The sequence below is a fragment of the Streptantibioticus silvisoli genome (assembly GCF_027947535.2).
In the GTDB taxonomy this organism is placed as follows: domain Bacteria; phylum Actinomycetota; class Actinomycetes; order Streptomycetales; family Streptomycetaceae; genus Streptantibioticus_C; species Streptantibioticus_C silvisoli.
This window is the reverse complement of sequence record NZ_JAAGKO020000010.1, coordinates 57672-115342: the sequence shown is the minus strand read 5'-3', so window position 1 is coordinate 115342 and position 57671 is coordinate 57672. Positions and strand designations below refer to the sequence as shown.

Below are 57671 nucleotides of genomic sequence, written 5' to 3'. Positions count from 1 at the left end.
GAGGGATACCTCGCCACCGGTGCCGCCTCCAGCGTGGCGTCGGGCCGTATCGCCTACACCCTGGGCCTTGAGGGGCCGGCGGTCACCGTGGACACCGCGTGCTCGTCGTCGCTGGTCGCCCTGCACATGGCCGTCCGGGCGCTGCGGGCCGGCGAATGCGGGCTGGCGCTGGCCGGCGGCGTGATGGTGATGTCGGGCCCCGGGCCGTTCGTCGCCTTCAGCCGGCAGCGCGCCCTCGCCGCGGACGGCCGCTGCAAGCCGTTCTCCGCCGGCGCCGACGGGTTCGCCCTCTCCGAGGGCGCGGCCGTCCTGGTGCTGGAGCGGCTGTCCGACGCGCGGCGCAACGGGCACCCGGTGGTCGCCGTGGTCCGCGGCAGCGCGATCAACCAGGACGGCGCGAGCAACGGTCTGACGGCGCCGAACGGTCCGTCGCAGCAGCGCGTGATCATGGCGGCGCTGGAGGACGCGGGCCTGTCGGCCGCCGACGTCGACGCGGTGGAGGCGCACGGCACCGGCACCGCGCTGGGCGACCCGATCGAGGCGCAGGCGCTGCTGGCCACCTACGGCCAGGACCGCCCCGACGGCCGGCCGCTGTGGCTCGGCTCGGTGAAGTCCAACATCGGCCACGCCCAGACCGTCTCCGGCATGGCCGGTGTGATCAAGATGGTCGAGTCGATGCGGCACGGTCTGCTGCCCAGGACGATCAACGTCGACGAGCCGTCGCCGCACGTCGACTGGTCCGCCGGTGCGGTGGAGCTGCTGTCGCAGTCGCGTGCGTGGGAGGAGAACGGCCGGCCGCGGCGCGCGGGTGTGTCGTCGTTCGGCATCAGCGGCACCAACGCCCACGTCCTGCTCGAACAGCCCGAGCCCGAGCCCGCCGCCGGGCCCGTCGCGGAGCCGGTGGTCCGGCCGTCGGACGCCGTGGCGCCGTGGCCGGTCTCGGCCCGCTCCACGGAGGCGCTGGAGGAGCAGGCGGAGCGCTTGGCGTCCGCCGTGCGCGACGCCGGGCTCGATCCGGTGGATGTGGGCTGGTCGTTGGTGTCGTCGCGTGCGGTCTTCGAGCATCGTGCGGTGCTGGTCGATGGTGCTGTGGTGGCGTCGGGTTCGGTGGGTGGTGCGCTGGGTGGTTCGGTGTTCGTCTTCCCGGGCCAGGGTTCGCAGTGGGTGGGTATGGCGGTGGGGTTGCTGGATTCCTCGCCGGTGTTCGCGGCCCGGTTCGCGGAGTGCGGGGTGGCGCTGGAGGAGTTCGTCGACTGGTCGTTGTCGGATGTGGTGCGCGGGGTGGAGGGTGCTCCGGGGTTCGACCGGGTTGATGTGGTGCAGCCGGCGTTGTGGGCGGTGATGGTGTCGCTGGCGGCGTTGTGGGAGTCGTTCGGTGTGGTGCCGTCGGCGGTGGTGGGGCATTCGCAGGGTGAGATCGCGGCGGCGTGTGTGGCGGGTGGTCTGAGTCTGCGTGACGGTGCCCGGGTGGTGGCGTTGCGCAGTCGGGCGATCACGGTGATGGCCGGGCACGGCGGGATGGTGTCGGTGGCCCTGCCGCACGCGGATGCCGAGGAGTTGGCGGGTCGTTGGGAGGGTGTGTCGGTCGCGGCGGTGAACGGTCCGACGTCGGTCGTGGTCAGTGGTGACGCGGACGCGTTGGACGAACTGGTCGCGCACTGCGAGGCGTCCGGTGTACGGGCGCGGCGGATCGAGGTGGACTACGCGTCGCACTCGGCGCACGTGGAGTCGCTGAAGGACGAACTCCTGGAGGTCCTGGCGCCGGTGGCGCCGTCGAAGCCCCGGGTGCCGTTCTTCTCGACGGTGACGGGGGAGTGGGTCGAGGACGCGGTCTTCGACGCGGAGTACTGGTTCACGAACCTGCGGCGTACGGTCCGGTTGGAGTCGTCGGTGCGGGAGTTGGCGGCGCAGGGGCACCGGGTGTTCGTGGAGATGAGCCCGCACCCGGTGCTGACCATGCCGGTGGAGGAGACCTTGGCGGATGCCGGGGTGGACGCGGTGGTGTCCGGCACCCTGCGGCGCGGTGAGGGTGGACTCGCCCGCTTCTACGCCTCGTTGGGTGAGGTGTGGGCCGCGGGTGTGGCGGTGGAGTGGGACAAGGCGTTCACCGGGCTGGCACCGTCCCGGGTGGAGTTGCCGACCTACGCCTTCCAGCGTCAGCGGTTCTGGCTGGAGCCGGCCCGCCCGGCCGAGGTCGCTGGTGCCGCTTCGGGTGCGGTGGACGAGGCGTTCTGGGAGACCGTCGAGCGCGAGGACCTGGCCGAGTTGGCCGGGGCGCTGGGTCTGGTGGACCCCGAATCGCTGAGTGAGGTGCTGCCGGCTCTGTCGTCGTACCGCAAGTCCGCGCAGCAGCGCGGCACGGTGGACGGGTGGCGTTACCGGATCGTGTGGCGCCCGCAGGCCGAGCCGGCGGCGTCCGCGCTGCGCGGCACCTGGCTGGTGGCGCTGCCCGAGGACGGTGAGCGCGACCCGCACATCGACTCCGTCCTGCGGGCGTTCGACGCGGCCGGCGCCGAGGCGGTGCGGTTCACCGTGCCGCGGAGCACCGACCGCAAGCTGCTCGCGGACCGGTTGCGCGGGGAGACCGCCGGGTCGGTGTCGTACGCCGGGGTGGTCTCGCTCCTGGCCTTCGACGACCAGGAGGGCGACCGCGGTCCGGGCGTCTCGGGCGGTCTGCTCGGCACGATGGCCCTGGCCCAGGCACTCGACGACGCCGAGGTCGGCGGGCGGTTGTGGTGCGTCACCCGGGGTGCGGTCTCCACCGAGCGCGGCGAGATCGCCGCCAGCCCGGCGCAGGCCGCGGTGTGGGGCCTGGCCCGGGTCATCGGCCTGGACTCCCCCGACCGGCACGGCGGGCTGGTGGACCTGCCCGCCGCCGTCGACGACGCCGCGGTGCGGCGGCTGACCGCGCTGCTGGCCGGCGCCGGTGAGGAGACGGACGGGCGCGAGAGCGAGTTCGCGATCCGGCGCACCGGAGTCCGGGTGCGGCGCATGGTCCGCGACCCGCTCGGTGCGGCGGCGCGCAACGAGCCCTGGCGGCCGCGCGGCACCGTCCTGGTGACCGGCGGCACCGGAGCGCTCGGCTCGCACGTGGCCCGCTCGCTGGCCCGCAACGGCGCCGAGCACCTGCTGCTGACCAGCCGGCGCGGCCCGGACGCCCCCGGGGCCGGCGAACTGCGCAACGAACTGACTGCCCTGGGCTGCCAGGTCACCGTCGCGCGGTGCGACGTCGCCGACCGCGATGCGCTCGCCGCCCTGCTGGCGGGCGTGCCGGAGCAGTTCCCGCTCACCGCGGTCGTGCACACCGCCGGCGCCGTCGAGGAGGCCCGGCCGCTGGCCGAACTCACCCTGGACGACGCGGTGGCCATCGCACGGGCCAAGGTCGCCGGGGCCCTGCACCTCGACGAACTGCTGGCGGACCGCGAGCTGGACGCGTTCGTGCTCTTCTCCTCCGGCGCCGGGGTCTGGGGCAACGGCGGCCAGGCACCGTACGCGGCGGCCAACGCGCACCTCGACGCGATCGCCGAACGCCGCAGGGCCGCGGGCCGGACGGCCACCTCGGTCGCCTGGGGCGCCTGGGCCGGCGGCGGCATGGTGGACGAGGCGGTGGCCGAACAGCTGCTGCGCCGCGGTGTCCCCGCGATGCGGCCGGAAACCGCCGCGCACGCCCTGCTGGAAGCGGTGGCCGCCGACGAGACCGCGCTCGTCGTCGCCGACATCCGCTGGGACCGCTTCCTGCCCGCGTACTGCGCGCACGGCCACCGCCCGCTGCTGGACGAGGTGCCCGACGTCCGCGACCTGCTGGCCGCGCGGCGCGCGACGCCGCCGGCCGCCGAGGCCGAGGAGAGCGACGGGCGCTCCGCGCTGCTGCGGCAGCTCGCCGAACTGCCGGACAACAAGCGCAGGCGCAAGCTCACCGAACTGGTCCGCACCCAGGCGGGCGCGGTGCTGGGGCATTCCTCGGGCGACATGGTCAAGCCAGGCCGTGCCTTCCGCGAGCTGGGCTTCGACTCGCTGACGGCCGTCGAACTGCGCAACCGGATCGCCGCGGCCTGCGGGGTCAAGCTCCCCGCGACGCTGGTCTTCGACCATCCGACCCCCAACGCGCTGGCCGCGCACCTGGCGTCGGTGCTGCTGCCGGCCCTCGAAGCGCAACCGGAGCCGGTGGGCGCGGTGACCGTGCCCGAGGGGCTGCGGCAGGTGGAGGCCGCGTTCCACCAGGCGCCCGACCCGGACACGCGCCGCGCGCTCACCGAAGGACTTCGCGACCTGCTGGACGCCTGGGCGTCGAGCGACGAACCGCAGGAGGCCGCCGTCGACGACGACGTGGCCGACGCGACCGATGAGGACATGTTCGACCTGATCGACAGGGAACTCGGGATTTCCTGAGCCGGCATCCCGTCACGACATCCCGTTTCTCGAAGGGTTGGTTCTGCCATGGACAACGAGGACAAGCTCCGCGATTACCTCAAGCGCGTCACGACCGACCTGCGGCAGACCCGCCGCAGGCTGGCCGAGGTCGAGGCGCGCCGACACGAGCCGATCGCCATCGTGGCGATGTCGTGCCGGATGCCGGGCGGGGTCCGGAACCCGGAGGAGCTGTGGCGGCTGGTCGCGGACGGCACCGACGCCATCTCCGCGATGCCCACCAACCGTGGCTGGGACCTCGAGGGCCTCTACGACCCCGACCCCGACCGGCGTGGCACCAGCTACGCGCGGGACGGCGGATTCCTCTACGACGCCCCCGAGTTCGACGCCGGGTTCTTCGAGATCTCGCCGCGTGAGGCGGTGGCGATGGACCCCCAGCAGCGCCTGCTGCTGGAGACGACGTGGGAGGTCTTCGAGCGGGCGGGCATCGACCCGCACACCCTGCGCGGCAGCCGGTCCGGCGTCTTCATCGGGTCCAGCAACCAGGGGTACGCCTCCGACGGCAGCACCGCCCCCGAGGGCGTCGAGGGCCACCTGCTGACCGGCGGCTCGGCGGCCGTGCTCTCCGGCCGGCTGGCCTACAGCTTCGGCCTGGAAGGGCCCGCGGTCAGCATCGACACGATGTGCTCCTCGTCGCTGGTCGCCCTCCACCTCGCGGTGCGGGCCCTGCGGAACGACGAGTGCACGATGGCGCTGGCCGGCGGTGCCACCGTCATGGCCAACACCCGCAACTTCGTGGAGTTCAGCCGGCAGCGCGGCCTGTCGGTGGACGGCCGCTGCAAGCCGTTCTCCGCCGACGCCGACGGCACCGGCTGGGGCGAGGGCGTCGGCGTCCTGCTGCTGGAGCGGCTGTCCGACGCCCAGCGCAACGGGCACCCGGTGGTCGCGGTCATCCGCGGCAGCGCGATCAACCAGGACGGCGCGAGCAACGGGTTGACGGCGCCGAACGGCCCGTCGCAGCAGCGCGTGATCATGGCGGCGCTGGAGGACGCGGGCCTGTCGACGTCCGAGGTGGACGCGGTGGAGGCGCACGGCACCGGTACGGCGCTGGGCGACCCGATCGAGGCGCAGGCGCTGCTGGCCACCTACGGCCAGGACCGCCCCGAGGGCCGGCCGTTGTGGCTGGGCTCGCTGAAGTCCAACATCGGCCACGCGCAGGCGGCGTCGGGCGTGGCCGCCATCATCAAGATGGTCGAGTCGCTCCGCCACGGCGTCCTGCCCAAGACCCTGCACGCCGAGGACCCCTCCCCGCACGTGGACTGGTCCGCCGGCGAGGTCAAGCTGCTGACCGAGGCCGTCGAGTGGCCCGAGACCGGGCAGCCCCGCCGGGTCGGCGTCTCCTCCTTCGGCGGCAGCGGCACCAACGCGCACGTCCTGCTGGAGCAGGCACCGGTCGCGGAGGCCGGCGAGGAGCAGGCGGCGCAGGAGCCGCCGACCGCCGCGCGTGCGGCGGCCGTGCTGCCGTGGACGCTGTCGGCCCGGTCCGAGGCGGCGCTCAAGGAGCAGGCCGCCCGCCTGGCCGACCACATCGAGACCTCCGGACTGTCGCCCGTCGACCTGGCCCACTCGCTGGCCACCGGGCGTGCCGGACTTGAGGAACGTGCCCTGCTGGTCGGGACGGACCCCGCCGCCCTGGTCGCCGACCTGCGGGCGGTGGCCGGCGGCGCCACGCCGAACGGCGCGCGCGGCACCGACGAGACCGCCGGCGAGGAGACCGACATCGTCTTCGTCTTCCCGGGCCAGGGTTCGCAGTGGGTGGGCATGGCGGTGGGGTTGCTGGACTCCTCCCCGGTGTTCGCCGCCCGGTTCGCGGAGTGCGAGGCGGCGCTGGACGAGTTCGTCGACTGGTCGTTGTCGGACGTGGTGCGCGGGGCCGAGGACGCTCCGGGGTTCGACCGGGTTGATGTGGTGCAGCCGGCGTTGTGGGCGGTGATGGTGTCGTTGGCGGCGTTGTGGGAGTCGTTCGGTGTGGTGCCGTCGGCGGTGGTGGGGCATTCGCAGGGCGAGATCGCGGCGGCGTGTGTGGCGGGTGGTCTGAGTCTGCGTGACGGTGCCCGGGTGGTGGCGTTGCGCAGTCGGGCGATCACGGTGATGGCCGGGCACGGCGGGATGGTGTCGGTGGCTCTGCCGCACGCGGATGCCGAGGAGCTGGCGGGCCGTTGGGACGGTGTGTCGGTCGCGGCCGTCAACGGTCCGACGTCGGTCGTGGTCAGCGGTGACGCGGACGCGCTGACCGAACTGGTCGCGCACTGCGAGGCGTCCGGTGTACGGGCGCGCCGCATCGAGGTGGACTACGCGTCGCACTCGGCGCACGTGGAGTCGCTGAAGGACGAGCTGTTCGACGTGCTGTCGGACGTGGTCCCGCTGGTTCCGCGGGTGCCGTTCTTCTCGACGGTGACCGGCGACTGGGTCGAGGACGCCGCCTTCGACGCGGAGTACTGGTTCACGAACCTGCGGCGCACGGTCCGGCTGGAGTCGTCCGTGCGGGAGTTGGCGGCGCAGGGCCACCGGGTGTTCGTGGAGATGAGCCCGCACCCGGTGCTGACGCTGCCGGTGGAGGAAACGCTGGCCGACGCCGGTGTCGAAGCCGTGGTGACCGGCACCCTGCGGCGCGGTGAGGGCGGACTCGCCCGCTTCTACGCCTCGCTGGGCGAGGTGTGGGTATCCGGTGTGGCGGTGGAGTGGGACAAGGCGTTCACCGGTCTGGCACCGTCCCGGGTGGAGCTGCCGACCTACGCCTTCCAGCGCCAGCGGTTCTGGCTGGAGCCGGCCCGCCCGGCCGAGGCCGCCGGTGCCGCGTCCGGCTCGGTGGACGAGGCGTTCTGGGACACCGTCGAACGCGAGGACCTGGCCGAACTGGCCGGGGCGCTCGGCCTGGCGGACCCCGAATCGCTCAGCGAGGTACTGCCCGCCCTGTCGTCGTACCGCAAGGGAACCCGGGAGCGCGGCACCGTCGACGGGTGGCGCTACCGCGTCGTGTGGCGCCATCAGTCCCCACCGCCGGGCGGGGCCCTGTCGGGCACCTGGCTGGTCGTCGTTCCCGAGGGACACCAGGACGACGACCACACCCTGGCCGTGCTCGGCGCCGTGCGGGGGGCCGGGGCGCGCACCGCGACCTTCGCCCTGGACGGCACGCGGTTCGACCGCGCCGAGGTCACCGCGCGGCTGCGCGAGGCGCTGGCCGGCGAGGGCGACGACGCCGTCCAGGGCGTCATCTCCCTGCTGGCCCTCGACGAACGCCTCGACGACCTGCACTCCGGAGCGACCGTCGCCCTCGTCCAGGCGCTCGCCCTGGTCCAGGGCCTGCTCGACGCCGAGGCCGGGGTGCCGCTGTGGCTGCTGACCACCGGCGCGGCCGACACCGGCACCGCCGGCGACGCGGTACGCAACCCGATCCAGGCCGCCATGTGGGGCTTCGGCCGCGTCCTGGCCCTGGAACACCCCAAGCTGTGGGGCGGCCTGGTCGACCTGCCCGAGGTGTGCGACGAGCACACCGCCAACGGTCTGACCTCGCTGCTCGCCGAGGGCGGCGACGAGGACCAGACCGCCCTGCGCGCCGGCGGCCTGTTCATCCGCCGCCTGGTGCGCGCCCCGCTGAACGGCAAGTCGAGCGAGCGCAGCTGGCGCACCAGCGGCGCCGCGCTCGTCACCGGCGGCACCGGCGGCCTGGGAGGCCACACCGCGCGCCTGCTCGCCCGCAACGGCGCCGAACACCTCGTGCTCACCAGCCGCCACGGCATGGAGGCGCCCGGCGCGGCCGAACTGCGCGACGAACTCACCGCGCTCGGCGTCCGGGTGACCATCGCCGCCTGCGACGTCGCCGACCGCGACCAGCTGGCCGCACTCGTCCGGCAGGTCGAGGCCGACGGCCCGGCGATCCGCACCGTCGTGCACACCGCCGGCGTCGGCATGCTCGCACCGCTGGCCGAGACCAGCACGGACTACTTCGCCGAAGGCGCCCGGGCCAAGCTGCTCGGCGCGTTCAACCTGGACCAGCTGTTCGACCACGACCGCCTCGACGCCTTCGTCATCTACTCCTCCGTCGCCGGCACCTGGGGCAGCGGGGACCACGGCGCCTACTCGTCGTCCAACGCCTACGCCGACGCCCTGGCCGAGAACCGCAGGGCCCGCGGGCTGACCGGTGTCTCCATCGCGTGGGGCATCTGGAGCCCCGAGGGCGGCGGCATGGCCGTCAACGTGCTGCGCGAGACGCTGCGCTGGCGGGGCATCCCGTTCATGGACCCGCAGCTGGCGGTGGCCGGCTTCCAGCAGGTCCTCGACCACGACGAGACGTTCCTCGCGGTGGCCGACATCGACTGGGAGCGCTTCGTACCGGTCTTCACCGCCGCCCACTCGCGCCCCCTGCTGCACGAGGTGCCGGAGGTCGCGGCCGCGCTGGAGGCCGACAAGGCGGTCGGGGAGGCCGTCGCCGGCACCTCCGACACGCTGCGCGCCCGGCTCACCGCCCTCGAACCGGCCGAACGCGACCGCGAGTTGTCGGAACTGGTACGCGGTGAGGTCGCCGGCGTGCTCGGGCACGAGGACAACGCCGACGTCGCTGTCGGCCGCGCCTTCCGCGAACTGGGCTTCGACTCGCTGACCGCCGTCGAACTGCGCAACCGCCTCAACGCCGCCACCGGTCTCAAGCTCCCGCCGACGGTGGTCTTCGACTACCCCAACGTCCGGGAACTCGCCGGCCACCTGCGCACCCGGCTGATCGGCGACGACGCCCCGGCCCCGGCCGCGGTGGTCGCCAGCACCGTCCCCGCCGACGACGACCCCATCGCGATCGTGTCGATGGGCTGCCGCTTCCCCGGCGGGGTGCGGTCGCCGGAGGACCTGTGGCGCCTGGTGCGCGACGAGGTCGACGCCGTCTCGCAGTTCCCGTCCGACCGCGGCTGGGACCTGGAGGCGCTCTACGACCCGGACCCCGACAAGCACGGCACCAGCTACACCCGCGAGGGCGGATTCCTCGACGCCGCCCCCGAGTTCGACGCCGCGTTCTTCGGCATCTCGCCGCGTGAGGCGGTGGCGATGGACCCCCAGCAGCGCCTGCTGCTGGAGACCTCCTGGGAGGCCGTCGAGCGCGCCGGGATCGACCCGCACAGCCTGCGCGGCAGCCGCACCGGCGTGTTCGTCGGCGCCGCGCACCAGGGCTACGGCAACGGCTTCGAGGTGCCCGGTGAGCTCGAGGGCCACCTGATCACCGGAACGGTCACCAGCATCGCGTCCGGCCGCATCTCCTACACCCTGGGCCTGGAGGGCCCCGCCGTCACCCTGGACACCGGGTGCTCCTCGTCGCTGGTGGCGATGCACCTGGCGTCCCGCGCGCTCCAGTCCGGTGAGTGCTCCCTGGCCATCGTCGGCGCCGCCGCCGTGATGGGCGAGCCCATCGGCCTGGTCGGCTTCAGCCGGCAGCGCGGTCTGGCCACCGACGGCCGGTGCAAGGCGTTCGCCGCCGCCGCCGACGGCATGGGCATGGCCGAAGGCGTCGGCGTGCTGGTGCTGGAGCGGCTGTCGCAGGCCCGGCGCAACGGCCACCAGGTGCTCGCGGTGGTCCGCGGCTCCGCCATCAACCAGGACGGCGCGAGCAACGGTCTGACCGCGCCCAACGGGCTGTCGCAGCAGCGGGTCATCCGCGAGGCGCTGGCCAACGCCGGCTGGTCGGCCTCCGAGGTCGACGTGGTGGAGGCGCACGGCACCGGCACCAAGCTGGGCGACCCGATCGAGGCGCAGGCGCTGCTGGCCACCTACGGCCAGGACCGGCCCGCCGACCGGCCGCTGTGGCTGGGCTCGGTGAAGTCCAACATCGGCCACTCGCAGGCGGCGTCCGGCATGGCCGGCGTCATCAAGATGATCGAGTCGATGCGGCACGGCGTCCTGCCCAGGACGCTGCACGTCGACGAGGCGTCACCGCACGTCGACTGGTCGACCGGCGCGGTGGAGCTGCTGTCGCAGTCGCGGGCGTGGGAGCAGACCGACCGGCCGCGGCGCGCGGGCGTGTCGTCGTTCGGAGTGAGCGGCACCAACGCGCACGTACTGCTGGAACAGCCCGAGCCGGAGCCCGTGGTGGCGCCGGTGGAGCGCCCGTCGGGCGTCGTGGCGCCGTGGCCGGTCTCGGCCCGCTCCGCCGACGCCCTGCGCGAGCAGGCCGAGCGGCTGACCGCCGCGGTCAGCGAGGACGGCCTCGACCCGGTCGACGTGGGCTGGTCGCTGCTGACCTCCCGCGCGGTCTTCGAGCACCGCGCCGTCCTGGTCGACGGCGCCGTCGTCGCCTCCGGCGCGGAACTGCCCGGCGGACGCGGCCCGGTGTTCGTCTTCCCGGGCCAGGGATCGCAGTGGGTGGGGATGGCGGCCGGACTGCTGGACTCCTCCCCGGTGTTCGCCGCCCGGTTCGCCGAGTGCGAGGCGGCGCTGGACGCGTACGTGGACTGGTCGCTGTCGGACGTGGTGCGCGGCGTCGAAGGCGCCCCGGGGTTCGACCGGGTGGACGTGGTCCAGCCGGCGCTGTGGGCGGTGATGGTCTCGCTGGCGGCGCTGTGGGAGTCGTTCGGCGTGGCGCCCTCGGCGGTGGTGGGCCACTCGCAGGGTGAGATCGCGGCCGCTGTGGTGGCGGGCGCGCTGAGCGTGGCGGACGGCGCCCGGGTGGCGGCGTTGCGCAGCCGGGCGATCGCGGCCATGGCCGGACACGGCGGCATGGTGTCCGTGGCGCTGTCGCACGCCGGCGCCCAGGAGCTGTCGGAACGCTGGGAGGGCGTGTCGGTCGCGGCCGTCAACGGCCCGACGTCGGTCGTCGTCAGCGGCGACGCGGACGCGCTGACCGAACTGGTCGCGCACTGCGAGGCCACCGGGGTGCGGGCACGCCGGGTGGAGGTGGACTACGCCTCGCACTCCGCCCACATGGAGTCGCTCAAGGACGAACTCCTGGAGGTCCTGGCGCCGGTGGCGCCGGCCAAGCCGCGGGTGCCGTTCTTCTCCACGGTGACCGGCGAGTGGATCTCGGATGCCGTGCAGGACGCGGAGTACTGGTTCTCCAACCTGCGGCACACGGTGCGCCTGGAGTCGTCGCTGCGGGAGCTGGCGGCGCAGGGCCACCGGGTCTTCGTGGAGGTCAGCGCCCACCCGGTGCTGACGATGCCGGTGGAGGAGACCCTGGCCGACGCCGGCGTCGACGCCGTGGTGACCGGCACCCTGCGGCGCGGTGAGGGCGGACTCGCCCGCTTCTACGCCTCGCTCGGCCGGATATGGGCCGCGGGCGCCGAGGTCGCGTGGGACAAGGCGTTCACCGGCCTGGCACCGCGTCAGGTCGCACTGCCCACCTACGCCTTCCAGCGCCAGCGCTACTGGCTGGAGCCGGCCCCCGCGGTGGAAGCCGCCGGCGGTGCCTCCGGCGCGGTGGACGAGGCGTTCTGGGAGACCGTCGAGCGTGAGGACCTGGTGGAACTGGCCGGGGCGCTCGGCCTGGACGACCACGGGTCGCTCAGCGAGGTCCTGCCCGCCCTGTCGTCCTACCGCAAGACCGCGCAGCAGCGCGGGACCGTCGACAGGTGGCGCTACCGCGTCGCGTGGCGGCACCAGCCGGAGGCGGCCCGCACCGAACTGCGCGGCACCTGGCTGGTCGTACTGCCCGGCGAGTACCAGGACGACCACCACGTGCAGGCCACCTTGCGGGCCGTCGAGGCGGCCGGAGCACGCGTGCGCCTGCTGGCGCTCGGCGCCGAGGACGCGGACCGCGAGTGGCTCGCCGACCGGTTGCGCGTCGAGACCCGGCTGTCCGCGGTCGACGGGCCGGCCGAACCGTTCGCCGGAGTGCTGTCCTTCACTGCCTTCGAGGAACGCCGCTGGTCGGTCGACCGGGCCATGCCCGCCGGCCTGGTCCTGCTGAGCACCTTGCTTCAGGCCCTCGGCGACGCCGGGATCGACGCGCCCTTGTGGTGCGCCACCCGCGGCGCGGTCTCCGTCGGCCGCTCCGACACGCTCGACCGCCCGGAGCAGGCCATGACCTGGGGGCTCGGCAGGATCGCGGCGCTGGAGTACCCGCAGCGCTGGGGCGGCCTGATCGACCTGCCCGACGTCGTGGACGAGCGCGCGGCACGCCGCCTGCCGGCGGTGCTGTCCGGTGACCTGTCGGAGGACCACATCGCGTTGCGCTCCTCCGGGCTGTTCGCCCGCAGGCTGGCACGCGCCGGTGCGCCGACCCGGCCCGCCGGCCCCGAATGGCGCCCCAGCGGCACCGTGCTGGTCACCGGTGGCACCGGCGGTGTCGCCCGGCACGTCGCCCGCTGGCTGGCGCGCGGCGGGGCCGAACACCTCGTCCTGGTCAGCCGGCGCGGCCCGCAGGCCCCGGGCGCTGATGAACTGGTCGCGGAACTGGCCGAGTTGGGCACCCCGGCGACCGTCGTCGCCTGCGACGTCTCCGACGCGGGCGCCGTCCGCGACCTGGTGGACAACCTGCCGTCCCCGCACCCGCTGACCGCGGTCGTGCACGCCGCCGGCGTCATCGACGACGGCGTCATCGACGCCCTCACCCCGGAGCGCGCCGACGGCGTGCTGCGGCCCAAGGTCGACGCGGCCCTGGCCCTGCACGAGGCGACCCGGCACCTGGACCTGTCCGCGTTCGTGCTCTTCTCCTCCATGGCCGGCACCCTCGGCGGCCCCGGCCAGGGCAGCTACGCGGCGGCCAACGCCTTTCTGGACGCCATGGCCCAGCAGCGCAGGACGGCCGGCCTGCCGGCCACGTCCATCGGCTGGGGCACCTGGGCCGGCGGCGGCATGGTCAGCGAGGAGGTGGCCGCCCGGCTGCGCCGCGACGGCGTACCGCCGATGGCCCCCGAACTCGCCCTGTCGGCGCTGCAGAAGGCGCTCGACGAGGACGAGACGTTCATGATCGTCGCCGACGTCGACTGGAAGGTCGCCGTCCCGCGGGCCGTCGCGGCCCTGCGGGAGTTCCCCGAGATCCGGTCGCAGGACGGTGCCGAAGGGCACAAGGAGGAGGACGGACCGCAGCTCGTGCGGCGGCTGCGCGGACTGGCGCCCGCCGAACGGCGCACCGCGCTCCTGCTGGCCGTGCGCACCCAGGCCGCGGCGGTACTGGGCCACGACGGCCCCGACGCGGTGGCCGAGGACCGGGCCTTCCGGGACCTGGGCTTCGACTCGCTGACCGCCGTCGAGCTGCGCAACCGGCTCGCCGAGGCCAGCGGCCTGCGGCTGCCGGTCACCATGGCCTTCGACCACCCGTCGGCGTCCGTACTGGCCGCCTTCCTGCACGACGAGCTGTTCGGCGCCACCGACGCGGCCCCCTCGGACGGCGACCTGCCCACCGCCTCCGTCGACGACGACCCCATCGTCATCGTCGGCATGGGCTGCCGCTTCCCCGGCGGCGTGCGCTCCCCCGAGGAACTGTGGCGACTGGTCGCCGACGGCACCGACGCCATCTCCGCCTTCCCCGACAACCGCGGCTGGGACGTGGAGAGCCTCTACGACCCGGACCCGGACAAGGCCGGCCACTCCTACGCCCGGCACGGCGGGTTCCTCTACGACGCCGACCACTTCGACGCCGCCTTCTTCGGCATCTCCCCGCGTGAGGCCGTCGCGATCGACCCCCAGCACCGGCTGCTGCTGGAAACCACCTGGGAGGCGTTCGAACGCGCCGGGATCGACCCCGCGTCGGTCCGCGGCTCGCGGGCCGGGGTCTTCGTCGGCTCCAACTACAACGACTACCGCTCCCGGGCCCGCCGGGCGCCGGAGGGCCTGGAGGGCTACCTGGCCACCGGCAGCGCCAGCAGCGTCGCCTCCGGCCGCATCGCCTACACCTTCGGCCTCGAAGGCCCGGCGGTGACCGTGGACACCGCGTGCTCCTCGTCGCTGGTCGCCCTGCACCTGGCCGCCCAGGCACTGCGCTCCGGCGAGTGCTCGCTGGCGCTGGCCGGCGGTGTCACGGTGATCTCCCTGCCCGACACCTTCATCGAGTTCAGCCGGCAGCGCGCCCTGTCGCCCGACGGACGCTGCAAGCCGTTCTCGGCCCAGGCCGACGGCGCCGGCTGGGCCGAAGGCGTCGGCCTGCTGCTGCTGGAGCGGATGTCCGACGCCCGCCGCAACGGGCACACCGTGCTCGCGGTGGTGGCCGGCTCCGCGGTCAACCAGGACGGCGCGAGCAACGGCCTGACGGCGCCGAACGGCCCGTCGCAGCAGCGCGTCATCCGCCAGGCGCTGGCCAGCGCCGGCCTGTCGCCGTCCGACGTGGACGCCGTCGAGGCCCACGGCACCGGCACCTCGCTGGGCGACCCGATCGAGGCCCAGGCCCTGATGGCCGTCTACGGTCAGCAGCGGCCCGTCGAGCGCCCCCTGTGGCTCGGCGCCCTGAAGTCCAACATCGGCCACACCCAGGCCGCCTCCGGCGTCGCCGGCGTCATCAAGATGGTCATGGCGATGCGCAACGGAGTACTGCCGCGCACCCTGCACTGCGAGACCCCCTCGCCGCACATCGACTGGTCCTCCGGCGCCGTGCGCCTGCTGGCCGAGCAGCGCGACTGGGTCGCCGGTGACGGACCGCGCCGGGCGGGCGTGTCCGCGTTCGGGATCAGCGGCACCAACGCCCACCTGATCCTGGAGGAGCCGCAGGCCGTCGAGGCCCCCGCCCCCAGGACCGACGCGCCGGCGGTCCTGCCGGCCGCCGTGCCCTGGCTGCTGTCGGCCCGCGGCACCGCCGCGCTGCGCGAGCAGGCCGCACTGCTGCTGCGCCACCTGGACGCCGCACCGGGCACCCGCGCCGAGGACGTCGCCCTGGCCCTGGCCACCGACCGGGCGGCCCTGGAGGACCGCGCCGCGATCGTGGGCAGCGGACGGGAGGACCTGGTCGAGGCGCTGACGGCGCTGGCCGAAGGACGCGAACACCCCCGCCTGACCCGGGACCGGGCCCGCACCGGAGCCACCGCGTTCCTCTTCCCCGGCCAGGGAGCCCAGCGGGCGCAGGCCGGCCGGCGCCTGTACGCGCTGTACGACGCCTTCGCCGACGCGCTCGACGCGGTCTGCGGCCACCTGGACGCGTACCTGGAACGGCCGCTGCGCGACGTGCTGTTCGCCGAGGACGGCATGCCCGAGGCGGAACTGCTGCACCGCACCCAGTACACCCAGGCGGGACTGTTCGCCCTGGAGGTCGCGCTCTTCCGGTTCACCGAACACCTGGGCATGACCCCCGACGTCCTGCTCGGCCACTCGGTCGGCGAACTGGCGGCCGCCCACGTGGCCGGCGTGCTGTCGCTGCCCGACGCCTGCCGCCTGGTGGCCGCCCGCGGCCGCCTGATGCAGGCGCTGCCCGAGGGCGGCGCGATGATCGCGGTGCAGGCGTCCGAGGAGGAACTCCTGCCGCTGCTGGCGCCCTACGAGGGCCGGGCCGCCATCGCCGCCCTCAACGGCCCCACCGCCACCGTGCTGTCGGGTGACGTGGACGCCGTGACGGCCGTCGCGGACAAGCTGGCGGCCGACGGGCGCAAGACCAAGAGGCTGCGGGTCTCGCACGCCTTCCACTCGCCCCACATGGACGCCATGCTCGACGAGTTCGCGGCGATCGCCGCCGAACTCGACTACCGGGCGCCCGCGCTGCCCATCGTGTCCAACCTCACCGGCCGGACCGCCACGGCCGAGGAGCTGAGCGACCCGGCGTACTGGGTGCGGCACGCACGCGAGGCCGTCCGCTTCCGCGACGGCGTCGCCCGGCTGGACGAACTCGGCGTCACCTCCTACGTGGAGCTGGGCCCCGACGGCGTGCTGACCGCGATGGCCGGCGACTGCCTGGAGACCCCGGGCGCCGTCCTCGTCCCGCTGCTGCGGGCCGGCACCGAGGAGACCGAGGCGCTCACCACGGCGCTGGCCCGGCTGCACACCCGCGGTGTCGCCCTGGACCGGGGCGCGCTGCTGGCCCCGCTGGACGCCCGCGCGACCGAGCTGCCGACCTACGCCTTCCAGCGCCAGCGCTACTGGCTGGAGGCCACCCAGGAGCCGCAGGACATGCTGTCCGCCGGCCTCGACGCGGCCGGCCACCCGCTGCTGACCGCCGCGGTGCAGCTGGCCGGCTCCGACGGGATCGTGCTGACCGGGATGCTGTCGATCGACCGCCACCCGTGGCTGGCCGACCACCGCCTGGACGACACGGTGCTCTTCCCCGGCACCGCCTTCCTGGAACTCGCCCTGGAGGCGTGCGAACGCGTCGGCGCCGCGCAGGTCGCCGAACTCACCCTGGAGGCACCCCTGGTGCTCCCGGCCGACTCCTCGGTGCGGCTCCAGCTGGCCGTCGGCGGCGCCGACGCGACCGGCACGCGCACCCTGACCGTCCACTCCCGGCCGGCCGCCGCGGCGGCCGACCTGCCGTGGACCCGGCACGCCAGCGGCAGCCTGAGCGACACCCCGGCCGCCGCCGGCACCGACCGGTCCGACGGCGCGGCGTGGCCGCCGCCGGAGGCCGAACCGGTCGAGATCGGCGACCTCTACGAGCGGATCGCCGACAACCACTTCTTCTACGGTCCGGCGTTCCGCGGCCTGCGGGCCGCCTGGCGGCACGGCGAGGAGATCCTCGCCGACATCGCGCTCGACGCCGAACACCACGCGCTCGCCGCCGACTTCACCCTCCACCCGGCCCTGCTGGACGCGGCACTGCACACCGTCGCCCTGGCCACCGCCGGCACCGGCCGGGCGGTCCTGCCGTTCAGCTTCACCGGTGTCTCGGTGACCGGCGCCGGACCGGCCGCGCTGCGGGTGCGGCTGACCCCGGCGGGCGGCGACAGCTTCACGCTGCGGGTCGCCGACAGCACCGGCACCCCGGTCGCCACGGTCGACTCCCTCGTCCTGCGACCGGTCGACACCGCGCGGATCGCCGCGGGCAACAGCGCCAACAGCCTGCACCGCCTGGTGTGGACGCCCGTCGGCCCCGGCGACCCGAACGGCGCCGCACCGGCCGTGCTGGCCGCCGGCGCCGGTGACGCCCTCACCCGCCTGGTGACGGCCGGCGCCGCCGCCCACGACGACCTGGCCGCCCTCGGCGCCGCGGTCGACGCGGGCGCACCGGTGCCCGCCACGGTGCTGGTCCAGGTGCCCGCCACCGCCGACGGCGACGACCTCGCCGCCGCCACCCGGCAGGCCACCCGGCACGCCCTGGAGACCGCCCAGGCATGGCTGCGCGACGAGCGGTTCACCGACGCGCGGCTGGTCTTCTGCACCCGGCACGCCGTGGCGACCGGCCCCGGCGACGCGGCCGGCACCGACCCGGCGCAGGCCGCGGTGTGGGGCCTGATCCGCACGGCGAAGACGGAGAACCCCGGCCGCTTCGCCCTGCTCGACCACGACGGGTCCACCGCGTCGCTCGACGCGCTGCCGGCCGTACTGGCCGGCGGCGAACCGGAGACGGCGCTGCGCGAGGGCGTCGCCACCGCACCCCGGCTCGCCCGGGCCGCCCGCACCGACGCTGAGACGTCCGGCGCGTTCGGCGCCGGCACGGTGCTGGTCACCGGCGGCGGCGGGGTCCTCGGGCAGCAGGTGGCCCGCCACCTGGTCACCGAGCACGGCGTACGGTCGCTGTTCCTGGCCGGCCGGCGCGGAGCCGACGGCGTGGGGATGCGCGAACTGTGCGACGAACTGCGCGGCCACGGTGCCGACGTCCGGCCGGTCGCCTGCGACATCTCCGACCGGGAGGCCGTCGCCGACCTGCTGGCCTCGGTCCCGGCCGAGCACCCGCTGACCGCCGTCGTGCACACCGCCGGTGTCCTCGACGACGGTGTCCTGGACGCGCTGACCCCCGACCGGGTCGACACGGTCCTGGGCGCCAAGGCCGACGGCGCGCTGCACCTGGACGAACTCACCCGGGGCCTGGGCCTGTCGGCGTTCGTGCTCTTCTCCTCGCTGGCCGGCACCTTCGGCGGCGTCGCGCAGGGCAACTACGCGGCGGCCAACGCCTTCCTCGACGCCCTCGCCGCCCGCCGGCGGGCCGCCGGGGACGGCGCGGTGTCGCTGGCCTGGGGCCTGTGGGCCGAACGCAGCGGCATGACCGGCAAGCTCGACGAGGCGGACCTGCGCCGGATGGCCAGGGGCGGCGTCGTGCCCATGGACACCGCCGAGGCACTGGCCCTGCTCGACGCGGCCGTCACGGCCGACGAGCACTTCCTCGTACCGGCGAAGCTGGACATCGCCGCGCTGCGCTCGCCCGACGGTTCGGTCCCGCACCTGCTGCGCGGCCTGGCCGGCGGCCGGACCCCCCGGGTGGCCGCGTCCGGCGCCGCCCTGCCGAACCCGGTGGCGGCCGAGCAGACCGAGCAGACCCTCACCGAGCGGCTGTCGGAGCTGGCGGAACAGCACCGGCTGCCGGCGGTACTGGAGGCGGTGACCGCCCAGGCCGCCCTGGTCCTGGGGCACACCTCGGCCGACGCGATCGACCCCGAACGCGGCTTCCTGGAGCTGGGCTTCGACTCGCTGACCGCCGTGGAACTGCGCAACCGCCTCGGCGTCGTCTCCGGGGTGCGGCTCCCGGCCACCCTGCTCTTCGACTACCCCACGGCCATCGCACTGTCCGACCACCTGCTGGTCAAGATGGCCCCCGCCGCACCGGCCGAGCGCGACCGGCGGCTGCTCATGGCCCAGTTCGACCAGTGGGACACCGAGTTCGCCGGCATCGTCGACGCCGACCTGCAACGCGACCTGCGCGGCAGGCTGACCCAGCTGCTCTCCCGCCTCGACGGGGTCACCCCCACCGCGGCCTTCGGGGACACCGACACGGAGGAGGTGCCCGACGACGAACTCCTCGACTTCATCGAGAACGAGCTCGGAGGCGCGTAGCACCGACGCCCCTCCCATGGCGGGCGGGAAGCCCGACTTCCCGCCCGCCCCCGGGCCGGACGGGTCCGCGGACCACCGCGGACCCCACGGCCGTCCCATGACAACGCCGCTCAACTGGATGGAAACGTGAAAGCTCTCGTGCTCGCGGGAGGATCCGGTACGCGTCTGCGACCGATCACCCACACGTCCAGCAAGCAACTGGTGCCGGTCGCCAACAAACCCATCGTCTTCTACGGTCTCGAAGCCCTCGCCGCGGCGGGGATCGAGCAGGTAGGCATCATCGTCGGCAGCAACGGTGCCGAGATCGAGGCCGCGGTCGGGGACGGTTCCGCCTTCGGGCTGGACGTCACCTACATCCCGCAGAGCGAACCTCTCGGGCTGGCCCACGCCGTGCTCATCGCTCGGGACTACCTCGCCGACGACGACTTCGTCATGTACCTCGGCGACAACTTCATCCTCGACGGCATCGGTGACGTCGTCGACCAGTTCCGCAAGGAGCCGGCCGACGCGCAGATCCTGCTGACCCGGGTCCCCAACCCCACCGCCTTCGGTGTCGCCATCATCGACGACGAGGGCCGCATCGAGGCGATCGAGGAGAAGCCCGCCCACCCGGTCAGCGACCTCGCCGTCGCGGGCGTCTACCTGTTCGGGCCGGCCGTCCACGAAGCCGTGCGGGCCATCGCCCCCTCCCGGCGCGGCGAGCTGGAGATCACCGACGCCATCCAGTGGATGGTCGACACCCGGCTCGACGTGCGCTCCACCGTGATCACCGGCTACTGGAAGGACACCGGGAACGTCACGGACATGCTGGAGGTCAACCGGACCCTCCTGGAACGCATGGAACGCTGCATCGAGGGCTCCGTCGACGCCTCCAGCGAGATCATCGGACGCGTCCGCGTCGAAGCCGGCGCCGAGGTCCACCGCTCGCGCGTCGTCGGACCGGTCGTCATCGGAGCCGGCAGCGTCGTCACCGACTCCTACATCGGCCCGTCCACGTCGGTGGCCGAGAACTGCAGCATCACCAACAGCGAGATCGAGTTCTCCATCATCCTCAGCGACTCCTCCTTCGACGGCATCCGCCGGGTCGAGGCGTCCCTCATCGGGCGCAACGTCCAAGTGACGCTCGCCCCCCGGCTGCCCGCCACCCACCGCCTCATCATCGGCGACCACGGCAGGGTGCAGATCTCCTCATGACCGCGACCCGACTCCTCGTGGTGACAGCCGTCACCGCCGAACGCGACCGCGCCGCCGCCGGGTTCGACGGCGGCGGCGCGCCGGGCACCCACACCGTGCCCGGCCACACCCTCCTGCGCACCGGCGGCCATGCCGGGCACCCGCTGCGGACCGACCTGCTGGCGGGCGGCGTCGGACCGGCGGCGGCCGCCTCGGCCGCCTCCGCCGCCCTGACCGCCGCCGCCCTGCGCGGCGAGCCCTACGACCTGGTCGTCACCGCGGGCATCGGCGGCGGTTTCCAGCCCCTCGCCCCGATCGGCGCCGTCGTCGTGGCGGACCGCCTGATCGCCGCCGACCTGGGCGCCGACTCCCCGGACGGCTTCCTGTCGGTCGACGCCCTCGGCTTCGGCCGCACCGTCCACCACGCACCGCCGGACCTGAGCCGCGAGGCCGCCCACGCGCTCGGCGCCGTCCACGGTCCCGTCCTGACGGTCTCCACCGCCACCGGCAGCGCGGAGACCGCCCGGCTGCTGGCGGAACGCCACCCCGGTGCGGCCGCCGAGGCCATGGAGGGCTTCGGGGTCGCCGAGGCCGCCGCGTCCCACGGCGTGCCGGTACTGGAGATCCGTACCGTCTCCAACGCCGTCGGGCCCCGCGACCGCGCGGCCTGGCGCATCGGCGAGGCCATGGCCGCCCTCACCACCGCGTTCGCCGCCCTGGCCGCCCTGCTGGAGAAGGACCCCACCCTCATCCCGCCCCGGCCCGACACGAACTGACCCCCGCACCCACCCCGGGACGCGTCGGTGCGGACCGGGGCGGATCGCACCGACGAAGAGCCCGGCACCGGGCGGATCGGGGCAGGAGCCCGACGCCGGTCGGATCAGGGCGCGGGCTCCGGCACCGCACCGGCGCCGGAGTGCCCCGGCAGCCCGCCTCCCGGGACCCCGCACCGACACGGCGGGGCGCCGGGCGGCCCGCCGCGAGGCCGGCCCGGCCCGGCCCGGCACGCGCCGGGCCCCCGCCGGCGGCCCCTCCGGGCGGGGGCACGCCCCCGCGGCGGCCCGGCCGCCCACGGCGTCCCGGCCGGCCGGCCGCCGGGTGACGGCCCGCCCCCGCGGCGGCCCGCACGCCGTCGCGGACCGTGACCGACGGAACGCCACCGGCGATTTCCAAGGGTTTCCCCAGAGAACCCCCTTCCCCTCTCTCCCTGGCCCCGGTCTTCGGGACATGCTGTCCGAGCTGCGGGATTTCCGGGTGGGAGTTCGGACTCGCAGCTGCTCGACGCGGCGCCCCACGGGCGAGTACCGGCGGCCCGCTGATCCCGTTCCGTCACCGACAGCGTGGGGAAGTTCCATGGCGAGTGAAGCGAAGCTTCGGGACTACCTCAGGTTGGTTACTGCCGACCTGCATGATGCCCGGCGCAAGCTCGACGAGATTGAGTCGAAGCAGCAGGAGCCGGTCGCCATCGTGGGGATGAGTTGCCGCCTGCCCGGGGCCGTCCGTTCGCCCGAGGACTTCTGGGAGATGCTCTCCAACGGAGTCGACGCGGTCACCGACTGGCCCGACGACCGCGGTTGGGAGGGCGCCGGCGGCTACGGCTCCGGCGACACGCTGGCCGACCGCACCCGCCAGGGTGGCTTCGTCCACGACGCCGACCGCTTCGACCCCGCCTTCTTCGGCATCTCGCCGCGCGAGGCGCTGGCGATGGACCCGCAGCAGCGCCTGCTGCTCGAAGCCTCCTGGGAGGCCTTCGAACGCGCCGGCATCGACCCCGCCACCGTCCGCGGCAGCCGCAGCGGCGTCTTCGTCGGTTGCAGCGAACAGGGCTACAGCTCCGGCCTGCGCCAGGTCCCCGACGACGTCCGCGGGCACCTGCTGACCGGTACCTCCATGTCGGTCGCCTCCGGCCGGGTCGCCTACGCGCTCGGTCTCGAAGGCCCCGCCATCACCGTCGACACCGCCTGCTCCTCCTCGCTCGTCGCCCTGCACTGGGCGGCGCAGTCCCTGCGGGCCGGCGAGTGCTCGCTCGCCCTGGTCGGCGGCGTGACCGTCATGTCCAGCCCCGGCGCGTTCATCGAGTTCGGCCAGCAGGGCGGCCTGGCGGCCGACGGCCGCTGCAAGGCGTTCTCCGAGGACGCCGACGGCACCGGCTGGGCCGAGGGCGTCGGCATGCTGCTCGTCGAGCGGCTGTCGGACGCGCGGCGCAACGGGCACAAGGTGCTCGCCGTGGTCCGGGGCAGCGCGATCAACCAGGACGGCGCCAGCAACGGCCTGACCGCCCCCAACGGCCCCTCGCAGCAGCGCGTGATCCTCGCCGCGCTGGCCAACGCCGGCGTGACCGCCACCGACGTGGACGTGGTCGAGGCGCACGGCACCGGCACCGCGCTGGGCGACCCGATCGAGGCGCAGGCGCTGCTGGCCACCTACGGCCAGGGCCGCGCCGAGGACCGGCCGCTGTGGCTGGGCTCGGTCAAGTCCAACATCGGCCACACCCAGGCCGCCGCCGGCGTCGTCGGCGTCATCAAGATGGTCCTCGCCCTCCAGCACGGCGAACTCCCCAAGACCCTCCACGTCGACCAGCCCTCGTCGCACGTCGACTGGACGGCCGGCGACGTGCGCCTGCTGACGGACACCATCAGCTGGCCGCAGGCCGAACGCCCGCGCCGCGCCGCCGTGTCGGCCTTCGGTGTGAGCGGCACCAACGCCCACGCGATCATCGAGCAGGCCCCCGAGGCCGCCGGGACCGGGCCCGCCGCCGAGGAAGGTGCCCCCGGCGAGCAGGCCCCGCTCGCCACGTCCGCGCTCCCGGTGCTGCCGTGGCTGGTCTCCGGCCGCGACGACGACACGCTGCGCGCCCAGGCGGCGCGGCTGCTCGCCCACCTCACCGCGCACCCCGACGGCCTGCCGCAGGACGTCGCCCGGTCGCTGGCCACCACCCGTTCCGCGCTGCGCAGCCGTGCCGCGGTCCTCGGCGGCAGCCGCGAGGACCTCGTGGCGGGCCTGGAAGCGCTCGCCGGCGGTGAGCGGGCCGACGGCGTGGTGACCGGCACCGTGCGTGGTGAGGGCAAGCTGGCGTTCGTCTTCGCCGGTCAGGGTGCCCAACGCCTGGGTATGGGCCGGGAGTTGTACGAGGCGTTCCCGGTGTACGCCGAGGCGTTCGACGCGGTGTGCGCGGTGGTGGACGGTGAGTTGGGCCGTTCGCTGAAGGACCTGGTGTTCGGCGACGACACGAAGGCGCTGAACCGGACGGAGTTCACCCAGCCGGCGCTGTTCGCCGTCGAGGTGGCGCTGTACCGCCTGGTGGAGTCGTGGGGCGTTCGTCCGGACTTCCTGGTCGGCCACTCGATCGGCGAGGTCGCCGCGGCCCACGTGGCCGGTGTGTGGTCGCTGGCGGACGCGGGCCGGGTCGTGGTGGCCCGTGGCCGCCTGATGCAGGCGCTGCCCGCCGGTGGCGTGATGGTCGCTCTCCAGGCTTCGGAAGCCGAGGTGCTGCCGCTGCTGGCGGGCCTGGAGGACCGTGCCGGGATCGCCGCGCTGAACGGCCCGGCCTCGACGGTGGTCGCCGGTGAGAAGGCGGCCGTCGCCCAGGTCCAGAAGCACTTCACGGGTCTGAAGCGCAAGACGACGAAGTTGCGGGTCAGTCACGCGTTCCACTCGCCGCTGATGGAGCCGATGCTGGCGGAGTTCGCCGCCGTGCTCGCGGGCGTGGAGTTCGCGGCGCCGTCGATGGCGGTCGTGTCCAACGTGACCGGACAGGCCGCCACCGCCGCCGAGTTGGAGTCCCCGCAGTACTGGGTGGACCACGTGCGGCGCCCGGTGCGGTTCGCCGCCGGGCTGGAGTGGCTGGCGGGCCAGGGCGCGACACGCTTCCTGGAGATCGGCCCCGACGGGTCGCTGACCGCGATGGCGCAGGACGTGCTGAACGGCGAGCAGACCCTCACCGTTCCGGCGCTGCGCAAGGACCGGCCCGAGACCGAGGCCGCGCTGACCGCCGTCGCGCGTCTGCACGTCGACGGCACGGACATCGACTGGGCGCGGTTCTTCGAGCGTTCCGACGCGGCCGTCGTCGACCTGCCCACGTACGCCTTCCGCCGTGACCGCTACTGGCTCGAACGCTCCTACGCGGCCGACGACGCCGCGGCGACCGACCCGGCCGGACCGTACTACCGCGTGGCCTGGAAGCCGGTGACGGGCCTGCCGGGTGAGGTGCGCCTCGGCGGCGACTGGCTGGTGGTCGCGCCCGAGGGCGCGGCGGGCGGCGACGGCTGGAACGGCGCCGTGCTCGAGGCGCTGACGGTTCGCGGCGCGGACGTCCACCTGGTGGCGTGCGCCCCCGGCGCGGACCGCGAGGCGCTCGCGTCGCTGCTGGCCGCACACGGTGACGCGCCCGTCGCCGGTGTCGTCTCGGCGCTGGCGCTGACCGACGACGCGACGGACGGCACCCCCGCGGGCGTGCTGGCCACCGCCTTCCTGATCCAGGCGCTCGGCGACGCCGGCGTCAGCGCGCCGCTGTGGGCCCTGACCCGGGGTGCGGTCGCCGCCGGGCGTGCCGACGGTCCGCCGCTGCCCGGCCAGGCCGCCGTGTGGGGCCTGGGCCGGGTCGCCGCCCTGGAACACCCGGACCGCTGGGGCGGCGTGGCCGACCTGCCGGCCGAACTCGACACCAGGACGTCGTCCTGGCTGGCCGCCGTCCTGGCCGGCGCCGGCGAGGACCAGGTCGCCGTGCGCGCCTCCGGTGTCCTCGGCCGCCGCGTGGAGCGGGTGGCCACCCCGGCCGACGGCGCCGCGGACGCGGAGTGGACCCCGGCCGGCACCGTACTGATCACCGGCGGCACCGGTGCGCTGGGCGCCCAGGTGGCGCGCTGGAGCGTCGAGCACGGCGCCGAGCACGTCGTCCTGGCCAGCCGGCGCGGCCCGCGGGCCCCGGGCGCCGCGGAACTGGAGGCGGAACTGTCCGCCCTCGGCGCCCGCGTCTCCGTCGCCGCCTGCGACACCGCCGACCGCGACGCGGTCGCGCACCTGCTCGACACCTACGCGCCGGACGCCGTCGTCCACGCCGCCGGCGTGCTCGGCGACGGTGTCATCGACACCCTCGGGGCCGGGCAGTTCGCCGAGGTCATGGGGGCCAAGGTCACCGCCGCGCGGCACCTGGACGAGCTGACCCGCGGCCGCGACCTGTCCGCCTTCGTGCTCTTCTCCTCGTTCGCCGGCCTGATCGGGTCCGCCGGACAGGCCAACTACGCCTCCGCCAACGCCATGCTGGACGCCCTGGCCGAGGGCCGGGCGGCCGAGGGCCTGCCCGCCACCTCCATCGCGTGGGGTCCGTGGGGCGGCGGCGGCATGGCCGCTGACGCGGTCGCCGGACAGCGCGCCCGCCGCGGCGGCGTGATCCCGCTCGACCCGGAGGCGGCGCTCACCGCCCTCGGCGCCTCCGTGGCGTCGGCCGAACCCGTGCTGATGGTCGCCGACGTGGACTGGGACCGGTTCGGCCCCGCGTTCGCCGCCCTGCGTCCGGCACCGCTGCTGGAGAAGCTCTACGACGCGCCCCAGGCCGTCGTCGAGCGCCGCCGTCCCTCCTCCGCCCTGCGTGATCGGCTCCTGGCCCTGCCGGCGGGGGAGCAGGCGCGTGAGCTGGTGGAGTTGGTGCGTTCCTCGGCCGCCGCGGTGCTGGGCTTCGCGGGGATGGGGGATGTGGCCGCGGATCGGGCTTTCCGTGATCTGGGGGTGGATTCCCTGATCGCGGTGGAGTTGCGGAACGTGCTGGCCGCCGAGTGCGGCATATCGTTGCCGTCGACGGTGGTCTTCGACTATCCGACGCCGTTGGCGTTGGGTGGGTTCCTGCGTGATGGTGTGGTGGGTGTCGCGGCGGAGGGTGCGGCCGCGCATGTGGTGGGCGGTGCGGTGGTCTCCGGTGATCCCATCGCGATCGTGGGGATGAGCTGCCGCTTCCCCGGTGGTGTGCGCGGGCCGGAGGAGCTGTGGGGTCTGCTGGCGGCCGGCGAAGAGGGACTCACCGCCTTCCCGGGTGACCGCGGTTGGGACCAGCTGGACGGGTTCTTCGCCGCTGCGGACGCGCGGTGGAATGACGCTGTCGGTGGGTTCTTGTCGGGGGTGGGGGAGTTCGACGCGGGGTTCTTCGGGATTTCGCCGCGTGAGGCGTTGGGGATGGATCCGCAGCAGCGGTTGTTGCTGGAGGCGGCGTGGGAGGCGGTGGAGGGTGCCGGGGTTGATCCGGTGTCGTTGCGGGGCAGTCGTACGGGGGTTTTCGTAGGGACGAACGGTCAGGATTATCCGGCGTTGCTGGGTGCGTCGGACGAGGATTTCGTGGGGTACGTGGGGACGGGTAACGCGGCGAGTGTCGCGTCGGGCCGTATCTCTTATGTGTTGGGGTTCGAGGGTCCTGCGGTGACGGTGGACACGGCGTGTTCGTCGTCGTTGGTGGCGTTGCACCTGGCGGCGCAGGCGTTGCGGTCGGGTGAGTGTGACTTGGCGTTGGCCGGTGGTGTCACCGTCATGTCGACGCCGGGTGCGTTCGTGGAGTTCGCGCGGCAGGGTGGTCTGGCCGGTGATGGCCGGTGCAAGGCGTTCGCGGAGGGTGCGGACGGTACGGGTTGGGGTGAGGGTGTAGGCGTTCTGCTGGTGGAGCGGTTGTCGGACGCGCGGGCCAAGGGGCACCGGGTGCTGGCGGTGGTGGCCGGTTCCGCGGTCAACCAGGACGGCGCGAGCAATGGTCTGACGGCGCCGAACGGTCCCTCGCAGCAGCGGGTGATCCGGGCCGCTCTCGCCAGTGCGGGGCTGTCGGCGTCGGACGTGGACGCGGTGGAGGCACACGGTACGGGGACGTCGCTGGGTGACCCGATCGAGGCGCAGGCGCTGCTGGCCACCTACGGTCAGGAGCGTGCGGAGGACCGGCCGTTGTGGTTGGGGTCGGTGAAGTCGAACTTCGGTCATACGCAGGCTGCCGCGGGTGTGGCGGGTGTGATCAAGATGGTGCTGGCGATGCGGCACGGTGTGTTGCCGAAGACGTTGCATGTGGATGCGCCGTCGTCGCATGTGGATTGGTCGGCGGGCAATGTGCGGTTGCTGACGGATGCGGTGGAGTGGCCGCAGACGGGTCGGGTGCGTCGTGCGGGTGTCTCGTCGTTCGGGTTGAGCGGGACCAACGCGCACATCGTGCTGGAGCAGGCGCCGGAGTCGGTCGCCGAGGTCGCCGAGGCGGTCGAGGTGCCGGTGTCGTCCGGGTCTTCGGTGTCGCCGGTGGTGCCGTGGACGGTGTCGGCGCGTAGCCCGGAGGCGTTGAAGGCGCAGGCGTTGAGCCTGGCGGCGTTCGTGGGTGCGGGTGCCGGTGCGGATCTCGATGTGCGGGATGTGGGGCTGTCGTTGGCGGCCTCGCGTTCGGTCTTCGAGCACCGGGCGGTGGTCTCCGGTCGTGACCGCGAGGAGTTGCTGGCCGGGCTGGGTGCGGTGGCTGACGGTGTGTCAGCTCCGGGTGTGGTGTCCGGTTCGGTGCGCGGTGAAGGCAAGCTGGCGTTCGTCTTCGCCGGTCAGGGTGCGCAACGGCTGGGTATGGGCCGTGAGTTGTACGAGGCGTTCCCGGTGTACGCCGAGGCGTTCGACGCCGCGTGTGCCGTCCTGGACGGTGAGTTGGGCCGTTCGCTGAAGGACTTGGTGTTCGGTGGCGACGCGGAGTTGTTGAACCGGACGGAGTTCACGCAGCCGGCGTTGTTCGCCGTTGAGGTGGCGTTGTTCCGGCTGGTGGAGTCGTGGGGTGTTCGCCCGGACTTCCTGGTCGGTCACTCGATCGGTGAGATCGCCGCTGCCCACGTCGCCGGTGTGTGGTCGTTGGAGGACGCTGCCCGGGTCGTCGCGGCCCGTGGCCGGCTGATGCAGGCGTTGCCCGCCGGTGGGGTCATGGTTGCCCTTCAGGCGTCCGAGGCGGAGGTGTTGCCGCTGCTGGAGGGTCTGGAGGACCGTGCCGGTATCGCCGCGCTGAATGGCCCGACGGCCACCGTGGTCGCCGGTGCGGAAGCGGCCGTTGCCGGTATCCAGGAGCACTTCTCGGGTCTGGGGCGGAAGACGACGCGGCTGCGGGTGAGCCACGCGTTCCACTCGCCGTTGATGGAGCCGATGCTGGCGGAGTTCAACGCCGTTCTCGCGGGGGTGGAGTTCGGGACCCCGTCGATGGCGGTGGTGTCGAACGTGACCGGACAGGCCGCCACCGCCGCGGAGTTGGGGTCGCCGGAGTACTGGGTGGAGCATGTGCGGCGTCCGGTGCGGTTCGCCGACGGGCTGCGCCACTTGGTGGAGTCGCGGGTCGGACGGTTCCTGGAGATCGGTCCCGACGGCTCGTTGACCGCGATGGCGCGCGACACGCTGGCCGGCGCCGAGGCGTTGAGCGTTCCGGCGTTGCGTAAGGACCGGCCCGAGGTCGAGGTGGTGCTGACCGCGCTGGGTCGGTTGCACGTGGACGGTGTCGAGGTCGAGTGGGCCGGGTTCTTCGCCGGTTCCTCGATCGTGGAGCTGCCGACGTACGCCTTCCAGCGCGAGCGCTTCTGGCCGACGCTGACGGCGTCGTCCGGTGCGGGCGACGGCGTGGACGCGGCGTTCTGGGACGCGGTGGAGCGCGGTGACCTCGATGGTCTCGCCGGGACGCTGGGCGTCGGCGAGGGGCCGTTGGGCGAGGTCGTGCCGGCGTTGTCGTCGTGGTGGCGTGGGCGGCGTGAACGCTCCGTCGTGGACAGTTGGCGTTACCGGGTGGTGTGGCGTCCGGTGGATGGCCCGGTCCGGGGCGTGCGCTCGGAGGGCCGCTGGCTGGTGCTGGCCCAGTCGGCTTCGGTGCTGGGCGAATGGGGTCTGGAGGGTCTGGCCGGTTCGGTGGACCGGCTGGACACCGTGGTGGTGGAGGCGGGTGCCGGCCGCGCGGAGCTGACCGCGCTGCTGCGGGACGCCGCCGCCGACGGGCCGGTCGACGGCATCGTCTCCCTGCTGGCGCTCACCGACGAGCCCGAACAGCTCGCTGACGGTGTGCCGGCCGCCGTGCCGTTGACCGCCGCCCTGGTGCAGGCGCACGGCGACGCCGGGATCGGCGCGCGGCTGTGGGTCGTGACGTCCAACGCGGTCGCGGTCGCCGGCTCGGACCGGGTGCCCGACCCGGCGCGGGCCGCCGTGTGGGGCCTGGGACGGGTCGCCGCCCTCGAACACCCCGACCGCTGGGGCGGGTTGGTCGACCTGCCCGGGCCGCTGGACGCCCGGGCCCGCGGCCGGCTGGCCTCCGTGCTGGCGGACGGCTCCGAGGACCAGGTGGCCCTGCGGGCGTCGGGTGTCTTCGCCCGCCGTCTGGTGCGTGCCGCCGGAACCGACCTGACCTCGGGCGGCTCCTGGACGCCGCAGGGCACCGTGCTGATCACCGGTGGCACCGGCGCCCTGGGCGCCCGGGTGGCGCGCTGGGCGATCGAACGCGGCGCCGACCACGTGGTGCTGACCAGCCGGCGCGGTGCGCAGGCCCCGGGCGCCGCCGAGCTGGAGGCGGAACTGACCGCCCTCGGCGCGCGGGTGTCCGTGGTGGCCTGTGACGTCGCCGACCGCGACGCGGTGCGGGACCTGCTCACCGAACACCCCGTCGACGCCGTCTTCCACGCCGCCGGCGCGCTCGACGACGACGTGATCGCCCTCCTGACCCCGGAGCGGTTCGCCCCGGTGATGGGGGCGAAGGTCCTGGGCGCCGTGCACCTGGACGAACTGACCCGCGACCTGGACCTGTCGGCGTTCGTGGTCTTCTCCTCGATCGTCGGCGTCTGGGGCGGCGGTGGCCAGGCCGCCTACGCGGCGGCCAACGCCTACCTGGACGCGCTGATCGACACCCGCCGTGCGCGGGGCCAGGCGGGCACCGCGGTCGCGTGGGGCCCGTGGAACCACACCGGTATGGCGGCGGACGAGGCCGGCCTCGAGCTGCTGCGCCGCCGCGGCCTGACGGCCCTCGAGCCGGACAACGCCCTGCTGGCGCTGGCCGGCGCGCTCGACCTGCGCGATGCCTGCGTCGCGGTGGCCGACGTCGACTGGACCCGGTTCGCCCCGGCCTTCGTCACCGGCCGCCCCTCGCCGCTGCTGGCCGAGCTGCCCGAGGCCAACGAGCCGTCCGCCGCCGCGGCGGGCGCCTCCGGCGCCGGCTCGGAGCTGCGGCAGACCCTGCTGGGACTGTCCGCCCAGGACCGGGAGAAGGCGCTGCTGGACCTGGTGCGGCGCCTGGCCGCGACGGTGCTCGGGCACTCCGACGTCACCGCCGTCCAGCCGACCCGGGCCTTCCGGGAGATCGGCTTCGACTCGCTCACCGCCGTCGAACTGCGTGACGTGCTGACCTCCACCACCGGGGTCACCCTGCCGGCCACCCTGGTCTTCGACCAGCCCACGCCCGCCGCGGTCGTCGAGCACCTGGTCGCTGAACTGTTCGGCGCCGAGGGCACCGAGCCGCTGACGACCCACCTGCCGGCCGCGACGAACGACGACCCGATCGTCATCGTCGGTATGGGCTGCCGGCTGCCCGGCGGCATCGGCGGACCCGAGGACCTGTGGGAGGTCGTCTCCGGCGGCCGCGACACGATCTCGGGCTTCCCGGGCGACCGCGGCTGGGACCTCGACGCGCTGTTCGAGGCCAGCGACACCCGTTCGGGTGGCTTCCTCCAGGACGCGTCCCGCTTCGACCCCGGCTTCTTCGGCATCAGCCCCCGCGAGGCCCTGGCCATGGACCCGCAGCAGCGACTGGTGCTGGAGACCTCCTGGGAGGCGCTGGAACGCTCGGGCATCGACCCGGCCTCGCTCAAGGGCAGCAGGACCGGCGTCTTCGTCGGCGCGGGCGGCTCCGGCTACGGGTCGGGACTGCGGGAGGTCCCCGAGGGCCTCGGCGGCCACCTGCTGACCGGTGCCTCCGGCAGCGTCACCTCCGGCCGGGTCTCCTACGCGCTCGGCCTCGAAGGGCCCGCCGTCACCGTCGACACCGCCTGCTCCTCCTCCCTGGTCGCCCTGCACCTGGCGGTCCAGGCGCTGCGGACCGGCGAGTGCGACCTCGCGCTGGCCGGCGGTGTCACCGTGATCGCCAACCCCGGCGCCTTCGTTGAGTTCAGCCTCCAGGGCGGCCTGGCCGCCGACGGGCGCTGCAAGGCGTTCTCCGACGGCGCCGACGGCACCGGCTGGGCCGAGGGCGTCGGCGTGCTGGTCGTGGAACGGCTGTCGGCCGCCGAAGCCAACGGGCACACCGTGCTCGCGGTGGTGGCCGGCTCCGCGGTCAACCAGGACGGCGCGAGCAACGGCCTGACGGCGCCGAACGGCCCGTCGCAGCAGCGCGTCATCCGCCAGGCGCTGGCCGGCGCCGGCCTGTCGCCGGCCGACGTGGACGCGGTCGAGGCGCACGGCACCGGCACGGTGCTGGGCGACCCGATCGAGGCGCAGGCCCTGCTGGCCGCCTACGGCCAGAACCGTGCCGAGGACCGGCCGCTGTGGCTGGGCTCGGTCAAGTCCAACATCGGTCACACCCAGGCCGCGGCCGGTGTCGCCGGTGTCATCAAGATGGTCATGGCGATCCGGCACGGCGTGCTGCCCATGACCCTGCACGCCGACGCGCCGTCGTCCCGGGTGGACTGGTCGGCCGGCAACGTGCGCCTGCTGACCGAGCGCATCGAGTGGCCCGACAGCGGCCGCGAGCGGCGGGCCGGCGTCTCCGCGTTCGGCGTGTCCGGCACCAACGCGCACGTCGTGATCGAGCAGGCCCCCGAACGGCGGCCGGAGCCGACCCCGGCCCCGGCCCCGGCGGCGGACACCGCGCCGGTCGTGCCCTGGGTGCTGTCGGCACGCACCGCGGCGGGCCTGCGCGACCAGGCCGGACGGCTGACGGCGCACCTGGCGGCCCACCCCGGGCTGACCCCGCGGGACGTCGGGCACGCGCTGGTGACCACCCGTTCGCTCTTCGAGCACCGCGCGGTGGTACTCGGCACCGGGCGCGAGGAGCTGCTCGACGCCCTCGGCCGTCTCGCCGAGGGCCACCCCGCCGCCGACGCCGTTGTCGGGGACACCTCCGCCGAGGGCGGCACGGCCTTCCTGTTCGCCGGGCAGGGCACCCAGCGCCCCGGCATGGGACGCGGCCTGTACCGGACCTTCCCGGTCTTCGCCGACGCCTTCGACGCGGTCTGCGCCCTGATGGACGGCGAACTCGAACGGCCGCTGCGGGACGTGGTGTTCGGCGACGACGCCGAGGCGCTGAACCGCACCGAGTACACCCAGCCCGCGCTGTTCGCGTTCGAGGTGGCCCTCTACCGGCTGCTGGAGTCGTGGGGGCTGCGGCCCGACCACGTCGCCGGCCACTCGATCGGCGAACTGGCGGCCGCCCACGTGGCCGAGGTCCTCACCCTTCCCGACGCCTGCCGGCTGGTCGCGGCCAGAGGCCGGCTGATGCAGGAGCTGCCCGGCGGCGGGGCGATGGTCGCCCTCCAGGCCACCGAGGCGGAGGTGCTGTCGCTGCTGGAGGGCCGCGAGCACGAGGTCGACATCGCGGCGCTCAACGGTCCGAACTCGGTGGTCATCGCCGGTGACGAGGACGTGGTGCTCTTCTTCGCCGAGCACTTCGAGCGGGCCGGGCGCAAGGTCAAGCGGCTGCGCGTCAGCCACGCCTTCCACTCGCCGCGCATGGACCCGATGCTGGCCGCCTTCCGGGCCGTCGCCGAGAGCGTCACCTACGGCCGGCCGCGCTTCCCGGTGATCTCCAACCTCACCGGACGCCTGGCCACCGCCGAGGAACTCGGCTCGGCCGACCACTGGGTGCGGCACGCCCGGCAGGCGGTGCGCTTCGCCGACTGCGTGGCGTGGCTGGAGCACGACGGCGTCGCCAACCTGCTGGAGATCGGGCCCGACACCACCTTGACCGCGATGGCCAAGGGGTGCCTGACCGGCACCGCGCCGCTCGCGGTCCCGGCCCTGCGCGACGACAGCGCCGACGAGGCCGCCTCCCTGATCGCGGCGGTCGCCGCGCTGTTCACCCGCGGCGTGCCCGTCGACTGGCGGTCGGCCGCGCCGGACACCACCGGCCACCGGACCCCGGCACCGCTGCCCACCTACGCCTTCCAGCACCAGAGCTTCTGGCTGGAGAGCACCGCGGGCGGCACCGACGCCGCGTCCGTCGGCCTGGTCCCGGCCGGCCACCCGCTGCTGGGCGCGCTGGTCCCGCTGGCCACCACCGACACCCTGGTCCTCACCGGGCGCCTGTCGGCACACCTTCAGCCCTGGCTGACCGAGCACCGCATCCACGGCGACGCCGTGGTGCCCAGCACGGCGTTCGTGGAACTGGCCGCACTGGCCGGCGCGCACGCCGAGCGCCCGCACATCAGGGAACTGATCCTGGAGGCGCCGCTGGTGCTTCCCGAGCGCGGCGCGGTCCAGCTCCAGGTGCGGGTCGAGGAGCCCGACGCCTCCGGGGCCCGTGCCCTGGGCGTCTACGCCCGCCCCGACACCGGCCAGGCCGACGGCGGCCCCTGGACCCGCCACGCGGGCGGTGTGCTGACCGCCACCGCCCCGCAGGGCCGGGCGCAGGACGACTTCGACTTCACCGTCTGGCCGCCGGCCGGCGCCGCCGAGGTCGACACCGAGGGACTCTACGAACGGCTGGAGGCGGCCGGACTCGCCTACGGGCCGGTCTTCCGCGGCCTCAAGGGCGTCTGGCGCGACGGTGACGAGGCGTACGCCGAGGTCGCCGTGCCCGAGACCGCCGCGACCGAGGCCGGCCGGTTCGAGCTGTACCCGGCGCTGCTCGACGCGGCCTTGCACCCGCTCGGCCTCAACGTCTTCGACGGCCTGGGCGACGGCCGCGTGCTGTTCTCGCTCGGCGACGTCCACCTGCACGCCTCCGGGGCCACCACGCTGCGCGTCCGCCTGACCCGGCGCGGCGACGACCGGATCGCGCTGGAGGCCGCCGACGGCACCGGCGCCCCGGTCGTCGGCATCGACTCGCTGCTGCTGCGGCAGGTCGCCGGCGAACGGATCGCCGCCGCCGCGCACACCGTGGGCTCGCTGCTGGACCTGCGCTGGGCACCGCTCACCGCGACCGGCGACGCGCCGACCACCGACTGGCTCGTGGTGGGCGCCGGAACGGCCGGCGTCGACCAGGCGCTGGACATCGCCGCCGCGGCCACCCTGCCCGAACCGGCCGACGCCCCCGCCGAACGGCTCGTGCTCCTCACCGACGGTCGCAGCCCGGCCCGCGACGAGGTGGAACGCTGGCTCGCCGGCGACCGGACCGCGCGGCTGGCCGTCGTCACCCGGCACGCCGTCGCCGTGGACGGGGAGACCCCCGACCCGGCCGGCGCCGCCCTGCGGGCCACCGGGGTGGCCCTGCACGCCGCACACCCCGACCGGGTCGTCCTCGTCGACGTCGACGCGGACCCCGCCTCCCTGCTGGCGCTGCCCCGCGCGGTGGCCGGCGGCGAACCCGACCTGGTGATCCGCGCCGGCGCCCTCGCCGCCGCCCGCCTGGCCCGCACCGCCACCGCCGACGCCGCACCGGACGCCGGCACCCTGGACGGCACCGTGCTGGTCACCGGCGCGCTGGCCCAGCAGGTCGCCGACGCCCTGCCGGCCGGCGCCACCGTCCTGGACGCGGACGGCGACGAACTCGCCCGCGCCCTGGCCGACGCCACCACCGGGCAGCAGCAGGTCGCCCTGGTCCACACCACCGACCTGACCGGCGCCGCCGACCTCGACGACGCCGTGCGCCTGCACGAACTCACCGCGGACCTGCCGCTGTCGGCCTTCGTGCTGCTGGCCGCGCCGGACGAGACGTCCGGCCGCCGCGCCCTCGCCCCGCGGGCCCGGGCGCTGGCCGCCGCACTGGGCGCGCTCGCCGAGCGCCGCGCCGCCCAGGGCCTGCCCGCCCTCGCGCTGACGCCGCCCTACGGGCCCGGCAGCGACACCCCGCCCGCCCTCACCCCGCTGACGGCCCCCCAGGCCGCCGCCCTGCTGCCGGCCGCGCTGGCCGTCGGCCGGACCACCGCGCTGGCCGCCGTGCTGGACGTCCCCGCGCTGCGCCGACTGGCCGCCGTGCCACCGCTGCTGACCGGGCTCGTGCCCGCCGGCGCCCGTCGTACCGCGGCCCGCGGCAGCACCGACTCCGGCCTGGTACGCCGGCTGGCCGGCCGCCCCGAGGCCGAACGCGCCCGCACCCTGCTGGCCACGATCCGCACCCAGGTCGCGGCGGTCCTCGGCTACGCCGGAGGCGCGGAGGTGGAGCCCACCCGCTCCTTCTCCGACCTCGGCTTCACCTCGCTCACCGCGGTCGAGCTGCGCAACCAGCTCAGCGCCGCCGTCGGGGTGACCCTGCCGGCCACCCTCGCCTTCGACCACCCCACCCCGGCCGCGCTCGCCCGGTTCCTCGACGCCGAACTGTTCGGCGCGCTGACCGAGGACGAGGCCCCGGCCCTGTCCGCGGCGGCCCTCGACGACGACCCGATCGTCATCGTCGGCATGGCCTGCCGCTACCCCGGCGGCGTCCGCAGCCCCGAGGACCTGTGGGAGATGGTGGTGGCCGGCGAGGACGGCATATCGCCGCTGCCCGCCGACCGAGGATGGCATCCCGAGACCCTGTACCACCCGGACCCCGACCACGCCGGCACCGTCTACACCCAGCAGGGCGGGTTCCTGCACGACGCCAGCCAGTTCGACCCGGCGTTCTTCTCCATCAGCCCGCGCGAAGCACTGTCCATGGACCCCCAGCAGCGCCTGCTCCTGGAGGCGTCCTGGGAGGCGCTGGAGCGGGCCGGCATCGACCCGGTGTCCGCACGCGGCAGCCGTACCGGTGTCTTCGCCGGTGTGACCTACCAGGACTACGTCACGATCCTGGCCGCCGCGGAGGACAGCTTCGAAGGCTACGTCGGCACCGGCAACAGCCCCAGCGTGCTGTCCGGCCGCGTCTCGTACGCGCTCGGCCTGGAAGGGCCCGCCGTCTCCGTCGACACCGCCTGCTCCTCCTCCCTGGTCGCCCTGCACCTCGCCGTGCAGGCCCTGCGGCAGGGCGAGTGCACCCTCGCGCTGGCCGGCGGCGTCACGGTGATGTCCACCCCCGGCTCGCTCATCGAGTTCAGCCGCCAGCGGGCACTCGCCCCCGACGGCCGCTGCAAGCCGTTCTCCGCGGACGCCGACGGCGCCAGCTGGGCCGAGGGCGTCGGCATGGTCGTCGTGGAACGCCTGTCGGACGCGCGCCGCAACGGACACCCCGTGCTGGCCGTCGTCCGCGGCAGCGCCCTCAACCAGGACGGCGCCAGCAACGGCCTGACCGCGCCCAACGGCCCCTCGCAGCAGCGGGTCATCCGCCAGGCACTGGCCTCGGCCCGCCTTGCGCCCAACGACGTCGACGTCGTCGAGGCGCACGGCACCGGCACCACCCTCGGCGACCCCATCGAGGCGCAGGCCCTGATCGCCGCCTACGGCCAGGACCGCGACGAGGAACGCCCGCTGTGGCTGGGCTCGCTGAAGTCCAACATCGGCCACAGCCAGGCCGCGGCCGGCGTCGGCGGCATCATCAAGATGGTCATGGCCCTGCGCGGCGAGATGATCCCCAAGACGCTGTACGCGGAGCACCCCACCCCGCACGTCGACTGGAGCGGCGGCACCGTACGGCTGCTGACCGAGCCCGTCGCCTGGCCCGCGGGCGACCGGCCCCGCCGCGCCGGTGTCTCCTCGTTCGGCATGAGCGGCACCAACGCCCACATCATCGTCGAGCAGGCACCCGTACACGACGCGCCGGCCGCACCGGCCGACCGCACCGAACTGCCCGTCGTACCCGTGCTGCTGTCCGGACGCACCCCGCAGGCGGTACGCGACCAGGCCGCCCGGCTGCGCTCGCACCTGCTGCGCCACCCCGGCGAGTCGCTGGCCGACCTCGGCTACTCGCTCGCCGTTACCCGGTCCGCCTTCGAGTACCGCACCGCGGTCCTGACCACCGGGCGCGACGAACTCGACGACGCGCTGCGCGGCATCGCCGACAACAGCCCCGTCACCGGCAACGGCGTCATCGAGGCCGCCGCCACCGGCAGCTCCGCCCCCGTCATGGTCTTCCCCGGACAGGGCGCGCAGTGGGCCGGCATGGCGCAGGGGCTGCTGACCGCCTCGACCGTGTTCGCCGACCGGATCGCCGAGTGCGAACGCGCCCTGGCCCCCTTCGTCGACTGGTCGCTGACCGCCGTGCTCAACGGCACCGGGAGCGCCGTCGACCTCGACCGGGTCGACGTCGTCCAGCCCGCCCTGTGGGCCGTCATGGTCTCGCTGGCCGCCCTGTGGGAGTCCTGCGGGGTGCGCCCGGCCGCCGTGGTCGGCCACTCCCAGGGTGAGATCGCCGCCGCCTGCGTCGCCGGAGCGCTGTCGCTGGAGGACGGCGCCCGGGTGGTGGCCCTGCGCAGCCGGGCCATCACCGCGATCGCCGGCACCGGCGGCATGATGTCGGTACCGCTGTCCGCCGACGCCACCCGCGAACGCCTCCTGCCCTGGGAGGGCCGCATCTCCGTCGCCGCCGTCAACGGACCCACCTCTGTGGTGGTCTCCGGCGAGGCGACCGCGCTCGACGAACTGTTCGAGGCCCTGACCGGCGACGAGATACGCGCCCGCCGGATCGCCGTGGACTACGGCTCGCACTCCGCACAGGTGGAGGCCATCCGCGACCGCGTCCTGGAGGCGCTCAGCCCGGTACGGCCCCGCGACGCCGACATCCCGTTCCGGTCGGCCCTGACCGGCGACTGGTTCGACACCACCGGCCTGGACGCCGGCTACTGGTACACCAACCTGCGCGAGACCGTCCGGTTCGAAGAGGCGGTACGCGGCCTGATCGCCGAGGGCCACCGGTCGTTCATCGAGATGAGCCCCCACCCGGTGCTCGCCGTCGGCCTGCGCGAGACCGTCGAGGACCTCGGCGCCGACGTCGCCGTCCTCGGCTCGCTGCGCCGCCAGCAGGGCGGGCTCGACCAGTTCCTCACCGCCGTCAGCACCGCCCACGTCCACGGCGTCGACGTCGACTGGACGGCCGTCTTCGCCGGCACCGGATCGCACCGGGTCGACGTACCGACCTACGCCTTCCAGCGCCAGCGGTACTGGCCGACCGTGCGGGAGGCCGTGGCGGCGGACGCCGCCGCCGACGGCGCGCTGACCGCCGACTCCGTCGAGGCACGCTTCTGGCAGACCGTCGAGCAGGAGGACCTGGAGGCCCTGACCGGCACCCTCGACCTGGGCGACGACGCCCCGCTGAGCGCCTTCCTGCCGGCCCTGTCGGCCTGGCGCCGGACCAGCCGCGAGCGGTCGACCACCGACGCCTGGCGCTACCGCGTCAACTGGGCGCCGCTGACCGGCGACGGGACCGGTACCCTGTCCGGGACCTGGCTGCTGGCCGTACCGGCCGACGCCGGGGCGCACGGCGACCTCGTCGAGGCCGCCCGGCTGGCCCTGGAGGCCGGCGGGGCCCGGGAGGTGCGCACCGTCGCCCTCACCGACGCCGACCTGGGCACCGACGCCCGCGAACGCCTCGCCGCCCTGCTGCGCGAGGCCGTGGGCGAGGACACCGGCGCCCAGCGCGTGCGCGGCGTGCTGTCCCTGCTCGCCCTGGACGAGCGGCCCCACCCCGAGCACCCGGCCGTCCCCCTCGGACTGGCCGGCACCCTCGCCCTCGTCCAGGCCCTCGGCGACACCGCGACCGACGCGCCCTTGTGGTGCGCCACCCGCGGCGCCGTCACCACCGGCCACGCCGACGGCCCGCTCAGCACCGTCCAGGCCCTCGTGTGGGGCTTCGGCCGGGTCGCGGCGCTGGAACACAGCGACCGCTGGGGCGGGCTGATCGACCTGCCCGTCACCCTCGACAGCCGGGCCGCCACCCGGCTGGCCGCCACCCTCGCCGACCCCGGTGGTGAGGACCAGATCGCGCTGCGCGCCTCCGGCACCTTCGGCCGCCGGCTGGTGCGGGCGCTGCCCGCCGCCACCGCGGGCGACGGCTGGAGCCCGCGCGGCACGACGCTGATCACCGGCGGCACCGGAGCGCTCGGCGGCCACATCGCCCGCTGGCTGGCCGGCCGCGGCGCCGAACACCTGCTGCTCACCGGCCGCCGCGGCCCCGACGCCCCCGGCGCGCCCGAACTGCGCGCCGAACTGGAGGCGCTGGGCGTGCGGGTGACCATCGCGGCCTGCGACGTCGCCGACCGCGCCGCGCTGGGCGAGCTGCTCGCCACGGTGCCGGCGGAACTCCCGCTGGACGCGGTCTTCCACGCCGCCGGATCGCTCGACGACGGCGTCATCGACTCGCTGGACGCCGGCCGCATGGACCCGGTGCTGCGCGGCAAGATGACGGCGGCGGTCAACCTGCACGAACTGACCCGCGACCTGGACCTGTCCGCCTTCGTGCTCTTCTCCTCCACCGCCGGCGTCATCAGCGGCGCCGGTCTGGGCAACTACGCGCCGGGCAACGCCTTCCTCGACGCGCTGGCCGAGTCGCGCCGGGCCGAGGGCCTGCCGGCGACCGCGGTCGCCTGGGGCCTGTGGGCCGAGGGCGGCATGGTCGGCGACGGCGCCGGGGAGCGGATGCGCCGCTACGGCGTGCACGCCATGGCCTCCGAGCCGGCCCTCACCGCGCTGGGCCACGCGCTCGACGGCGACCAGGCCGCACTCGTCGTGGCCGACCTGCGCTGGGACACCTACGCGGTGGCGTTCACCAGCCCGCGCCCGAGCAACCTGCTCAACGACCTGCCGGAGGCGCTGCGAGCCCTGGCCGCCGCACCGCAGGCCGCCGAGACCACGGACGCCTCCACGCTGCTGGCCCACCTGGCGACGCTGCCCGCCTACGAGCGTGAGGAAGCCGTCCTCGACGTGGTCCGCGCCTACGTGGCCAAGGTCCTCGGCTACCCCTCGCCCGACCTGGTGGAGACCGGCCGGCCGTTCACCGACCTGGGCATCGACTCGCTCAGCGCCGTCGAACTGCGCAACGGCATGAGCCAGGTCACCGGCCTGCGCCTGCCGGCCACCCTGGTCTTCGACCACCCGACCTGCGCGCGGCTGGCGGCGTACCTGCTCGGCGAACTCGGCGACGGTCAATCCGCCGCGGAGCAGTCCGCGCCGGTGCCGGCGACCGTGGTGCGCGACGACGACCCGATCGTCATCGTCTCCATGAGCTGCCGCTTCCCCGGCGACGTCCGCAGCCCCGAGCAGCTGTGGCGCCTGCTGTCGGAGGGCGACGAGGCCCTGGTGCCCTTCCCGACCGACCGCGGCTGGGACCTGGACGCCCTCTACGACCCGGAGCCGGGCAAGACCGGCACCGTCTACACCCAGCAGGGCGGCTTCCTCGACGACGCCAGCGGGTTCGACCCGGCGTTCTTCGGCATCTCCCCGCGTGAGGCGGTGGCGATGGACCCGCAGCAGCGGCTGCTGCTGGAGATCTCCTGGGAGGCGTTCGAACGGGCCGGCATCGACCCGGCGCTGCTGCGCGGCAGCCGCACCGGTGTCTTCGCCGGCACCAACGGCCAGGACTACACCGGCATGCTGGCCGCCTCCGGCGACGACTACGAGGGTTACCTGCTCACCGGCAACGCCGCGAGCGTCGTGTCGGGCCGGCTGTCCTACACCTTCGGCCTCGAAGGCCCCGCGGTGACCGTGGACACCGCCTGCTCGGCCTCCCTGGTGGCGCTGCACCTGGCGGTGCAGTCGCTGCGGCTGGGGGAGTGCGACCTGGCGCTGGCCGGCGGCCTGACGGTGATGGCCTCCCCCGGACTGTTCCTCGACTTCAGCCGCCAGCGCGGTCTGGCCGAGGACGGCCGGTGCAAGGCGTTCGCCGACGCCGCCGACGGCACCGGCTTCTCCGAGGGCGGCGGCATGCTGCTGGTGGAGCGGCTGTCGGACGCCCGGCGCAACGGACACCCGGTGCTCGCCGTGGTGGCCGGCTCGGCCGTCAACCAGGACGGCGCCTCCAACGGCCTCAGCGCCCCGAACGGTCCCGCCCAGCAACGGGTGATCCGGGCGGCGCTGGCCAGCGGCGGCCTGTCGTCGGCCGACGTCGACGTGGTCGAGGCGCACGGCACCGGTACCAAGCTGGGCGACCCGATCGAGGCGCAGGCGGTGCTGGCCACCTACGGCCAGGACCGTTCGCCGGACCGGCCGTTGTGGCTGGGGTCGATCAAGTCCAACGTGGGCCACACGCAGGCCGGCGCCGGCGTGGCCGGCATCATGAAGATGGTGCTGGCGATGCGGCACGGCGTGCTGCCCAAGACGCTGCACGTGGACGCGCCCACCTCGCACGTGGACTGGGAGTCCGGCCAGGTCCGGCTGCTGACGGAGAACGTCGAGTGGCAGCGGGCGGACGACCGTCCGCGCCGCGCGGGCGTCTCCTCGTTCGGCATCAGCGGCACCAACGCCCACCTCATCCTGGAGGAGGCGACCGCGCCGCAGGAGCCCGCCGAGGCTGCGGACGGGACCGAGCCGCAGGAAGCGGCCGGCGCCCCGGCGACCGGGACGCTGCCGTGGGTGGTGACCGGCCGCAGCGCGGCCGCCCTGCGGGCACAGGCTGCGACGCTGGCGGACTTCCTGCGCGAGCGGGCCGACCTCGACCCGGCCGACGTGGGCCTGTCGCTGGCGGTGTCGCGTTCGGTCTTCGAGCACCGCGCGGTCCTGCTGGGCGACGACCGCGAGGCGCTGGCGGCCGGGCTGACCGCGCTGGCCGCCGACGAGCCGGCCCCCGGCGTCGTGACCGGTTCCGCGCGCGGCGAGGGCAAGCTGGCGTTCGTCTTCGCCGGCCAGGGTGCGCAACGCCTGGGTATGGGCCGGGAGTTGTACGAGGCGTTCCCGGTCTACGCAGCGGCGTTCGACGCTGCGTGTGCCGTGCTGGACGGTGAGTTGGGCCGTTCGCTGAAGGATCTGGTGTTCGGTGACGACGCGGATCTGCTGAACCGGACGGAGTTCACCCAGCCGGCGTTGTTCGCCGTTGAGGTGGCGTTGTTCCGGTTGGTGGAGTCGTGGGGTGTGCGTCCGGACTACCTCGTCGGTCACTCGATCGGTGAGGTGGCCGCCGCCCACGTGGCGGGTGTGTGGTCGCTGGCGGACGCGGGCCGGGTCGTGGTGGCCCGTGGCCGGTTGATGCAGGCGTTGCCCGCCGGTGGCGTGATGGTCGCCCTTCAGGCGTCCGAGGCCGAGGTGCTGCCGCTGCTGGAGGGGCTGGCCGACCGTGCCGGAATCGCCGCGCTCAACGGTCCGACCTCGACGGTGGTCGCCGGTGAGCAGGCCGCCGTCGCCGGTATCCAGGAGCACTTCGCCGCTCTGGAACGTAAGACGACGCGGTTGCGGGTCAGTCACGCGTTCCACTCGCCGCTGATGGAGCCGATGCTGGCGGAGTTCGCCGCGGTGCTGTCCGGGGTGGAGTTCGCGGCGCCGTCGATGGCGGTGGTGTCGAACGTGACCGGACAGGCCGCGACGGCCGCGGAGTTGGGGTCGCCGGAGTACTGGGTGGACCACGTGCGGCGTCCGGTGCGGTTCGCCGACGGGCTGGAGTGGCTGGCCGGGCACAAGGCGACGCGCTTCCTGGAGATCGGCCCCGACGGGTCGCTGACCGCGATGGCGCAGGCCGTGCTCGATCCCGACGAGACCCTCACCGTCCCCGCGCTGCGCAAGGACCGGCCCGAGACCGACACGCTGCTCGGCGCCCTGGCCCAGGTCTTCGTCAAGGGCGTCGGCGTCGACTGGTCGGCCGCCTTCAGCGGGACCGGCGCGACCACGGTCGACCTGCCCACGTACGCCTTCCAGCGCCAGCGGTTCTGGCCGAAGCCCCCGGTCCTGCTGGGCGACGTCGGCTCGGTCGGCATCGGCTCCGCCGGACACCCCCTGCTGGGTGCGGCGGTGCGGATGGCGGGCGGCGAACAGATGCTGTTCACCGGCCGGCTGTCGCTGCGCAGCCACCCGTGGCTGGCCGAGCACGCGCTGACCAGCACCGCGCTGTTCCCCGGAACCGGTTTCCTGGAACTGGCGCTGCACGCCGCGGACCAGGTGGGCTGCGAGAGCGTGGAGGAACTGACGATCCTCGCGCCGCTCCCGCTGCCCGAGCGCGGCGGGGTGCGCATCCAGCTGCGGGTCGACGAGCCCGACCCGTCCGGCGCGCGGCAGCTGAGCCTGTACTCGCGTGCCGAGGACGCGCCGGAGGACGACCCCTGGGCGCTCAACGTCCAGGGTCTGCTGGCCCCGGCCGCCACCGAGGCGCCCGACCCGTACGACTTCACGGCCTGGCCGCCCGGTGACGCCACCGAGGTGCCGCTCGACGGCTTCTACGAGGGCTTCGCCGAACGCGGCCACCTGTACGGCCCGCTCTTCCAGGGGCTGAAGTCGGTGTGGGTGCGCGGCGAGGAGGTGTTCGCCGAGGTGGCACTGCCCGAGGCCGCCGATCCGGCCGCCGACAAGTTCGACCTGCACCCGGCCCTGCTGGACGCCGCCCTGCACGCGGTGATGTTCGTGCCGATGGAGGACGCCGACCGGCTGCCGTTCTCGTGGAACGGCGTGCGGGTCGAGGCGGTCGGCGCCGGGGCGCTGCGCCTGCGCATGGTGCAGGAGGGCCCGGAGACCATCGCCTTGTCGATGGCGGACACCTCCGGACGCCCCGTCGCCTCCGTCGCGGCCCTGACGCTGCGCGAACTGACCGGCGAACTCGCCGGCCCGGCCGCGCAGCCCGGTTCCGACGCGCTGTTCGAACTGGACTGGACGTCGGTGCCGTCCGCGACCCCGGCCCAGGAGACCTGGAGCGTGGTCGGCGGCACCGAGGCCGACGAGCTGCGCGACGCGCTGACCGCCGCCGGCCGCACGGCGCTGGTCCACCCCACGCTGGCCGCGCTGGCGGGTTCCGGGGCCGACGTGCCGGAGACGGTGCTGTTGGTCCTGGGCGCCGGTGAGCAGACCGCCGACCTGGCGGCCGCCGCCCACGCCACGACCCACCGGGCGCTGGCCACCGTCCAGGAGTTCCTCGACGAGCGGCGCTTCGACCAGGCCAGGCTGGCCGTGGTCACCCGGCACGCGGTGGGCACCTCCGCCCGCTCCGCCGACCCGGTGCAGGCAGCCGTGTGGGGCCTGGTGCGGGCCGCCCGCTCCGAGAACCCCGACCGCTTCGTGCTGATCGACACCGACGGCGCCCCGGCGTCGGCCACGGCCCTGCCCGCCGCACTCGCGGCCGGCGAGCCCGAGCTGCTGGTGCGCGACGGAGCGGTCACCGCGGCGCGCATCGTCAAGGCGACGGCCGACCGCCGCCTGACCGCGCCGGCCACCGACGCCTGGCGGCTCGCCGTCGAGCGCAAGGGCACCCTCGACGGGCTGCGGCTCACCGCCTGCCCCGACGCGGCGGCCCCGCTGGCCCCGCGCGAGGTGCGCCTGTCCATGCGCGCCGCGGGCGTCAACTTCCGTGACGTGCTCACCGCGCTCGGCATGTACCCCGGCGACGCCACCGCCATCGGCCTGGAAGGCGCCGGCGTGGTCACCGAGGTCGGTGCCGAGGTCACGGGGCTGGCACCGGGCGACCGGGTGATGGGCATGTTCTCCGGCGCGTTCGGCCCGCTGGCCGTGGCCGACGAGCGCATGGTGGCCCGTATCCCGCGCGGCTGGTCCTTCGCCGAGGCGGCGACCATCCCCATCGTCTACCTGACCGCCTACTACGCGCTGGTGGACCTCGGCGGGATGAAGGCCGGACAGCGCGTCCTGGTGCACGCCGCCGCCGGCGGTGTGGGCACGGCCGCGGTGCGGCTCGCCCAGCACCTGGGGGCGGAGGTGTTCGGCACCGCCTCGCCGGGCAAGTGGGACGCCCTGCGGGCCGCCGGGCTCGACGACGCGCACATCGCGTCCTCGCGCGACCTGACGTTCGAAAAGGCCTTCTCGGTCGCCACCGACGGCCGGGGCGTGGACATGGTCCTCAACTCGCTCGCCCGCGAGTACGTGGACGCCTCGCTGGCCCTGCTGCCCAACGGCGGCCCGTTCCTGGAGATGGGCAAGACCGACGTCCGCGACCCGGAGCGGATCGCCGCCGACCACCCCGGCGTGGCCTACGCGGCGTTCGACCTGATCGACGCGGGACCGGACCGGATCGGCGCGATGCTGGCCGAACTGGTCGCGCTGTTCGACAGCGGGGCCCTGCCGCCGCTGCCGATGGCCACCTGGGACGTGCGGCAGGCCCCGGAGGCGTTCCGCTTCGTCAGCCAGGCCCGTCACGTCGGCAAGGTCGTCCTGACCGTGCCGTCCGAGCCGAACCCCGACGGCACGGTGCTGCTGACCGGCGGCACCGGCGGCCTGGGCAAGGTCACCGCCCGCCACCTGGTCGCCGAGCAGGGGGTGCGCCACCTGGTGCTCACCAGCCGGCGCGGACCCGACGCGCCCGGCGCCGCGGAACTGCGGCAGGAGCTGGCCGCGCTGGGCGCCGAGGTGTCGATCGTGGCCTGTGACGCCGCCGACCGCACGGCCCTCGCCGGGCTGCTGGCGGCCATCCCGGCCGAACACCCGCTGACCGCGGTGGTGCACACCGCCGGCGTCCTGGCGGACGGCGTGGTCTCGGCCATGACGCCCGAACAGGTCGACCGGGCGCTGCGGCCGAAGGTCGACGCGGTGACCAACCTGCACGAACTGACCCGCGAGTGCGACCTCGCCCAGTTCGTGGTCTTCTCCTCGGTCGCCGGCACGTTCGGCGGGGCGGGCCAGGCCAACTACTCGGCCGCGAACGCCTTCCTCGACGCACTGGCCCACCACCGCAGGTCCCTCGGCCTGCCCTCGGTGTCCCTGGCCTGGGGCACCTGGGTCTCGGACGCGGGAATGACCGGCGAACTGACCGAGGCCGACCGCGAACGGCACGCCAGGACCGGCATGGTCCCGCTGGCGGCCGGCGACGGCATGCGCCTGCTGGACGCCGGCTCGCGCACCGACCGGGCGGTCCTGCTGCCGATGCAGCTGGACATGCGGGCGATGCGCGAGTACGCGGACGGTCTGCCGCTGCTGCTGCAGGGCATGGTCCGCAAGCCGGCCCGCCGCACGGTGGAGGCGGCCGCCCCCACCGCCGCGGACACCCTCACCCTGCCGGAGCGGCTGGCGCTGCTGTCCGACGAGGACCGCGAGGCGCACCTGCTGGAGCTGGTCGCCACCCAGGCGGCCGCCGTGCTCGGCCACTCCTCCACCGACGAGATCGAGGCCGAGCAGACCTTCAAGGAACTGGGGTTCGACTCGCTGACCGCGGTCGAACTGCGTAACAGGCTCAACGCCGTGACCGGCTTGCGGCTGCCCGCCACCTTGGTCTTCGACTACCCGACCCCGGCCGCGCAGGTGCGCTACCTGCTGTCCGAACTGGACCTGCCGGAGGCGCCGGGCGGCGCGCAGAACGTGCTCGGGGAACTGGACCGGCTGGAGTCCTCCCTGACCGGTACGGATCTCGACGACCTCGACGACGAGGACCGCGCCAAGGTCACCGACCGTCTGCGGGCCCTGATGGCCCGCTGGACGGGAGAACCGGTCACCGCCGCCGCGCCCGCAGCGGCCGCCGCGTCCGACGACGACGAGCTCGACGACGTCGAGACGGCGAGTGACCTGTTCGACTTCATCGACAGGGAGCTGGGCGCGTCGTGACCACAGGCTTCGAACACCGCCAACCTCTTGGCTCGGCTCAAGGATGTGACATTCGTGGCTGACGACGACAAGTACGTTGAGTACCTCAAGCGGGTGACGGCAGAACTGCGGCAGACCCGCCGTCAGCTCCGGGAGGTCGAGTCCAGGAACCAGGAGCCCATCGCGATCGTGGCGATGTCCTGCCGCTTCCCGGGCGGGATCAGCTCTCCCGAGGACCTGTGGCGCTTCGTCGACCAGGACGGCGACGCCATCGGCCGCTTCCCGGGCGACCGCGGCTGGGACATCGAGGACCGCTTCGACCCCGACCCCGACAAGCCGGGCACCTTCTACGCCCGCGAGGGCGGCTTCCTGCACGACGCCAGCGAGTTCGACCCGGCGTTCTTCGGGATGAGCCCCCGTGAGGCGCTGGCCACCGACCCGCAGCAGCGGCTGCTGCTCCAGGCGTCCTGGGAGATCTTCGAGCGGGCCGGCATCCGCCCGGCCACCATGCGCGGCAGCCGCACCGGCGTGTTCGTCGGCGCGGCCACCTCCGGCTACGGCGTCGGCCCCACCGAGGTCCCCGAGGACGTCCACGGGCTGATGCTGGCGGGCAACGCCACCTCCGTCGCCTCGGGCCGCATCTCCTACGTCCTGGGCCTCGAGGGCCCGACGGTCACGGTCGACACCGCCTGCTCCTCCTCGCTGGTGGCGCTGCACTGGGCCGTGCAGGCCCTGCGCACCGGCGAGTGCGACATGGCGATGGCCGGCGGCGTCGCCGTCATGGCCACCCCCGGGCTGCTGTTCGAGTTCAGCCGGCAGCGCGGGCTGGCGCCGGACGGCCGCTGCAAGGCGTTCTCCGACGACGCCGACGGCACCGGCTGGTCCGAGGGCGTCGGCCTGGTGCTGGTCGAGCGGCTGTCCGACGCCCGCCGCAACGGCCACCCGGTGCTCGCCGTCGTGCGCGGCAGCGCCATCAACTCCGACGGCGCCACCAACGGGCTGACCGCCCCCAACGGCCCCTCCCAGCAACGCGTGATCCAGGCGGCGCTGGCCAACGCCGGGCTGACCGCGGCCGACATCGACGCCGTCGACGCGCACGGCACCGGCACCTCGCTCGGCGACCCGATCGAGGCCCAGGCCCTGCTGGCCACCTACGGCCGCGAGCGCGACGCGGAACGGCCGCTGCTGCTGGGCTCGCTGAAGTCCAACCTGGGCCACACCCAGGCGGCGGCCGGCGTCGCCGGCGTCATCAAGATGGTGATGGCGCTCCAGCACGCCCGGCTGCCGCGCACCCTGCACGTGAGCGAGCCGTCGACGCACGTCGACTGGTCGGCCGGCAACGTCCGGCTGCTGACCGAGCCCACCGCGTGGCCGGACACCGCGGGCAACCCGCGCCGCGCCGCCGTCTCCTCGTTCGGCATCAGCGGCACCAACGCGCACACCGTGCTGGAGCAGGCGCCCCTCGAAGAGGCCGAAGGGGCCGAAGCGCCGGACCAGCCCGCCGAACCGGCGCCCGCCGCCGTCGCGCTGCCCGTCGTGCCGTGGATCGTCTCGGCCCGCGCGCAGGCGTCGCTGACCGCCCAGGCCGGCCGGCTGGCCGACTGGACGCGCGAGGAGGGCGGCGAGGTCTCCCCGCTGGACGTCGCCGTGGCCCTGGCCACCACCCGGCAGACCTTCGAGCACCGCGCGGTGGTGTTCGCCGCGGACCGCGACGCCGCGCTGGACGGCCTGACCCGGCTGGCCGGCGCCGAGGACGGCGAGCCCGGACCGGGCGTCGTGCTGGGCCGGGCGCTGCGCGGTTCCACCGCCTTCCTCTTCTCCGGCCAGGGCGCCCAGCGCCTGGGCATGGGACGTGAGCTGTACCAGGCCTTCCCGGTCTTCGCCGAGGCGTTCGACGCGGTCTGCGCACACCTCGACGCCGAACTGGGCCTCTCCCTCAAGGCAGTGGTCTTCGACGGTACGGACGCCGCGCGGCTGGAGCGCACCGACCTCACCCAGCCGGCGCTGTTCGCCGTCGAGGTGGCCCTGTTCCGCCTGATGGAGCGCTGGGGCGTCAAGCCCAAGTACCTCATGGGCCACTCGCTGGGCGAGCTGACCGCCGCCCACGTCGCCGGGGTCTGGTCGCTGGCGGACGCCTGCCGGCTGGTCGCCGCCCGCGGCCGGCTCATGCAGGCGCTGCCGGCCGGCGGCGCCATGGTCGCCGTCGAGGCGTCCGAGCAGGACGTCGCCCCGCTGCTGGCCTCCCGCGGGCACGAGGTGGCGCTCGCCGCCGTCAACGGCCCCCGTTCCGTCGTGCTGTCCGGCGACGAGGCCGCCGTCGAGGAGATCGCCGCCGGCCTGGCCGAACAGGGCCACCGCACCAAGCGGCTGCGGGTCAGCCACGCCTTCCACTCGCCGCGCATGGACGCCGCGCTGGAGGAGTTCGGGGCCGTCGCCCGCCAGGTGACCGCGCACCCGCCGCGCATCGCCGTGGTGTCCAACGTGACCGGCCGGGTCGCGACCGCCGAGGAACTGTGCTCGCCCGAGTACTGGGTGCGCCACCTGCGGGAGGCGGTGCGTTTCGCCGACGGCCTCGGCTGGCTGGCCGAGCACAACGTGACCCGTTTCCTGGAACTGGGACCGGACTCCAGCCTGACCGCCATGGCCCAGCTGTGCCTGCCCGAGGACGGCGTCGAACGCGTCACGGTGGCCGCCCTGCGCAAGGACCGCCCCGAGGCCGCCTGCCTGCTCACCGCGGTCGGCCAGGTCTTCGTCCACGGTGCCGCGGTGGAGTGGCCGACGGTCCTCGGCGGGCGGCCCGCCACCCGTGTCGACCTGCCCACCTACGCCTTCCAGCGCGACAGCTACTGGCTGAAGATGGCCGCCGCCCCGATCGGCGACCTGGCGGCGGCCGGTCTCGGCACGGCCGGCCACCCGCTGCTGAGCGCCGTGGTGCGGGTCGCCGAGGGCGACCAGGTGCTGCTGACCGGCCGGCTGTCGGTCGCCTCGCACTCCTGGCTGGCCGACCACGTCGTCTCCGACGCGGTCCTCCTGCCGGGCACCGCCTTCGTCGAACTGGCCCTGCGGGCCGGCGACGAGGTCGGCTGCGACCTGCTGGACGAGCTGACGCTGGAGGCGCCGCTCGTCCTGCCGGCCACCGGCGCGGTGCACATCCAGCTGGCCGTCGGGGCCCTCGACGGCTCCGGCCGCCGCCCGCTGGGCATCTACTCGCGGACCGAGGGCGAGGACGGCGAATGGGTCCGGCACGCCGGCGGCCTGCTCGCCGCCGGCGCCGCCGAGCCCGGCTTCGACCTGACCGCCTGGCCGCCGCGCGGCGCCGAGGCCGTCGAGCTGGGCGAGTTCTACGCCGGCCTGGCGCGCACCGGCTACCAGTACGGCCCCGCCTTCCAGGGCCTGCGGGCCGCCTGGCGCGACGGCGACCACTGGTACGGCGAGATCGCGCTGCCCACCGAACGGCACGCCGAGGCCGGCCGCTTCGGCCTGCACCCCGCGCTGCTGGACGCCGCCCTGCACACCCAGCTCGTCGGCCCGGCGGGGGAGGGGTCCTCCTCCGGGGTGAGCCTGCCGTTCGCCTGGAGCGGGGTCTCCCTGCACGCCGTCGGCGCCCCCGCGCTGCGCGTGCGGCTCGCCCGGCAGGGCGGCTCCGGGGTCACCCTGGACATCGCCGACGCCGAGGGCCACCCGGTGGCCACCGTCGGCTCGCTGGTCTCGCGTGAGGTCGCCCCGGACCGGCTGCGCGCGGCCGGCGCCCCCGCCGACGGCGCGCTGTACCGGGTGCGGTGGTCCGCGGCCGGCGACCCCGCCGCCGTCACCACCGACGGCTGGGCCGTCCTGCACGGTACCGCCGAGTCCGCCGACAGCCCCTGGCCGGCCGACTGGCGGCACGCCGCGGACGTGACGGGACTGCCCGCCGACGCCCCCGTCGTGCTGCTGCCGTTGCGCCCGGCACCGCAGACCGACCCGGTGGCCGGCACCGTCGCCGCCCTGGAGGCGGTGCGCGGCTGGCTGGCCGACGACCGCTCCCAGGCGTCGCGCCTGGTCGTGGTGACCCACCGCGCGGTCGCGGCCGGCGACAGCGAGGACGTGACCGACCTCGCCCACGCCGCCGTGTGGGGCCTGGTGCGCTCCGCCCAGGCCGAGAACCCCGACCGGCTGATCCTGCTCGACCTCGACGGTGAGGCGTCCTCGTACGCCGCCGTCGCCCGCGCGGTCGCCACCGCCACCGAGGCCGGCGAGCCGCAACTCGCCGTGCGCGAGGGCCGGGTGCTGGCACCGCGGCTGGCCCGTGCCGAGACCCCCGCCGAAGGCGAAGGCGACGGCCCGGCGCGGTCCTGGGACCCGGACGGCACCGTCCTGATCACCGGCGGCACCGGAGCGCTCGGCGCCCTGGTGGCCCGGCACCTCGTCGCCCGGCACGGTGTGCGCAGCCTGGTACTGGCCTCCCGGCGCGGACCGTCCGCGCCCGGCGCCGGGCAACTGGCCGCCGAACTGACCGGCCTGGGCGCGGACGTCCTGGTCGAGGCGTGCGACATCGCCGACCGCGACGACCTCGCGCGGCTGCTCGCCGGCATCCCGCAGGACCGCCCGCTGCGCGGCGTCGTGCACACCGCGGGCGTCCTGGACGACGGCGTCGTCGAGGCACTCACCGCCGAACGGGTCACCGCCGTCATGCGGCCCAAGGCCACCGCCGCGGCCAACCTGCACGAACTGACCCGCGACCTGGACCTGACCGCGTTCGTGCTGTTCTCCTCGGCAGCCGGCCTGCTGGGCGGCGCCGGACAGGCCAACTACGCGGCGGCCAACACCTACCTGGACGCGCTGGCCCAGCACCGGCGTGCCAACGGCCTGGCGGCCACTTCGCTCGCCTGGACCCTGTGGTCCGGCTCCGACGGCATCGCCGGGAACCTGACCGACGCCGACCTGGCCCGCATCGCCGCGGCCGGGCTGCCCGCCCTGTCCGGCGAGCAGGGCCTGGAGCTGTTCGACGCCGCCCTGGCCGCCGGCGACCCGCTGCTCGCCCCGCTGCGCCTGGACCTGGCCGCGCTGCGCAAGGCGGCCACCGCCGGCCGGCTGCCCACGCTGTTCAAGGGCCTCGTACGGGTCACCGTGCGGCGCACCGTGGAAGGCACCGCCGACGGCGGCGGCCCCGCCCTGGCCCGGCGGCTGGCCGGCCTGGACCCGGTCGAGCAGGAGCGCGCGCTGCTCGACGTGGTGCGCAAGCACGCCGCCACGGCCCTGGGCTACGCCTCCGCCCAGGCGGTCGGCGCGGACCAGTCCTTCAAGGACCTGGGCTTCGACTCGCTGACCTCCGTCGAACTGCGCAACCGCCTCAGCGCCGAGACCGGCATCCGGCTGCCCGCCACGCTGGTCTTCGACCACCCCCGCCCGACCGCCCTGGCCCGCTTCCTGCGCGACGAGGCCGCCGGCACGGTGGAGCAGGCCATGACGACCGCCTCCCCGGCCGTCACCGAGGACGACCCGGTCGTCATCGTGGGCATGGCCTGCCAGTACCCCGGCGGCGTCAACTCCCCCGAGGACCTGTGGCGCTTCGTCAGCGAGGGCGGCGACGCGATCTCCGCCTTCCCCACCGACCGCGGCTGGGACCTGGACCACCTGCCCGGCCTGCAGGCCGGCTTCCTGTACGGCGCCACGCACTTCGACGCCGCGCTGTTCGGCATCTCGCCGCGTGAGGCGCTGGCGATGGACCCCCAGCAGCGGCTGCTGCTGGAGACCTCCTGGGAGGTCTTCGAACGCGCCGGCATCGACCCGCTGTCGCTGCGCGGCACCCGTACCGGCGTGTACGTCGGCGCCATGGGCTCGGGCTACGCCTCCGGGCTGTCCGACATCCCCGAGGGCATGGAGGGCTACATCGGGCTCGGGGTGTCCGGCAGCGTCATCTCCGGCCGCGTGGCCTACACCTTCGGTCTCGAAGGCCCGGCCATGACCATCGACACCGCCTGCTCCTCCGCGCTGGTCGCCCTGCACCTGGCGGCGCACGCGCTGCGCAAGGGCGAGTGCACCATGGCGCTGGCCGGCGGTGTGACTGTGATGGCCACTCCCGGCACCTACACCGAGTTCACCGCGCAGAACGGTCTGGCGGCCGACGGACGCTGCAAGGCGTTCGCCGCCTCCGCCGACGGCACCAGCTTCTCCGAGGGCGTCGGCGTCCTGCTGCTGGAGCGGCTGTCCGACGCCGAGCGGCTGGGCCACCCGGTGCTGGCCGTCGTCCGCGGTTCGGCCACCAACCAGGACGGCGCCAGCAACGGGCTGACCGCCCCCAACGGCCGTTCGCAGCAGCACGTCATCCGGCAGGCCCTGACCGCCGCCGGGCTGTCCCCGGCCGACGTCGACGCCGTCGAGGCGCACGGCACCGGCACCTCGCTCGGCGACCCGATCGAGGCCCAGGCCCTGCTGGCCACCTACGGCCGCGACCGCGACCCGCAGCGGCCGCTGCTGCTGGGGTCGGCCAAGTCCAACTTCGGCCACACCCAGGCCGCCGCCGGTGCCGCCGGCGTCATCAAGATGATCATGGCCATGCGGCACGGCGAACTGCCGCAGACCCTGCACGTGGACGAGCCGTCCCCGCACATCGACTGGTCCAGCGGCGCCCTGCACCTGCTCACCGAGGCCCACCCCTGGCCGGCGGGCGGCCCCCGGCCGCGCCGGGCGGGCGTGTCGTCGTTCGGCATCAGCGGCAGCAACGCCCACGTCATCCTGGAGGAACCGGCCGCCGCGCGCGCCCTGGCGGCCCGCCCGGACGCCGCCCCGGGGCCCTACGCCCTGACCGTCTCCGGACACACCCCGGAGGCGCTGCGCGACCAGGCCAAGCGGCTGCGGGCCCACGTGCGGGCCCGCCCCGAGGAGCAGTTGCGCGACCTCGGGCACGCGCTGGCCGCCACCCGCCACCCGCTGGACCACCGCGCCGTGGTGGTGGCCGCCGACCACGAGGAGCTGCTCACCGGGCTGGCCGCCGTCGCCGACGGCCACGACACCGCCGCGCACGCGGTGACCGGCGCCGTCGGCACCGCGGGCGCCACCGCGTTCCTGTTCAGCGGCCAGGGCTCCCAGCGCCCGGGCATGGGGCAGGAGCTGTACGACGCCTACCCCGTCTACGCCCGCGCGTTCGACGAGGTGTGCGCCGAACTCGACCGCCACCTCGACGGACCGGCGCTGCGCGAGACCGTCTTCGCCGCCGAGGGGACCCAGCAGTCCGCGCTGCTGGACCGCACCGACTACACGCAGGCGTCGCTGTTCGCCCTCGGCACGGCCATGTACGCGCTCGTGCGCTCCTGGGGTGCCCGGGCCGACCTGCTCGCCGGCCACTCCATCGGCGAACTGACCGCCGCGCACGCCGCCGGCACCCTCACCCTCCAGGACGCCTGCGCCCTGGTCGCCGCCCGCGGCCGGCTGATGCGGGACCTGCCCTCCGGCGGTGCCATGGCCGCCGTCCAGGCCACCGAGGCAGAGGTCCTGGCGGTCCTCGACGCCGACCGGGCCGCCGTCGCCGCGATCAACGGCCCCACGGCCGTCGTGGTGTCCGGCGACGAGGAGGAAGTGGCCCGGATCGCCGACCACTTCGCCGCACAGGATCGAAAGACTAGGCGTTTGCGGGTCAGCCATGCGTTTCACTCAGCACGTATGGACGCGATGCTGGAGGACTTCGAGCAGATCGCGGCGGGCGTGCGGTTCGCCCCGCCGGCGATCCCTGTCGTGTCCGACCTGACCGGCCGCCGCGTCGAGGACGAGGAGTTCTGCTCACCCGGCTACTGGGTGCGCCACGTCCGGCACGCCGTGCGCTTCCTCGACGTCGTCCGCACCCTGGAGGACGAGGGCGCCCGCACCTTCGTGGAACTGGGCCCCGACAGCACGCTGACCGCCATGGCGCTCGAAAGCCTGACCGCCCCCGCCGAGGCGCTCGCGGTGCCGCTGCTGCGCCGCGACCGGCCCGAGCGGCACACCGCGCTGCTGACGGCCGGCCGGCTGTACGCCCGTGGCTGCGGCGTCGACCTGAAGACCCTGTACGGCGACGACGCCCGCCGGGTGGACCTGCCGCCGTACGCCTTCCAGCGCGAGCGGTACTGGCTGGAGTCGTCCGCGGCCCCCGCCACCGCGGTGGACCCGGCCGACCGGCAGTTCTGGGAGGCGGTCGAGCGGATCGACCTCGACGACCTGACGGCGCGGCTGGACCTGTCCGCCGACGCGCCGCTGCGTGACGTGCTGCCCGCGCTGGCCTCCTGGCGGCGCGACCGGCAGGAGCGCTCCGCGGCGGAGGGCTGGGAGCACCGGATCGTGTGGAAGCCGGCCGCGGACACCGCGGCGGCGTCCCTGACCGGCACCTGGCTGCTGGCCGTCCCCGCCGACCGGGCCGACGGCTCGTGGGCCGCCTCGGTCGCCGACGCCCTCACCGGGCACGGCGCGCGGGTCGTACCGCTGCCGGTCGACTGCGCCCACGCCGACCGCAAGTCGCTCGCCGACCTGCTGGCCAACCACCCCGACGCCGACCGCGTGCTGTCGCTGCTGGCCGTCGACGAGCGCCCGCACCCGGACCTGCCGTCGACCCCCAGGGGCCTGTCCGCCACCGTCGCCCTGCTCCAGGCCCTCACCGACACCGGCGCGACCGCGCCGTTGTGGTGCGTGACCGCGGGCGCGGTGGCCGTGCACGATCAGGACCCGCTGGTTGCACCGGTGCAGGCCGCCGTGTGGGGCATGGGCCGGGCCGCGGCCCTGGAGTACCCGCAGGCGTGGGGCGGTCTGGTCGACCTGCCCGGCGGCACCGACACCACCGTCCCCGAGCAGCTCGCCGGCCGGCTGTGCGCCGTGCTGGACGCCCGCGACGGTGAGGACCAGGTCGCGGTACGCGGCTCCGGCGTCTTCCTGCGCCGCCTGGTGCGGGTCGACCGCCCGGCCCCGGCCGGCGACCAGTCGCAGTGGTCCGGGACCGTGCTGCTGACCGGCGGAACCGGCGCGCTCGGCGTCCGGATGGCCGGCTGGCTGGCCCGCAACGGCGCCCAGCGCCTGCTGGTCGTCAGCCGCTCCGGCGCGACCGCCGACACGGCCGACGCGCTGCGCGCCGAGCTGGGGGAGTCCGGCACCGAGCTGGTCTTCGCCGCCTGCGACGTCGCGGACCGCGAGGCCCTCGCCCGGCTGCTGGCCGAACACCGGGTCGACGCCGTGATGCACACCGCGGGCGTGCTGGACGACCGGCTGATCGACAGCCTCACCCCGGAGAGCCTGGAGATGGTGCTGCGGCCCAAGCTGGCGGCCGCCCGCAACCTGCACGAGCTCACGCTCGACCACCCGGTCCGCGCGTTCGCGCTGTTCTCCTCGGTGGCCGGCACCATCGGCTCGGTCGGCCAGGCCAACTACGCCGCCGCCAACTCCTACCTCGACGCCCTCGCCCAGCAGCGCCGGTCGGCGGGACTGCCGGCCACCTCGCTGGCCTGGGGACCGTGGGCCGGCGGCGGCATGGCGGTGGAGAACGCCGACGTCGAGCAGCGCATGCGGCGCAGCGGGATGATGCCGCTGGACCCGCGGCTGGCCCCGGAGGCGGTCGGACGGGCGGTGGCCCGCGGCGAGAGCGTGCTGACCGTCGCCGACGTCGACTGGGCCCGGTTCGCGCCGTCCTTCACCTCGGTGCGGCCCAGCCCCCTGCTGGCCGACCTGCCGGAGGTGCGCGCCCTGCGCGCCACCGCCACCGTCGCCCAGGACGACGCGGACGCCGGCGAGCGGCTGCGCGCCCAGCTGGCCGGGCACGCGGTCGCCGAGCAGGAGCGGATCCTCGTCCAGCTCGTGCGCGGCCACGTCGCCGGGGTCCTCGGCCACGCGTCGGTGGACAAGGTCGAGGCGGCCAAGGCGTTCAACGCCCTCGGGTTCGACTCGCTCATGGCCGTCGAGCTGCGCAACCGGCTCGGCCTGGCCACCGGCCTGCAACTGCCCGCCACCTTGCTGTTCGACCAGCCCAGCGCCGCCGCGCTCGCCGGTGACCTGCGGGTGCGGCTCACCGGCGGATCGGCCGGATCGAGCCAGGTGCTCGGCGAACTCGACCGCATGGAGGAGTCGCTGGGCGCACTGGCCGGGGACGACCCGCAGCGGGCCAGGATCGGCGTACGGCTGCAGGCACTGCTCGCCAAGTGGAACGGATCCGCCGCCGCGGCGGACCCCGACGGCACCACCGGGACGGAAGACGTCAGCGAACGCATCAACTCCGCCGCGGCGCAGGAGATCTTCGACTTCATCGAGAACGACCTCGGGATCTCCTGAGCGCGTGGGCTACGGGACTGGGGAGCGGGATACGGGTGAACACGCATGAGCGATGAGGAAAAGATCCTCGGTTACCTGAAGAAGGTCACCGCCGATCTCCACCAGACGCGGCAGCGGCTGCGGGAGGTGGAGGCCAGGGGGCGCGAACCGATCGCGCTCGTCGCCATGGGCTGCCGCTTCCCCGGCGGCGTCAGCGACCCGGAGGACCTGTGGCGCCTGCTGCGGTCCGGCCAGGACGCGATGACGCAGTGGCCGCACGACCGCGGCTGGGACTCCGAGGCGCTGTACGACCCGCGCCCCGGGGTCCCGGGCAAGTGCTACACCCGTACCGGCGGCTTCCTGGACCGGGTGGCCGACTTCGACGCCGGCTTCTTCGGGATCTCCCC

At 74.9% G+C, this 57671-nt stretch carries 6 protein-coding genes and 1 pseudogene (2 of these 7 cut by a window edge); all 7 read left to right on the top strand.

Annotated features, from left to right (window positions below):
* On the top strand, positions 1–4389 hold the end of the coding sequence (locus POF43_RS09900; protein WP_282704510.1) for a type I polyketide synthase. 8028 nt of this gene lie to the left of the window's left edge; the window shows 4389 of its 12417 coding nt (coding positions 8029–12417); the start codon falls outside the window, past its left edge; the stop codon is at positions 4387–4389.
* A gap of 48 nt (positions 4390–4437) precedes the next feature.
* On the top strand, positions 4438–19248 hold the full coding sequence (locus POF43_RS09895; protein ID WP_271322002.1) for a type I polyketide synthase: 14811 nt from the start codon (positions 4438–4440) through the stop codon (positions 19246–19248).
* Between the two features lie 126 nt (positions 19249–19374).
* A complete protein-coding gene (locus tag POF43_RS09890) occupies positions 19375–20442 on the top strand; it encodes a glucose-1-phosphate thymidylyltransferase (protein WP_271313530.1) in 1068 nt (355 codons plus the stop codon).
* Positions 20439–21197: a futalosine hydrolase gene (locus POF43_RS09885; protein WP_282698517.1), complete on the top strand. Its 759-nt coding sequence runs from the start codon at positions 20439–20441 to the stop codon at positions 21195–21197. Before POF43_RS09890 ends, POF43_RS09885 begins: the two co-directional genes overlap by 4 nt.
* Positions 21198–21774: 577 nt before the next feature.
* Positions 21775–47046 (top strand): type I polyketide synthase, encoded by a 25272-nt coding sequence (locus tag POF43_RS09880; RefSeq protein WP_282704509.1) that lies wholly within the window; start codon positions 21775–21777, stop codon positions 47044–47046.
* Positions 47047–47091: 45 nt separating this feature from the next.
* Positions 47092–57285 carry a type I polyketide synthase gene (locus POF43_RS09875; protein WP_372515930.1) on the top strand — a complete coding sequence of 3398 codons (10194 nt, stop codon included), beginning with the start codon at positions 47092–47094 and terminating at the stop codon, positions 57283–57285.
* Between the two features lie 81 nt (positions 57286–57366).
* Positions 57367–57671 (top strand): annotated as a pseudogene (locus POF43_RS09870) (type I polyketide synthase) (its annotated part continues 10519 nt past the right edge of the window); the annotation flags it as partial.

Excerpts from the sequence above, each read along its gene's own strand:
- POF43_RS09895 (WP_271322002.1), top strand. The coding sequence starts at position 4,438 with ATGGACAACGAGGACAAGCTCCGCGATTACCTCAAGCGCGTCACGACC.
- POF43_RS09885 (WP_282698517.1), top strand. The coding sequence starts at position 20,439 with ATGACCGCGACCCGACTCCTCGTGGTGACAGCCGTCACCGCCGAACGC.
- POF43_RS09880 (WP_282704509.1), top strand. The coding sequence starts at position 21,775 with ATGGCGAGTGAAGCGAAGCTTCGGGACTACCTCAGGTTGGTTACTGCC.